41 protein-coding genes, 2 tRNA genes and 1 rRNA gene are annotated in these 50,549 nt (G+C 43.7%); 20 read left to right on the forward strand and 24 right to left on the reverse strand.

The window, feature by feature from the left end; all coding sequences use genetic code 11:
• Positions 1-77 (reverse strand): helix-turn-helix domain-containing protein (locus QL919_RS14160; protein WP_356650367.1); only part of this gene is annotated, 77 nt, incomplete at its 3' end.
• A gap of 230 nt (positions 78-307) precedes the next feature.
• Here QL919_RS14160 and QL919_RS11075 point away from each other — a divergent pair.
• From QL919_RS11075 to QL919_RS11090, 4 genes are all read left to right on the forward strand, one after another.
• Positions 308-685 carry a hypothetical protein gene (locus QL919_RS11075; protein WP_290189580.1) on the forward strand — a complete coding sequence of 126 codons (378 nt, stop codon included), beginning with the start codon at positions 308-310 and terminating at the stop codon, positions 683-685.
• 112 nt (positions 686-797) lie between these two features.
• Positions 798-873, forward strand: a tRNA-Ala gene (locus tag QL919_RS11080).
• Between the two features lie 155 nt (positions 874-1,028).
• A tRNA-Glu gene (locus QL919_RS11085) sits at positions 1,029-1,104 on the forward strand.
• Between the two features lie 372 nt (positions 1,105-1,476).
• A complete protein-coding gene (locus tag QL919_RS11090; protein ID WP_290189581.1) occupies positions 1,477-2,130 on the forward strand; it encodes a LysE family translocator in 654 nt (217 codons plus the stop codon).
• Between the two features lie 93 nt (positions 2,131-2,223).
• Here QL919_RS11090 and tnpB (QL919_RS11095) read toward each other — a convergent pair whose 3' ends face one another.
• Positions 2,224-3,375, reverse strand: a complete 1,152-nt coding sequence (gene tnpB / locus QL919_RS11095; RefSeq protein ID WP_290189582.1) for an IS200/IS605 family element RNA-guided endonuclease TnpB — start codon at positions 3,373-3,375, stop codon at positions 2,224-2,226.
• Between the two features lie 287 nt (positions 3,376-3,662).
• Here tnpB (QL919_RS11095) and QL919_RS11100 point away from each other — a divergent pair, with 287 nt between their 5' ends.
• On the forward strand, positions 3,663-3,998 hold the full coding sequence (locus QL919_RS11100) for a hypothetical protein (protein WP_290189583.1): 336 nt from the start codon (positions 3,663-3,665) through the stop codon (positions 3,996-3,998).
• Between the two features lie 89 nt (positions 3,999-4,087).
• On the opposite strand, the gene acnA is transcribed toward QL919_RS11100, so the two are convergent.
• Positions 4,088-6,874 carry an aconitate hydratase AcnA gene (acnA, locus tag QL919_RS11105; RefSeq protein ID WP_290189584.1) on the reverse strand — a complete coding sequence of 929 codons (2,787 nt, stop codon included), beginning with the start codon at positions 6,872-6,874 and terminating at the stop codon, positions 4,088-4,090.
• 401 nt (positions 6,875-7,275) lie between these two features.
• Complete coding sequence (locus QL919_RS11110) at positions 7,276-8,313, reverse strand: DUF3025 domain-containing protein (protein WP_290189585.1); 1,038 nt, start codon at positions 8,311-8,313, stop codon at positions 7,276-7,278.
• A gap of 112 nt (positions 8,314-8,425) precedes the next feature.
• On the opposite strand from QL919_RS11110, the gene QL919_RS11115 reads away from it, so the two are divergent.
• Both QL919_RS11115 and QL919_RS11120 read left to right on the forward strand, forming a co-directional pair.
• Positions 8,426-9,142 carry a metal-dependent hydrolase gene (locus QL919_RS11115; protein ID WP_290189586.1) on the forward strand — a complete coding sequence of 239 codons (717 nt, stop codon included), beginning with the start codon at positions 8,426-8,428 and terminating at the stop codon, positions 9,140-9,142.
• Positions 9,143-9,185: 43 nt separating this feature from the next.
• Entirely contained in the window at positions 9,186-9,761 is a 576-nt protein-coding gene (locus tag QL919_RS11120) for a YchJ family protein (protein ID WP_290189587.1), read from the forward strand.
• 23 nt (positions 9,762-9,784) lie between these two features.
• On the opposite strand, the gene QL919_RS11125 is transcribed toward QL919_RS11120, so the two are convergent.
• The 4 genes from QL919_RS11125 to tnpB (QL919_RS11140) form a co-directional block, all read right to left on the reverse strand.
• The gene (locus QL919_RS11125) at positions 9,785-10,717 is read right to left on the reverse strand and encodes a class II glutamine amidotransferase (protein WP_290189588.1); all 933 of its coding nucleotides are present in this window, start codon (positions 10,715-10,717) and stop codon (positions 9,785-9,787) included.
• Positions 10,718-10,790: 73 nt separating this feature from the next.
• Entirely contained in the window at positions 10,791-11,099 is a 309-nt protein-coding gene (locus QL919_RS11130) for a hypothetical protein (RefSeq protein ID WP_290189589.1), read from the reverse strand.
• Positions 11,100-11,147: 48 nt separating this feature from the next.
• The gene (locus QL919_RS11135) at positions 11,148-12,323 is read right to left on the reverse strand and encodes a homoserine kinase (RefSeq protein WP_290189590.1); all 1,176 of its coding nucleotides are present in this window, start codon (positions 12,321-12,323) and stop codon (positions 11,148-11,150) included.
• A gap of 182 nt (positions 12,324-12,505) precedes the next feature.
• Positions 12,506-13,657 carry an IS200/IS605 family element RNA-guided endonuclease TnpB gene (tnpB, locus tag QL919_RS11140; RefSeq protein WP_290189591.1) on the reverse strand — a complete coding sequence of 384 codons (1,152 nt, stop codon included), beginning with the start codon at positions 13,655-13,657 and terminating at the stop codon, positions 12,506-12,508.
• Between the two features lie 218 nt (positions 13,658-13,875).
• On the opposite strand from tnpB (QL919_RS11140), the gene hisF reads away from it, so the two are divergent.
• The 7 genes from hisF to glmS all read left to right on the forward strand — a co-directional run bounded on the left by hisF (position 13,876) and on the right by glmS (position 21,836).
• The gene (hisF, locus tag QL919_RS11145) at positions 13,876-14,658 is read left to right on the forward strand and encodes an imidazole glycerol phosphate synthase subunit HisF (protein ID WP_290189592.1); all 783 of its coding nucleotides are present in this window, start codon (positions 13,876-13,878) and stop codon (positions 14,656-14,658) included.
• Positions 14,659-14,872: 214 nt separating this feature from the next.
• Positions 14,873-15,394, forward strand: a complete 522-nt coding sequence (ribE, locus tag QL919_RS11150) for a 6,7-dimethyl-8-ribityllumazine synthase (RefSeq protein ID WP_290189593.1) — start codon at positions 14,873-14,875, stop codon at positions 15,392-15,394.
• A 248-nt stretch (positions 15,395-15,642) separates the two neighbouring features.
• Positions 15,643-16,596, forward strand: coding sequence for a transcription antitermination factor NusB (gene nusB, locus QL919_RS11155; RefSeq protein WP_290189594.1), 954 nt, complete (start codon positions 15,643-15,645; stop codon positions 16,594-16,596).
• A 2-nt stretch (positions 16,597-16,598) separates the two neighbouring features.
• Positions 16,599-17,624 (forward strand): thiamine-phosphate kinase, encoded by a 1,026-nt coding sequence (gene thiL, locus QL919_RS11160; RefSeq protein ID WP_290189595.1) that lies wholly within the window; start codon positions 16,599-16,601, stop codon positions 17,622-17,624.
• Between the two features lie 3 nt (positions 17,625-17,627).
• A complete protein-coding gene (locus tag QL919_RS11165; RefSeq protein ID WP_290189596.1) occupies positions 17,628-18,209 on the forward strand; it encodes a phosphatidylglycerophosphatase A in 582 nt (193 codons plus the stop codon).
• A 139-nt stretch (positions 18,210-18,348) separates the two neighbouring features.
• Complete coding sequence (gene glmU, locus QL919_RS11170; protein ID WP_290189597.1) at positions 18,349-19,725, forward strand: bifunctional UDP-N-acetylglucosamine diphosphorylase/glucosamine-1-phosphate N-acetyltransferase GlmU; 1,377 nt, start codon at positions 18,349-18,351, stop codon at positions 19,723-19,725.
• Between the two features lie 266 nt (positions 19,726-19,991).
• The gene (gene glmS / locus QL919_RS11175; protein WP_290189598.1) at positions 19,992-21,836 is read left to right on the forward strand and encodes a glutamine--fructose-6-phosphate transaminase (isomerizing); all 1,845 of its coding nucleotides are present in this window, start codon (positions 19,992-19,994) and stop codon (positions 21,834-21,836) included.
• Positions 21,837-22,154: 318 nt separating this feature from the next.
• Here the strand turns inward: glmS and QL919_RS11180 are convergent, their stop codons facing one another.
• The 8 genes from QL919_RS11180 to QL919_RS11215 all read right to left on the reverse strand — a co-directional run bounded on the left by QL919_RS11180 (position 22,155) and on the right by QL919_RS11215 (position 33,118).
• Positions 22,155-23,588: an MDR family MFS transporter gene (locus QL919_RS11180; protein ID WP_290189599.1), complete on the reverse strand. Its 1,434-nt coding sequence runs from the start codon at positions 23,586-23,588 to the stop codon at positions 22,155-22,157.
• Positions 23,589-23,785: 197 nt separating this feature from the next.
• Complete coding sequence (locus QL919_RS11185) at positions 23,786-24,400, reverse strand: TetR/AcrR family transcriptional regulator (protein ID WP_290189600.1); 615 nt, start codon at positions 24,398-24,400, stop codon at positions 23,786-23,788.
• A gap of 277 nt (positions 24,401-24,677) precedes the next feature.
• On the reverse strand, positions 24,678-25,511 hold the full coding sequence (locus tag QL919_RS11190) for a sulfite exporter TauE/SafE family protein (RefSeq protein WP_290189601.1): 834 nt from the start codon (positions 25,509-25,511) through the stop codon (positions 24,678-24,680).
• A 74-nt stretch (positions 25,512-25,585) separates the two neighbouring features.
• Positions 25,586-26,122, reverse strand: coding sequence for a flavin reductase (locus QL919_RS11195; protein WP_290189602.1), 537 nt, complete (start codon positions 26,120-26,122; stop codon positions 25,586-25,588).
• 88 nt (positions 26,123-26,210) lie between these two features.
• Complete coding sequence (locus QL919_RS11200) at positions 26,211-27,239, reverse strand: methionine synthase (RefSeq protein ID WP_290189603.1); 1,029 nt, start codon at positions 27,237-27,239, stop codon at positions 26,211-26,213.
• 61 nt (positions 27,240-27,300) lie between these two features.
• The gene (locus tag QL919_RS11205; RefSeq protein ID WP_290189604.1) at positions 27,301-28,323 is read right to left on the reverse strand and encodes a DUF1852 domain-containing protein; all 1,023 of its coding nucleotides are present in this window, start codon (positions 28,321-28,323) and stop codon (positions 27,301-27,303) included.
• A gap of 395 nt (positions 28,324-28,718) precedes the next feature.
• Positions 28,719-31,817, reverse strand: coding sequence for an efflux RND transporter permease subunit (locus QL919_RS11210; RefSeq protein WP_290189605.1), 3,099 nt, complete (start codon positions 31,815-31,817; stop codon positions 28,719-28,721).
• Complete coding sequence (locus tag QL919_RS11215; protein ID WP_290189606.1) at positions 31,814-33,118, reverse strand: efflux RND transporter periplasmic adaptor subunit; 1,305 nt, start codon at positions 33,116-33,118, stop codon at positions 31,814-31,816. Before QL919_RS11215 ends, QL919_RS11210 begins: the two co-directional genes overlap by 4 nt.
• A gap of 829 nt (positions 33,119-33,947) precedes the next feature.
• Here QL919_RS11215 and QL919_RS11220 point away from each other — a divergent pair.
• A complete protein-coding gene (locus QL919_RS11220; RefSeq protein ID WP_290189607.1) occupies positions 33,948-34,112 on the forward strand; it encodes a hypothetical protein in 165 nt (54 codons plus the stop codon).
• A gap of 137 nt (positions 34,113-34,249) precedes the next feature.
• On the opposite strand, the gene recG is transcribed toward QL919_RS11220, so the two are convergent.
• The gene (gene recG, locus QL919_RS11225) at positions 34,250-36,613 is read right to left on the reverse strand and encodes an ATP-dependent DNA helicase RecG (protein WP_290189608.1); all 2,364 of its coding nucleotides are present in this window, start codon (positions 36,611-36,613) and stop codon (positions 34,250-34,252) included.
• Positions 36,614-36,956: 343 nt separating this feature from the next.
• Here recG and QL919_RS11230 point away from each other — a divergent pair, with 343 nt between their 5' ends.
• Complete coding sequence (locus tag QL919_RS11230) at positions 36,957-37,892, forward strand: patatin-like phospholipase family protein (protein WP_290189609.1); 936 nt, start codon at positions 36,957-36,959, stop codon at positions 37,890-37,892.
• 202 nt (positions 37,893-38,094) lie between these two features.
• On the opposite strand, the gene QL919_RS11235 is transcribed toward QL919_RS11230, so the two are convergent.
• Positions 38,095-38,682 carry a hypothetical protein gene (locus QL919_RS11235; RefSeq protein WP_290189610.1) on the reverse strand — a complete coding sequence of 196 codons (588 nt, stop codon included), beginning with the start codon at positions 38,680-38,682 and terminating at the stop codon, positions 38,095-38,097.
• A gap of 536 nt (positions 38,683-39,218) precedes the next feature.
• On the opposite strand from QL919_RS11235, the gene argA reads away from it, so the two are divergent.
• Positions 39,219-40,544, forward strand: coding sequence for an amino-acid N-acetyltransferase (argA, locus tag QL919_RS11240; RefSeq protein ID WP_290189611.1), 1,326 nt, complete (start codon positions 39,219-39,221; stop codon positions 40,542-40,544).
• Between the two features lie 155 nt (positions 40,545-40,699).
• On the opposite strand, the gene QL919_RS11245 is transcribed toward argA, so the two are convergent.
• Complete coding sequence (locus tag QL919_RS11245) at positions 40,700-41,431, reverse strand: FKBP-type peptidyl-prolyl cis-trans isomerase (protein ID WP_290189612.1); 732 nt, start codon at positions 41,429-41,431, stop codon at positions 40,700-40,702.
• Positions 41,432-41,917: 486 nt separating this feature from the next.
• Here QL919_RS11245 and QL919_RS11250 point away from each other — a divergent pair, with 486 nt between their 5' ends.
• Positions 41,918-43,600 (forward strand): mechanosensitive ion channel, encoded by a 1,683-nt coding sequence (locus tag QL919_RS11250; RefSeq protein WP_290189613.1) that lies wholly within the window; start codon positions 41,918-41,920, stop codon positions 43,598-43,600.
• 81 nt (positions 43,601-43,681) lie between these two features.
• On the opposite strand, the gene QL919_RS11255 is transcribed toward QL919_RS11250, so the two are convergent.
• Positions 43,682-45,196, reverse strand: a complete 1,515-nt coding sequence (locus tag QL919_RS11255) for a hypothetical protein (protein WP_290189614.1) — start codon at positions 45,194-45,196, stop codon at positions 43,682-43,684.
• Positions 45,197-45,500: 304 nt separating this feature from the next.
• On the opposite strand from QL919_RS11255, the gene QL919_RS11260 reads away from it, so the two are divergent.
• Entirely contained in the window at positions 45,501-46,169 is a 669-nt protein-coding gene (locus QL919_RS11260) for an SDR family oxidoreductase (RefSeq protein WP_290189615.1), read from the forward strand.
• Positions 46,170-46,326: 157 nt separating this feature from the next.
• Here QL919_RS11260 and QL919_RS11265 read toward each other — a convergent pair whose 3' ends face one another.
• The 3 genes from QL919_RS11265 to QL919_RS11275 form a co-directional block, all read right to left on the reverse strand.
• Positions 46,327-47,022, reverse strand: a complete 696-nt coding sequence (locus tag QL919_RS11265; RefSeq protein ID WP_290189616.1) for a lysophospholipid acyltransferase family protein — start codon at positions 47,020-47,022, stop codon at positions 46,327-46,329.
• A gap of 159 nt (positions 47,023-47,181) precedes the next feature.
• Entirely contained in the window at positions 47,182-49,068 is a 1,887-nt protein-coding gene (gene parE, locus QL919_RS11270; protein ID WP_290189617.1) for a DNA topoisomerase IV subunit B, read from the reverse strand.
• Positions 49,069-49,233: 165 nt separating this feature from the next.
• Positions 49,234-49,893 (reverse strand): YqiA/YcfP family alpha/beta fold hydrolase, encoded by a 660-nt coding sequence (locus QL919_RS11275; protein WP_290189618.1) that lies wholly within the window; start codon positions 49,891-49,893, stop codon positions 49,234-49,236.
• 199 nt (positions 49,894-50,092) lie between these two features.
• Between QL919_RS11275 and QL919_RS11280 the strand changes: the two genes are divergently transcribed.
• Complete coding sequence (locus QL919_RS11280) at positions 50,093-50,353, forward strand: DUF1289 domain-containing protein (protein WP_290189619.1); 261 nt, start codon at positions 50,093-50,095, stop codon at positions 50,351-50,353.
• Positions 50,354-50,451: 98 nt separating this feature from the next.
• Here the strand turns inward: QL919_RS11280 and rrf are convergent.
• Positions 50,452-50,549, reverse strand: a 5S ribosomal RNA gene (rrf, locus tag QL919_RS11285); the annotation flags it as partial.

The following is a 50,549-nucleotide window of genomic DNA, read 5'->3' on the forward strand; positions in this document are numbered from 1 at the left end:
GATTTAGCAAAGAATATTTGCTGACCCTCATTAGGGTATAATCTTACTTTATGGGCTTTTAGGATTTGCTTGGTCATAAGGAGCTTGTTGTTAATTGGCGTTATAATTATTAATTATAATACCATAGGGAGTAAGGGTAGTTATCAATAACGCATTCATCCCACTACTTTAGAAGTAGGGGATTTCTGCGCTGAAAATGTTAAAGTTTTCGAATGTAAAAGGGTCAGGCCAGTTCTGACCCTTTTTACGTTATTAGTAGATATTACTAACCTCTAATTATTAAACCTCTTCATTATTGGAAAGAACCATGGTCGCCAAAACCGTCACGATAGAAAGCAAAGACTATGTCTTTAACACGCTCAAAGAAGCGCAAAAATACTATGATGCCATCGTAAAAGAGCTTTATGACGCAAAGCTTACCCTGACCACGGGTCAAGACTTTGAAGATTTAAAGTGGATATACAACACCTACTGTCATTACACCAAGCAGAATTTAGATAAATTAAGCAATTCTGACATTATTGGTTTTAAAGGAATCAGCACTGTCCGAGAAAAAGGCGGTCAGTATATCCCAACGGAATGCTGTGCCATCATTTTTTCTGACAACAGCTCTAACCTCACTGAGGAAGAATTCTTTACCGATAAAGCCCTAAAAGAGATTGCCATCAAGCAAAATCCGCGCTAATTTAAGATGGTTAAGTGACTAAATCGCTTTTTTTCGCATATTTATGCATTATTTTTAAAATAGCGGTTGACAAGACTGCTCGTCTTACCTAAAATACGCACACTCTTAGCGAGGGGCTATAGCTCAGTTGGTAGAGCACTTGCATGGCATGCAAGGGGTCAACGGTTCGACTCCGTTTAGCTCCACCATACTATTTATCGCAACGCTCAGTACTACTGAAACTTGATATAAATACTCGCTAGTAGGACGATATCAGCACCTAGGCAAGGCTTGCTCTATTTAATAGATAAGCACTCTGATATTGTGAAGTACCGTTGTAACCACTGGTTATAACACTCTATGCGTCCCCATCGTCTAGAGGCCTAGGACACCGCCCTTTCACGGCGGTAACGGGGGTTCGAATCCCCCTGGGGACGCCACTATTCGGCGTCACTTATTAGCACTTTTGCTTAGCATCTTCTAAGCATTCAGGTTAGACTAATAAGCGAACAATAAAAAATCCCAGTCATCATACGGTGACTGGGATTTTTTATGCCTGTTATTTCTGCAGATGGCTATCAAAGCTATAGTCAAAATATCCTATAAACCCTACGGTATTGCTGATATCAATTTTTTGTAGCCTCTGCCTGCGCAGACACAGCAAGCAAGAAAAACTGATATCAGCAGCGCGTGATGTATCGATATTACTTTTCATTGACTGTATATAAGCCCTTGGGAATATTGATAGAATGCACTCTAATGGCGCTCTATAAAATATCGAGCTTAACTGCTATCACAAGGAGGTCTTGGCTATGTTTGGTATCGAGAATTATCTAGGGTTTGTCATGGCAGCCATTTTGCTAAACCTAACCCCTGGCAGTGATAGCATGTATATCATCACCCGTAGCATTTCACAGGGTAGCCGAGCAGGGTTTTATTCTGTGTTAGGTATCATCTCAGGCATTTTAGTCCATACGTTGTTAGCAGCGCTGGGCTTGTCCATCATTTTGGCAAATTCCCCACTGGCATTTATGATCGTCAAATATATTGGTGCTAGCTACTTATGTTATTTGGGCGTAAAAATGCTTATGAGCAAGCAGCAGCCTTTGATAGCCGAGAGTTTACAAGAAAAAGAAAAATCTTCGTTCGCTAAGACTCTAGATCATTGGCAAATATATAAACAAGGTGTACTCACCAATACCTTTAATCCAAAGGTTGCTCTATTTTTCCTCGCATTCTTCCCGCAGTTTATCGATGCCAGTTATGCTTATAACATGGTGTCTTTCATTGTTTTAGGCCTAACCTTTGCTGTGACCGGCTTTATATGGTGCTTGTGCTTGGCATTATTGGCGTCAAAATTCAGTGAAAATCTGCGTAAAAATCCTGCGATAGAAGTGCTTTTAAATAGAGTAAGTGGTGTGGTGTTTATTGGCTTGGGGATTAAGCTGTTGACTGAGAAGGGTTAATCAATGAACTACCGACCACCTAAAGAGGTGGCGGTTTCTTAGGTAATACCTATACTTGATACGATGTTTTGTATCAGCGGTTAGGCAAATGGACTAAGCTAACCCCGTCGTACCGACGGTTTTGAGTGTTGCCAGCCTTAGTCCTTCGTTGAGGATGTTGATACTGGCGTTTATGTCTCTATCATGCTTTTGCTGGCAACTCGGACAATTCCATGATCTCACCTGTAATGGTAGCTCAGCCTTTGTGAGTAAGTGCCCACAGCCTGAGCAGGTCTTAGACGAAGGATACCATCGGTCTACTTTGACTACCTCTTTACCGTACCATTCAGCCTTGTAGTTCAGCATGGCAGCAAAGGTTGACCATGAGCTGTCTGATATGGCTTTAGATAACTTTCTATTCTTAACCATGCCTTTGACGTTCAAGTCCTCAACAGCAATCACATCGTGGTTTTTGATGAGAGTGAATGATAGCTTATGCAGAAAGTCTTTTCGGCAATTCGTGATACGCTCGTAGACTTTGGCGACTTTGAGTTTTTGCTTTTGATAGTTGCGGCTGTCAGACAGCTTGCGTTGATTCGCTTTGGCAACGGCTCTGCGTTTGGCCAGTATTTTCTGTTCACGTGCAAGCTTGTCTTGCAGTTTAGATAGAAACTTAGGATTAGCAACTTTGCTGCCATCTGATAGGACGATAAAGTCAGTCAGTCCTAAATCAATGCCGATGTTAGAGTGAGTTTTTGGCAGTGTTGTAGCGATGGTTTCAACCAGTAAGCTGACGTAGTATTTGCCTGATGGGGTGCGGCTGATGGTGGCGCTCTTTATTAAGCCGTTTATTTTACTTGGGAGTCTAGCCTTGATGTGACCTATTTTAGGCAGTTTAACGGTGCTGTCTGTGATCGCCACTGTGCCCTTTTGGTTGTTGGTCGTATAACTATCCTTAATTCCTTTTTTCTTGAATTTTGGGAAGCCTGCGCCTTGCTTGAAAAACTTGTTATAGGCAGCTCTTAGGTTTTGCTGTACATTAGCCAGTGCCAAGCTATCGACTTCTTTAAGCCATTCAAATTCTTTTTTATAGTGAGCAGGAGTATTTTTTAATTCGGTCTTGGTTTTTTTATAGTGCTCAATCTTATCATTAAGCATTTTATTCCAAATAAAGCGTGTGCAACCAAATGATTTAGCAAAGAATATTTGCTGACCCTCATTAGGGTATAATCTTACTTTATGGGCTTTTAGGATTTGTTTTGGCACGAAGCTATTGTACCATATCAAAAGTCTGACGCATTCATCCCTCTACTTTAGAAGTAGGGGAATTCTGCGCTGAAAATGTTAAAAAGACACACTATCCACTCAATAGGCTTTTACAGACATAAAACACTCCACTATATATTGATTGACGTCCCTATTTGTAATTATAAAGGCTTGGAATACAAAAACTTAGGATTATATTCATAGTTGACGATATAGATATATTAAGTCAATATTAAAGGATAGCAGTGGTTATCAATCTTGATACCATGAAATTAAGGAGAGCACTCATGAAAGCGTTTTTTATGAAAGTATTTTTCTTAGGTCTATCTGGCTTATTAATCAGTGTCCCTGCACAGGCTGTTAGTGGTTATCAGAACGGTAACGGCACTTGTATGAAAAAAAATGGGGGCGGGCGTCTATGCTATAAAGAAGGTAAAGGTGTTCCTCAACCTCACTGCGATGTATGGATTGAGGGCGGGTCTCACTGCGGCCGTAAAGGCATAAGCGGTAGTCAAGATGGCATAGTAGAAAGAATTTATCACAAAGAAATCTCAACAGTCAATGGTTCAAAACCTGATAACCGTAAGACAATCGATTCTAAATCAGTAGAGTCCATCCGTTAATCTATCAAAAGCAAGAAGCACATAATAGAAAAGCCCAACCCCATTTCAATAGGGGTTGGGCTTTTTGTCATATTAAACCTAATTAACCATTACGCCGCGTTTTTACTGTCTGCAGCTAGTTGACGCAATACATAGTGCAATACGCCGCCATGACGCACATATTCGCGTTCTTTTGGCGTCTGCAGCATGACATTGACATCAAAGCTCTCCGTTGAGCCATCAGCACGTGTGGCCGTAACCTTGGCGGTTTTACTTTCCCCATTATTGAGACCGGTGATGCTAAGCACCTCAGAACCGTCTAGGTGATAAGTCTCTGCATTTTCACCGTCTTTAAAGGTCAATGGCAACACGCCCATGCCGACTAGATTTGAGCGGTGAATACGCTCAAACGAGCTGGTCAATACCGCTTTTACACCGAGCAAAATCGTACCCTTCGCAGCCCAGTCACGACTAGAGCCAGAACCATATTCTGCCCCGCCAAGTACCACGAGCGGACGCTTATCTTCTTTATACTTCATCGCTGCGTCATAGATGGCCATTTCTTCGCCGTCTTTTAGCGTAGCGCTATCGCCGCTGAAATAATAAGTGTAGCCGCCCTCTTTACCACCCATCATGGTATTTTTGATACGGATGTTGGCAAAAGTACCGCGAGTCATGACCGCATCGTTACCACGGCGTGAGCCATAGCTGTTGAAATCGGCTTCCATCACACCGCGCTCTTGCAGGTACTTACCTGCCGGTGAGCCTGCATCGATGTTACCGGCTGGTGAAATATGGTCAGTGGTGATCGAATCACCGAATAGACCCAAGATACGTGCGCCTTCGATATCGAGGATACCTTCTGGCTCCATGGTCATACCATCAAAGAACGGTGGGTTCTTAATGTACGTAGACTCTTCGCTCCATGGATACAACTGGCTGTCGGCTGAACTAATGGCGTTCCATGCTTTACTACCGTCAAACACTTCACCGTAGTTTTTGCGGAACATATCCGCATCGATATTATTAGCAATCAACTCATTAATCTCATCCGACGTTGGCCAGATGTCTTTTAGATAAACGTCATTGCCGTCTTGATCCTGACCTAGCGGATGGGTTGTCATATCGATATCGACGGTACCTGCCAGCGCATAAGCAACGACAAGCGGTGGTGACGCTAAGTAGCTGGCTTTCACATGTGAGTGAATGCGACCTTCAAAGTTACGGTTACCTGATAGCACGGCAGCAGCGACCAAGTCGTTCTCCTCAATGCCTTGCTCAATACTCTCAAGCAATGGTCCTGAGTTACCAATACATGTCGTACAGCCATAACCAACCAAATAGAAGCCTGTTTTTTCCAACTCATCCATCAGCTTGGTTTTTTCAAGATAATCGGTCACCACTTTTGAACCAGGTGCCAGCGAAGTCTTGACCCATGGCTTGGCTTTTAGACCTTTAGCAGCGGCTTTTTTCGCCACTAGGCCTGCACCAATCATTACCGCAGGGTTTGATGTGTTGGTACATGAGGTGATCGCTGCGATGACGACTGAACCATCACGCAATTTATGGCTTGTATCATTAATATTGACGTCAGAGTAAACGTTAGGCTTAGCATACAGTCTATCCGCTTGCTCTTGCTCGCCGCCTTCTTGGTCGAAGCGTACTTTACCTGCAACTTCTGACTTGCGATCTTTGGTCATTTTTTCTAAAGTTTCGCCAAACTTTTCGTGCATATCAGATAAGTTGATACGCTGTTGTGGCAAGTTCGGACCGGCAAGGGCTGGCTGTACCGATGATAAATCCAACTCTAGCTTACTTGAGTAAGTCGCGGCTGGCGTATCGGCATCGTGCCATAAGCCTTGCGCTTTGGCATACTTTTCAACCAATTCGATTTGCGCTTCATCACGTCCAGATAGACGCAGATAATCAATCGCCATTTGGTCAATCGGGAAGATACCACAGGTCGCACCATACTCTGGTGACATGTTAGCAATCGTTGCACGGTCAGCGAGTGGCATGCTGTGCAAACCTTCGCCATAGAATTCGACGAACTTACCAACCACGCCATGTGCACGTAACATCTCAACGACACGTAGTACCAAATCCGTTGCGGTCACGCCTTCGGTTAATTTGCCCGTCAGCTCAAAGCCAACGACTTGTGGAATCAGCATCGATGATGGTTGACCAAGCATTGCCGCTTCCGCTTCAATACCGCCCACACCCCAACCAAGCACACCAATACCATTAATCATGGTGGTATGACTGTCCGTACCAAATACCGTATCAGGATAAGCGGTCAGCTCACCATCGACATCCGCGGCCATGACCACGCGTGCTAGATACTCAAGGTTAACCTGATGTACGATACCGGTTGCTGGTGGTACAACCACGAAGTTTTCAAAGGCATTACGTCCCCAATGCAAGAACTCATAACGCTCATTGTTACGTTTAAATTCAATCTTTTCGTTGAGATCTAGCGCATCTTCGCGGCCGTAAGCATCAACCTGTACAGAGTGGTCAACGACCAATTCACTAGGGATAAATGGGTTAATCTGCTCAGCACGACCACCAAGCTCAACCACTGCATCACGCATCGCTGCCAAATCAACCACCGAGGGTACACCGGTGAAATCTTGCAGGACAACACGTGCTGGCATAAAAGCAATTTCTTTTGACGCTTCTGCGCCTGCGTCCCAATTGGCAACGGCTTCAATATGGTTTTTACCAACAGACTGCCCATCGTCTTCGTTACGCAAAAGATTCTCTAAGACGATTTTCATGCAGAATGGCAATTTGCTGATGTTTTCGTAAGTTTTGGTCAGCTTTGGCAGGCTATAATAGGCATGCTCCTTGCCATCGACCGAAATGGTATCTTTTACATTAAAAATATCACTCATGGTAGCTTCCTTATCGTTGTTATAAATCCTGAACATAAATGGCTATGAGATAAATACTACTAAATCAATAAGCGTTTATGCTGATACTGGTGGCTAAATAGATGGTGTCTCAATTCTTATTAACTCAATCAAGCTTAATGGCCGTACTTATACCCAGCTGATAGTTGCTAAATAATAGCGAAGTACTAGTGACAGCTAAATGACATAGCCAGATGGGTTGTTAAATTAATAAAAGTTTCATTAACGAAAGATATAAGCATATCCTTTGCGTTTAACAGTACTGTCCTTTTACCATAACAAATAAGCCGCGCTTTGTTAACGTCTAGACGTAGGCAAATCGTGGCACAATCGTAAACGTAACAGTGGCTTAACGGTTTATTGGCAAGGTATGACATCATATGTCATTTTTTACGGCGCCGACCGTTGCGAAATACATGGTTATCATCATAAAAGCTAGGACTGGCATTCTCCGCCCAAAAATGCGGCACGCCCAAAATAGGTAAAGGGGCAAGCTGACGCGGCGTGACATCCTCTTGTGATAACAATTTATCTATGTAGTCAGCAACGTTATCATCCAAATATTGCATGCGCTCAGATGCCGATAAAGCAAAAAAATCTGGTGCCACATTTATCACGATGCTGTGCGCGCATAACGGTTTGCGTGGCTGTATCAATTGCTCAAGCAAGGCATGACCAAAGATATAAACTGCCGCCTGAGAGTGCTTGTTCGGTTGTTTTGGGTCATCCCATTTCGCACGTGTACTTACCAGACTGCCCTGCCAGTCAAAATTAATCAGCGCTTCACCAATACTAGGGTCAGCTGTGACTAGCACTGCGCCGTTTTCATCAAATACCGTAATGGTATCGCGGACGCGCCCTCGACTGGCGCCAATGCCTTGCTGCTCGATTTCTAGCATATGATAGTAATTGAGCAAGGCTTTGGTCTTGGGAAAAGTCAGCCAAATACTACCGTTAAATAAGTCATGCAAATTATCGCGTGTCGGGATATTGCCAGTCGTGCCGATAAAACTCTCGTACGCCTCGCCCTCTGGTAATGCATTTTGCGAGACAAACCTTAGGGTTTGGGCTTCATTGTTATGTGCAGGTTTGGTTTGTGGTAATGGCTGTTGTGAGTTATCCGCCTGCTGCTGCAGCGCAGTATTTAGCACTTTTGCGATAATGTCTGGTATGTTTTCGAGTTTATCCGTCTGAGCAGGCTCATTATTTAAGCCACTTAGCCGTGTGATGGCTTTACTTATATAGCCTAACTGGTTTAAGTGACACAGCCATGGCGCTTGCCAGTTAATTTCTGCAAAGCTGCCATCAAGCTTGCTGTCGCATATAGATGGGTTGTTAATGGATGCAGCAAGAGTTGCATTAAAAGGCACATCAGAAGAAGCAGTTGGATAAGGATTGGCGGGTAAATCAGTGGCGGTCATATTGACTATCTCTATTAGACGACTGGCTTGGCTATGGTATCATGGAGCGCTTTTTTACGGCTAGACAAGCCGCTCGAAATGACATTCGCGCGCTACTTATTGATGAGTTCTTATGGCAAATTTTAATACCCACTTAAATGTTGCATTCATGGCTAGTGGTACGATGAGTTTAACAGTCTATAAAGCCGGACTGATTGATGATGCAGGGTTTTTGATGTGCGTGGCGCTTGGCACCATTGGTGGGCTGCTGCCTGATTTAGATTCTGATAATTCGACACCGATTAAACTTGGCTTTAATATCACCTCCTTTATCTTCGCCTTTGGTTTGGTGATGCATTGGCGCAGTGAGCTGAGTTTGCTGGCGCTGATGGCGTTGTGGCTGGCGGGCTACGGTTTTATGCGTTACGTGGTGTTCTATATTTTTACCAATATGACCGTGCATCGCGGCGTTATCCACTCTGTACCCTATATGGCAATCTTGGGGCTTGGAATAACCTATATCAGCTATGATATTTTAGACATCCCGCTAACGGCAAGCTGGTTTTACGGCTTGTTTTTATTTGGCGGTGCCATGGTGCATTTGGCATTGGATGAGCTCTATAGTGTGAATTTATCCAATATGAAAATGAAGCGCTCGTCGGGTACAGCGATGAAGTTCTATCAGCACAAAGACAAATGGTGGTATCTGCTACTGTACGTCATCCTTGCGCTCTTGGTATATTTTGCGCCGCCCTTTGATGACTTTTGGCAGCAGTTACGTAACCCAGCGCCTTGGGCAAAACTAAAACTCGGCCTATGGCCAGAATTGATCAAAAACTGGCTAAATTGAAATCTTTAAAACTTTTAAAAATGAATAATTATTCGAGTAAATAATGTCAACCTTCCCTCCTATCTGCCCTTGCCAAATTAATCCGTCATCGGATACCGTTAGTGCACCGCTACTTTATAAAGACTGCTGCCAGCCTTATCATGACGGTTTATTGAATGAAGAGACGGATAAAGCTGAGAGCGCAAAGCCAGACACTGCTGAACGATTGATGCGCACGCGCTATAGTGCCTTTGTGTTGGTCAAGCCAGAATATATCGTCAAGACTACGCTACCCGCGCAGCAAAATTTACTAGATATTCAGGCGATTGAGAGTTGGGCAAAAGAGACGGACTGGGCAGGATTAGAGATCATTACGCATACGCCAAAGCTAGGTAAGCGTCATGCGCAAGTTGAATTTAAAGCTTACTTTAATACCTCTGATAATGCGGCTGATACTTTAGAAGAAAAGTTGCAAGCACATCATGAGTTGTCTGCCTTTGTAAAAGTGGCAGACAACTCCAATAATGGTTCGCGTTGGTATTTCTTAGATCCTACGACCGAGATGACTATCACGCAAAAACAGCCCTGTGTTTGTGGGTCAGGTGAGAAGTTTAAGCGTTGTTGTGGAATGTATATTTAATTAACATAAAATATTCGCCACTCCTAAACACTCGCTCCAACCGCGCGTGCTACCGCAATTCCTTCCTCAACGGTCAAAAATTTACGCTGACTTGGGCTGTCTTTATAAATGACGTCACCATCTTGGAATATCAGACATTCATTAACTGCCAACTGTTGCCATTTTTCATTTTCAGTCAATGGCACAGTAACTAGAATCGTCACTTTATCCGTGTCGGTAGTCACATCGCTAAAGTTAATGGCTAAATCATCATCAGCAAGCTTTGCTTCACCAAATGGCGCTTGACGCGTGAGATAAAACAATAAGCTACCAGCATAAGCCAATTGCCATCTACCATTTGAGATTAGGCAATTAAACAAACCGTTTGCGGATAAATAACGACATTGGGTGGTCAAAAAATTAAACAGTGTTTGGTCATCAGGACGGGTTTTAAAGCTGCTTTTCAGACGATTAACGAGATAACAAAACGCCATTTCAGAATCGGTATTACCGACTGGTTGGCAATGTGAGGCATTACCATTGTCTTGCAGGCGCTGACAGCGTTTAATAAACTCGCTATTCATCTGTCCGTTATGAGCAAATACCCACTGCTCGCCCCACACTTCACGGACGAAAGGATGGGTATTCGCCAAGCAATTCTGCCCTTGAGTGGCTTTACGAATATGGGCAATCACATTCATAGCTTTGATGGGATAATTATTGACCAAATCGGCAACTGGTGACAGATGGCTTGGACGATTGTCATGAAACAGACGCAGACCAGTTGAATCATTTGCCGTTTCATCACTCATTTTGTCATTGAGGTTGTCATTATTGGTACATTCGCTGCGCTCAAAAAACGCAATGCCAAAGCCATCTTCATGACTGTCCGTCATACCGCCGCGCCGACGAAAGCCTGCAAAGCTAAAACCAATATCAGTTGGGGTATTACAGTTCATTCCTAAGAGTTGACACATTTATACTTTACCGCCCTTATTACTTTGATTGATTTAGCTATCTCGATTGTCACTATTGTTGCTATTACTGATTTTAGCTGTCCTGCGAGTTATGATTAACTTCATTACCTGATGTAATGCCCAGCTCAGCATCGCTCATACTCGCCAGTAAATCTGCACCAACATTATCGCCGCCTTCAACCCCTTCTAAAATACGCTTAGCTTGTGCCAATTCGGTATTTTCTACCCAAAGCACGACGCCAGAGTTCATGCCTGGAATGGCACTTAACGGTTGTAAAGACACCGTAATGTTATTGTTACGTAGCAGATTGGCATGTAGTTCGCCTTGCATATTGGTGTCATAGCGTGCCAGTTTGTGCCAGTTGTCAACTTGATCGGTCATGGGGTCGCCTTTATGTTTTTAAGACAGGAGTAGTTGAACAAAAACAATCTATGCTAATTGGTCGAGCCTATATTCTTTAATTGCGTACTCACTACTATTACTCAATTTTTCACGCGCTATCTCGGCTTGCGTCATACTGCTAAAGATACCAGTTATTTGAGTATCTTTCTGAGACGCTAATTGATTATCTAACAATACAAACACCGTATTTTGCGCTTTTTCGACATGCGCCCAATGATACGCAGCCAGACGTTTCATCAGGTCAGGGTTTTTGACCATGATATTATCGCCAGTCCGCCCTTCCGTACGGTTGTAATGGATAACGTTTAAACGTAATAGCCAAAAGATAACCGCCGCTTTGGCTAGCATAACAGGTAAGGCACGTTTTTCATCGTTATTAAGCGGGCGTTTGGATTCATAGCCTTGCAAAAATGCCGCCATTTTGCTGCGGTCAAAATTGACAGTTTCGCCCTGCTCGGCATCACCCCAAGTCGTACAAAAGTCATTAATAGTGATAGCAATATCCATCACATAATGCTCGACGCTGACTTCGGTAAAGTCTAGCAATCCCGTTAAGCGCTCTTCGCCTTTTTGGCTATTATTTAACGATAAGTTCCATAAGGTATTATCAGCGAACATGTCTAAATGACATAAACCTTTTGGCAACGTCGCAAGCGGTAATTGGCTATATGACTGCCAAATATCGCTCATCAGCTTGGCTTCGTCACCCGGCATAAACTGCATTTCACGGTCGCGTACTTCCGCCCATGGATATAAAGGCACGCCGTATTCTTCTGCAGGCTGTAATGCCTGTAGGGTCTCATGCAGCATTGCCAAAGCAGCACCAATCTCATGACACATAGATTGTGTCGTTTGTTGTGGATGTGCGCCTGCCAGACAAGGCACCAAGGTAATCGCTTTATTATCATAGCGTATGACATAGCATTTTTCTGCGCTATCAACCAATGCCAACGGCGCAGCGACCGGCAACTTACCATCTAATTGATTTAAAATGACCGCCATTTTTTCGATGTCTTCTGGTGGACGCTCTTCAAATAAGGTAAATACATAAGAGTGCGCGCCATCTACATCATCAGTCGTCTGAATAAACCAGTTAGAGTTTTTGATACCTTGGGTAATCGGAATGGCACGCGCGAAGGATACGCCGAAACGCTGGCAAAAAGCGGCAAACTGATCATTGGTTAACTGGGTATAGACGGACATGACATCTCACTTATGGCAATGGAATAATAATTTTAAAAGGGCGAATGTGGACGGTAATCACAGTAATTGTACCGCGCATGAGCAAACTTTGGATGAACCACCCACCACCTAAAGAGGTGGCGGTTTCTTAGGTAATACCCATACTTGATACGATGTTTTGTATCAGCGGTTAGGCAAATGGACTAAGCTAACCCCGTCGCACCGACGGTTTTGAGTGTTGCCAGCCTTAGTCCTTCGTTTAGGATGTTGATACTAGCGTTGATGTCTCTATCGTTGGATTGCAAGCAACTGGGACAATTCCATGATCTCACCTGTAATGGTAGCTCAGCCTTAGTCAGTAAGTGACCACACCCTGAGCAGGTCTTAGAAGATGGATACCATCGGTCTATTTTGACAAGCGTTTTGCCGTACCATTCAGCCTTGTAGTTCAGCATGGTGGTGAAGGTTGACCATGAGCTGTCTGATATGGCTTTAGATAACTTTCTATTCTTAACCATGCCTTTGACGTTTAAGTCCTCAATCGCAATCACATCGTGGTTTTTGATGAGATTGAATGAGAGTTTGTGTAGAAAGTCTTTTCGGCAATTCGTGATACGCTCGTAGACTTTGGCGACTTTAACTTTTTGCTTTTGATAGTTGCGGCTGTCAGACAATTTGCGCTGATCCGCTTTGGCAACGGCTCTGCGTTTGGCTAGTATTTTCTGTTCTCTCGCAAGCTTATGTTGCAGCTTAGATAAAAAGGTAGGATTAGCAACTTTCGTGCTGTCCGATAAGACGATAAAGTCAGTCAGTCCTAAATCAATGCCGATGTTAGAGTGGGTTTTTGGCAGTGTTGTAGCGATGGTTTCAACCAGTAGGCTGACATAGTACTTGCCTGATGGGGTGCGGCTGATGGTCGCTGATTTTATTAAGCCATTTACCTTGCTTGGGAACTTAGCGGGGATATGACCAATTTTAGGCAGTTTGACAGTGCTGTCTGTGATCGCCACTGTGCCCTTTTGGTTGTTGGTCGTATAACTATCCTTAATTCCTTTTTTTTTGAACGTAGGGAAGCCTAAACCTTGCTTGAAAAACTTACTGTAAGCCGTCCGAAGGTTTTGTTGTACGTTGGCTAGTGCCAGGCTATCGACTTCTTTAAGCCATTCAAACTCTTTTTTATATTGAGCAGGAGTATTTTTAAGCTCGGTCTTATGCTCGTTGTAATGCTCAATCTTGTCACTAAGCATCCTATTCCAGATAAAGCGTGTGCAGCCGAATGATTTGGCAAAGAATACTTGCTGTTCTTCATTGGGGTACAGCCTGACTTTATGGGCTTTTAGGATTTGCTTGGTCATAAGGAGCTTGTTGTTAATTGGCGTTATAATTATTAATTATAACACCATAGGGAGTAAGGGTAGTTATCAATAACGCATTCATCCCACTACTTTAGAAGTAGGGGATTTCTGCGCTGAAATGTTAAAAGCATAATAATATTGCGAAAACCTGCCTGATATGGCGGTGATTTTGCTAGACTAGCGCTTACGGATAAATTGATTATAAGGTGAAAGACCCTATGTTAGCAAAGCGTATCATCCCTTGTTTGGACGTTGATAATGGACGCGTGGTCAAAGGCGTACAGTTTGTCGATATTAAAGACGCAGGCGACCCGGTTGAAGTAGCACAGCGTTACAACGAACAAGGCGCTGATGAGATTACTTTTTTAGACATTACTGCCACCAGTGATGAACGCGATACCACCTATCATACCGTTGAGCGTATGGCAGAAACGGTATTTGTGCCATTAACCGTTGGTGGCGGTGTGCGTAAAATCGCTGATATTCGTAACCTACTCAATGCTGGCGCGGATAAAGTGGCAATTAATTCAGCAGCAGTATTTACCCCTGAGTTCGTCGGTGAAGCCGCGCAGAAATTTGGCAATCAATGTATCGTTGTCGCTATCGATGCCAAGCGCGTTGAAGATGTAATGGTCGATGGCATCATCATGCCGCGTTGGGAGATTTTCACTCACGGTGGACGTAAGCCAACCGGTATCGATGCAGTTGATTGGGCGAGCAAAATGGCTGATCTCGGTGCTGGCGAATTATTAGTGACTTCGATGGACGGTGACGGTACCAAAAAAGGCTATGACTTGGCACTTATGCAACAAATAACCAGCCGCGTTAATGTGCCCGTTATTGCCTCTGGCGGCGTTGGTAACTTAGAACATTTAGCAGAAGGCGTATTACAAGGCGGCGTAGATGCAGTACTTGCTGCCAGTATTTTTCACTTCGGTGAGTATACGGTTCAAGAAGCCAAAGAATATATGGCATCGCAAGGCATACAGATGCGCCTATAACATTTGTAAAATGCAAATGCATCGGCAAAAAATGTTATCATAGCGCTAACCACTTATTTTCATTCATTTAACTACCAGTTTCTCAAATAATTAACTTGGCAATTATATAGCTGACTTAACTATAATGACTGAGCTAATGGTTAGCTAGGTGAATGTACTCATTAATATCAAGCAATTATTCTAATTAAAAACTTACTACTCAAAGGATATTTTTATGTCGAATTTACAACAGCAGCGCAATAACATTACCCATATCGATGGCAACCTACACCAAAACGAAGACGCCCGTATTGGTATCGTCGTTGGTCGTTTTAATGGTTTTGTCGTTGAGTCATTGGTAGATGGCGCGATTGACGCCCTACTTCGTCATGGCGTTTTGGGTAGCAATATCACCGTTGTCCGTGTGCCGGGCGCATTTGAGTTGCCACTGGTTGCCCAACGCGCTGCTGAATCTGACCGCTTTGACGCTATTATTGCATTAGGCGCGATTATCCGTGGTAGTACACCACATTTTGATTTTGTTGCGAGCGAATCAGCTAAAGGCTTAAGCAGTGTCGCTACTGACTATAATATTCCTGTGGCCAATGGTGTAATCACAACCGATAGCATCGAGCAAGCGATTGAGCGTTCTGGCACCAAAGCTGGTAACAAAGGCTCTGAAGCGGCCATGGTCGTACTTGAAATGCTAGCAGTTTTATCACAGTTAGACATCGATGACGATATTGATGACGCTTAACTCAAACAACATTTTATAGCGTTTTTATTTGGCATTTAACCGGCGCTATGGCTTTTATAAATAACCCTAGCGCCAATGCTACGAAGAACACTATAAAGAATGTAACAAAGCTCCACCACAAAGTTTTATTACAAAGCTCATCTGCAAAAACTAGCTGCAAAACTCGACTGTCACAGACTGCCAGCCGACGACTATTTAACATTTTATTTTAAAATTTATCATCTCAAAAACCTAGGTATTGACCCCCTATGACTGACCAACTCAAGCGCGCCATTAGCGCTGCAAAAACCGCACAAGCCAATGATGGACAAGCTGAAGCCACTCGTATCGCGAGTAGTAGTGCGGGTGATCAAACCTTTGATATGAGTGAGTCTTCTTATAAGACCAGTCACACCGCTATCCGTAAGGCAAGACGCTTTGCTATGCAAGGTCTATACGAATGGCTCGTTACAGATCGCCGTTTCGATATCGATGGCAAGCTTGGCTGGAAGGCCAATGCACCGCATGACATCGCTGCCCGTACGCGCGCCACCAATGCCATGCATACCGTACATATCGGCTATTACCATGAAATGATGCGTGATATCCCAGAACAAATCGAAGCGCTAGATACGCTTATTAGTCAGCATCTCGATCGTGAAATCGATAAGCTCGATACGGTTGAACACGCCATTCTTTTAATTGGTGCTTATGAACTGCAGAATCGCTTAGAGATTCCGTATAAAGTCGTGCTTGATGAGGCCATGAAGCTTAATAATCACTTTGGTGCGACTGATGCCCATAAACTGATTAATGCTGTCCTTGATAAAATGGCCATTGAGCTACGCGACACTGAAGTGCAAGCAGACATTAAAGCCAATTTACGTACTTCACAAAAAGTGTCAGCCAAACCTGTAGTAACAACCGATACAGATAACACTGCCGATACACATGCCATTGAAGATAAGCCAACTGCTTCAAACAAACCACGTATCAGTGCTAATAATGCTAGCGTCAAACGCAATAGCGCCAGCAAAGCCAGTGCTAATATTAGTGATTTTAAGGCAAGCAAACAAAACGATGCTGAAAAAGAGCGTATGGATGAAGATGCTGTCAAAAATGTTGCGACCGATAACGTTGAAAGCAATTCAGACAGCACCGCAGCCGATATTGGTTTAACTGACTCAAATCTCGTTGCCTCAGATGAAGAAAACCGAGACTAGCGATGAATGAATTCGAGCTGATTGAGCGCATATTTTCCCAAATGCAAGCCGCGCAGTTATTGTCTAGCAGTGTCGATAAAGGCATTGGTGACGATGCGGCGGTAATGAGCTTGCCTGCAGGCGCGCGCTTGGTCAGCTGCATTGATACGCTCGTTCAAGGTCGTCACTTTAACGCTGATTGGGACGAAATAAACAAATTGGCCTTCCAAATTGGTTATAAGGCGGTGGCAGTCAATGTCTCAGATATCGCTGCTATGGGCGCGACACCGCATAGCATTCTGCTAGCGCTAGCCTTACCTGAACGTTTGGCAAATGAGCCATGGCTAACTGAATTTGCCAAAGGCTTGTTTCATGCTTGCCAGCTATTCGGCGTCACTCTTATCGGTGGCGACACCACGCGCAGTGATAATTTGGTACTGAGTGTCAGTGCGCAAGGACTACTAGCCGCAGACACGCCAGCAGTCTACCGCTCAGGCGCGCAAATTGGCGATAAAATTTATGTCTCAGGGTCACTTGGCGACGCAGCTTATGCCCTAAAACATCCTGATAATGCAGAAGGTATGGAGCTGTCACACCGTCTACATATGCCGACCCCGCGTATTGCCTTAGGTGCAGCATTGGCCAAAGCTGGCGCAACGGCGATGATAGATATCTCTGACGGCCTTTATCAAGACCTTGGGCATATCTGTGAGCAAAGCAGCGTTAGTATGCGAATTAATATAGAGCAACTGCCCACTAGCAAACCATTATCAAATGTTGATTTAGCTGAGCGCTTGTTATGTCAGCTGGCCGGTGGTGATGACTATGAATTGGCGTTTACCTTGCCTGCGCATATCGCGCCCCCGATTGATAATAGTAGCAATACGCCTATAACCTGTATTGGTGAAGTAATAGCTGTAAACGAGACAGATGCTGCCAAGCATTTGCGACCAGAGATTTATTATCAAAATCAGTTAGTCACACCAACTCATCCCGCCCCTTTTGCTACTTGGCCCAATCTGACGGGTTACCAACATTTTGCAGGTTAACCCATGACCGACCATGATTTATCTAAGCCCGATATCCGTAAAGCCAATGACTGCCCACCCTTACCAGCCAATGCGAGCATACTTGACCGTATTATTTATTGGCTTGGTATCGGCTTAGGTAGTGGGTTGCCACGCCGTGCACCGGGTACTTGGGGCACGGTCGGTGGTTTAATCGTCGCCATCCCACTGATGAGCTTAGGCTTTGTGCCATTTCTGATTGTCACCATTTTGTCTTGTTTGGTTGGTAACGAGATATGCGGTCGTACCTCCAAGCTGATGGGCGGTCATGATAACCCGCATATTGTCTGGGATGAATTGGCAGGTATGTGGATTACTCTACTGCCGCTGTCTTATATGGGTATCGCCAACGGCAGTTTTTGGCAAAATATCAGCCAAACCTCTTCTATCGTAGCGACTGTTATCGCCTTTATATTATTCCGCTTTTTTGACATTATTAAGCCGCCACCGATTGGCTGGGCGGACAAGAAAGTCGCAGGTGGTTTGGGTATCATGCTTGATGACATCATCGCTGGTGTGATGGCAGCTATAGTATGGATAATTGTTATGCAGATTCTCCCTTTCTAACTCATATTATTTATGCTTAATTCATATATATTTGATTCTATAAACTTAAATTACAAAGCCTGCACGTCATAACGTTTTTTTAAACCAACATTTGCGCTATAATCCTATATTATATTTTGTTACATATACAAGAGTTACTATGACCTCACCTCTTTCTGTCATTATCCTAGCTGCCGGTAAAGGCACGCGTATGCAATCGGCGAAGCCTAAAGTGCTGCAAACACTGGCCGGCAAATCACTATTGAGCCATGTGTTAGATACTTGTCATCAGCTGACCGTTGATGAGACCATTATTGTTCATGGTTTCGGTGGCGAACAAGTCAAGTCAGAGATTACCGACCAGTATGCACAGTCGTCAATTACTTGGGTTGCGCAGACTGAACAGTTAGGGACAGGACATGCGGTCAAAGTAACGCTGTCTGATTTACCTAAAGACGGTCAGAGCCTCATTCTCTATGGTGACGTGCCATTGGTCAGCTGTCAGACCTTAGCAGCATTGAAAGCTGCCAACACTGACGGTATGTCTATGCTGACGCTAACCGTTGATAATCCGTTTGGGTTAGGCCGTATTAAACGCGATCAAGCAGGCAATATTGCCGCTATCGTTGAGCAAAAAGATGCCAACGCTGACGAGCAAAATATTAAAGAGATTAATAGTGGTATTTACTGTGTTGACAATACCTTGCTGCATAAATACTTACCTGAGCTGTCTAACGACAATGCGCAACAAGAATACTATTTGACTGATATTGTCAAAATGGCCGTGGCTGACGGTATTACTATTGCCGCCATCGAGCCTGAGCATACCTTTGAGATTGAGGGCGTTAATAATCGTCAACAATTGGCCAGCTTAGAGCGCACATGGCAAGGTAAGTTAGTGGCTGACTTGCAAAAGGCTGGCGTACAGTTTGCTGACCCTACCCGTGTCGATATTCGTGGTACGCTGAGCGCAGGTCAGGATGTATTTGTCGATGTTGGGGTGGTGTTTGAAGGCGATTGTACTTTAGGAGACAATGTCTACATCGAAGCCGGCTGTATCATTAAAAACGCGAAAATTGGTAATGCGTGTCATATCAAACCTTACTGTGTCATTGATCGTGCTGAGATTGGTGCCGGTGTCGATGTGGGTCCTTTTGCGCATTTGCGTCCTGAGACCGTATTGTCCGATAACAGTAAAGTTGGTAATTTTGTTGAAATTAAAAAATCAACGATTGGTCACGGCAGCAAGGTCAATCACTTAAGCTATGTGGGCGATGCTACCGTTGGAACTGATGTCAATATCGGTGCTGGTGTCATTACTTGTAATTATGATGGTGCCAATAAATCGCAAACCATCGTTGAAGACAACGCCTTTATTGGCTCCAATGCCAGTTTGGTTGCACCAGTAACGATTGGTGATACAGCAACGGTTGCGGCAGGTTCTGTCATTACTAAAAACGTTGATGCCAATTCATTGGCATTTGGTAGAGCACGACAGACACAAAAAGATGACTTCCAGCGACCGACTAAAAAGTAACCAACTAGGAAACAGCAGGCTTAGAAGCAGTTTGTATGCCAATAGTTTACCGGTTGACAGTCATTTTTTAACCACCTTGAGCAGCGCGACAATTTTTGTGGTGCTGCTTCATCATATTTATAGCTTGATTAATGCCATAAATATAACCACTTATCAGTCAATCGATTCATTGGTTGATTAAATACCAGCATATATCAAAGCTTCATTTTAAAAAACCGTTTTGAAACGGCATTTTGAAGCAACGAAAATTAAATTAAGGAATAGCCATGTGTGGAATTGTAGGGGCAGTTGCTGAGCGTAATATCGCTAATATCTTACTTGAAGGTCTTAAACGTCTAGAGTATCGCGGCTATGATTCAGCTGGTCTGACAGTCATTCGAGATGGTCAGTTGCATCGTGAGCGCCAAGTGGGAAAGGTGCAAGCGCTGGTTGATGCTGTCGGCAATGACCCTGCGAACTTCGATGGCCATATTGGTATCGCCCATACCCGCTGGGCAACACATGGTGAGCCTGCACAGCATAACGCCCATCCACATGTCTCAGGTAAAATCGCCGTGGTACATAACGGTATCGTTGAGAACTATGCTAAGCTCAAAGAAGAGCTGATTGAAAAAGGCTACGAGTTTACCTCTCAGACGGATACTGAGGTCGTTGCGCATCTAATCAACGACATCTATAAAAAAACGCCTGATTTGTTAGAAGCGGTTCGTACTGTCATTCCATTATTACATGGTGCTTTCGCTCTTGGTATTGTCCATATCGACTGCCCAGATGAGCTCATTACTGTCCGTCTAGGGTCACCGCTAGTGATTGGTGTGGGTATCGGTGAGAACTTTATCGCCTCCGATCAGTTGGCGCTATTACCGGTTACCAATCGCTTTATGTATCTAGAAGAGGGCGATATTGCCAAACTGACTCGCGACAGTATTACAGTCTATGCAGACGGTGTGGAAGTAAAACGTCAAATACATGAAATCGATGCCACACAGCATAATGCCGACAAAGGCGAGTTTAAGCATTATATGCTCAAAGAAATCTACGAGCAGCCAGATGCAGTCCGAAGAACTGTTGAAATGGCAGTTGATAATGGTACAACCTCTAAATTGCGTGATGACTTTTTGCAGCGTCATGAGGCACTATTAACGGGTATAAAGCACGTCCAAGTTATCGCTTGCGGTACCAGCTATCATGCAGGTATGGTTGCCAAATATTGGTTTGAGAGCCTGACCCGTATTCCATGCTCAGTTGAAGTGGCGAGCGAGTTCCGCTATCGCAACCCTGTGGTCGTCGATAATACGTTGGTCATTTGTATTTCTCAATCAGGTGAGACTGCAGATACCTTGTCTGCATTGCGCGACATTCAAAAGCATACGCCCACAGGTCTGGTAAGCTTGGCCCTATGTAACGTACCAACGTCATCACTGGTACGTGAGACAGATATTTTCTTGCCAACGCTTGCCGGTCCTGAGATTGGAGTAGCTTCTACCAAAGCATTTACCACTCAGCTGGCTGCTTTAATGTTATTGGTATTAAAAATCGGTGTCGTTCAGGAGCGCATGACTGGCGAACGTCTGAGCACATTGCTTGGTGAATTGCAAAAACTACCAGGTCAGCTGCATACCAGCTTAAACCTTGATGCCCCTATCAAAACCATGAGTGAAAGCTTTGAAGACAAAAAGAGCTGTCTGTTCCTAGGTCGCGGGTTACAGTTCCCAATCGCCCTAGAAGGTGCGCTTAAGCTAAAAGAAATCTCTTATATCCATGCAGAAGGTTATGCTGCTGGTGAGCTTAAACATGGTCCATTGGCATTGGTCGATAAAGACATGCCAATCGTCGTACTTGCACCAAAAGACAGCATGTTTGATAAACTCAAAGCCAACATGCAAGAGGTACACGCGCGCCACGGTGAGCTGTTTGTATTTGCCAGCGAAGCCAGTCAAATGGTGGCAGAAGATAGACTGCATGTGGTCTATGTGCCTGACGTCTGTGAAACGCTTGCTCCTATCGTCTATAGCGTACCTGTGCAGCTATTGTCGTACCATGTAGCCGTCATGCGCGGTACCGATGTCGATCAGCCACGTAACCTCGCAAAATCAGTGACGGTTGAGTAGTTTAAGCGTTATAAAACTCAAGTTTTGTACGCGAGTAATAAACACTCATACTGAGTAATAAAGTATCATACTGAATCCTCCGCCCTCTTATATAAATTAGATGGCGGAGGATTTTTTTGAGCTTCGATTAGTACATGAAGTGTAATATCAAGAGGAGCTATAGTAAAAATATCCTAAAAACGCTACGGTATTGCTGATATCAATTTTTCTTGCTTGCTGTGCCTGCGCAGACAAAGGCTACAAAAAATTGATATCAGCAGCGCGTGATGTATCGATATTACTTTTCACTGACTATATAAAAGAGTATAGCTGCACTATTTACTCATACTCTTTTTGTTGTTTTATAAAAAACGACATAATCAACCCGCTAATCGCCAGCACAATGCCCAAAATAAATGCCGTTTGTACACCAGCGGTCAATGAGATACTTGCCAAAGATGAATCTGAAGGGTTAGTGACGGTCTTTAAAAAGTTATTTTGCGAAGTAGACATTATGGTGATTGCAAGTGCGGTTCCGATTGAGCCAGAGACTTGCAGCAACGTATTTATCAATGCAGTTCCGTCTGGATATAGGTTTTTGGGTAGTGCATTCAAACCATGAGTTTGCAAAGGCATCATAACAAATGTCACGCCAATCATGAGACCCGAATGTAGAAGGATAGCCATTAGAATAGAGGTCTCAGTGGTGACATTAGATAGAAGCCATAGCATAATAAGCATGATGATAAAGCCTGGGGTAAAGAGCCATTTGGCACCGTATATATCATAAACACGGCCTGCAACTGGCGACAAAATGCCATTTATTGCGCCCCCTGGCATCAGTATAAGACCTGCCGTAAGTGCCGATAGCCCAAGTCCAATTTGTAGGTATAAAGGCAGTAGAATCATGCTTGATAAAATAATCATGAAGGTGGCGGAGACACTCAGCAAAGCTAAGGTAAACACAGGATACTGTAAAGTCCGCAAATCTAGCATAGGCTGATCGAGCTTGAACTGCCTTGCCGAAAATACAAGAAGAGACATTAGACCAATGATAAGGGTGCTAATGACCAATGGACTGCCCCATCCTTTGTGTCCTGCGATACTAAAGCCGTATACAATACCACCAAAACCAAGTGTCGATAAAAAGATTGAAAGCACATCTATTTTAGGTTTTGTCAGCTCAGATACGTTTTGCATAAAAAGCAGTCCGTACACTAACGAAAAAGCCAAAAACGGTATGAGCAGCCAAAGAATCCAGTTCCAACTCAATACTTCAATGATTAATCCCGCAGTGGCCGGCCCAATAGCTGGTGCTGACATCATGACCAGCCCAACCAATCCCATAATCGTCCCTCTTTTATGAATAGGGAAAATAATTAATATAGTATTGAACATAAGCGGGATTAATAAGCCGGTACCGATTGCCTGAATGACACGCCCTAAGAGTAATACCTCAAAAATAGGTGCCATACCAGAGACTATCGCCCCAGCAATTGAAAATAGCAGTGAGGCCACAAATAACTGCCGAGTACTAAACCACTGTATTAACAGTGCAGACACGGGAATCAGTATCCCCATCGTTAGTAAGTAGCCTGTTGTTATCCATTGTACCGTCGAAGAAACGACATTAAATTCAATCATCAAGTTGCCAAGCGCCATATTTAAAGCCGTTTCGCTAAACAATCCGACGAATCCTGCGATTAAAAAGGCGATCAAAATGGGGATTGGTTTTATACCTGCTTGGCTTTGTTCAATTGCAATTGTAGACATTAAAACTCTCTTCATTTATTAACTAAATCAATCTTTTTTGATACGCTATAGTCGATACTAAATAAAATGAATACGTTATTTAATAACGCAAAACTGGTATAAATTTTTCTGGCTTGCTGTGCCTACGTCGACAGAGGCTGCAAAAAATTTATTCCAGTTCCGCTGTATTTTTTTCATATTGGACTGACTATATGTGATTATTTCTCAACAAGTTCTTTTGCGAACAATGAGGGGATTTGCTCCGCTATCGTTTCAAGTGGTTTGCCACTTTTCATGGTTAACGCTAACAAAATGCCGCCTTCAGTCAACGCATGAAAAACAGTCGCTAGGCTTTTGGCTTGTTGCTCGGCATAGTCTGCTTCTAGGAACTTTTCCGTATAGATGGATTGCCAATCTTTAAAAGTCGCTTCACATGCCAATCGAATTGGCTCGCTCGTAGAATGCTTTTCTCCAGCAATGGTGCCAATCGGAGAGCCAATCGGATCACCACCTTCCCCAAATACTCTAGATAACTCATACACATAAGCTTGAAAAGCATCTATTGGATTAGAGGTACTTAGATTAGAAGTCCCCACATGAGAATTCTCATTAAAAACGCGCTGAATATCGGCCATAACCAGTTTTTTAGTATTATCAATCGCTGCAATCGCTAATTGTTCTTTACCTTCCGGAAAGTAGTAATACAGCGAACCCTTGGGGATGCCGCTTTCCTCAATAATGTCGTTGAGGCCCACACCACAATATCCACGTACTTTAAAGAGACGTGATGCCGTCTCAATAAGCACATCTTTCGACTTTACTTTCTCTTTCATTATCAAACCTTTTAAAATTATAACAACTGGTCTATTAGTTGCGCATGATAGTGAGTTCTCCCCTACCTGTCAATGTTATAAAGATATGCCAGAGATGAATGTCACCCTATGAAAAATGATTTGAAGGTAAGCGTAACCGATTTGCTTAGCTTCCTTAATCTGATTTAGCCTTTAGCTAATACAAAAAAAACACCCAACCAAGTTGAGTGTTTTTTGTTTTCAGACAACAGAAAATGATTATTTATCACCCCGAGCAATCTTCAATATAACGCTACTCTTAAATCAAGCCTTTATAAAGGAAATAAAATCCCACCACGGTTAATAACAGCGCAAAGCATTTCTTTAACAATGCTGGTGATAGTATATGAGCGACTTTTGCGCCTATCTTAGCGGTGAAAAAACTCATTATGCTGATACCTAAGAAGGCATAAATGTGCACAAAGCCAATGGTATTGGGTACATTTATTTGCGCCTGCGTCCCAAATACCATATACCCTAGCGCACCAGCAATGGCAATCGGCAGACCACAAGCAGCGGATGTACCAACCGCTTTTTGCATGACCACATGATATCGGGTGAGATAAGGTACCGTTAAGCTACCGCCACCAATACCGAAAATGGCAGAAGCAACACCGATGACGCCGCCTGCCGCTAACTGCTTAGGTTTTGACGGTAGTTCTATATTATTATGGTTGGCATTACTGACATCATTAGCATGACTAGCGACCTTTTTTTTACCACCAAAGAACATCTTATAAGCGACCCAAAGCAAAAATACACCGACAATAAGCTGAAGATATAGCCCAGATATTTGCCCTGCTATTCCTGCGCCCAAAAAGCAGCCAACCGCTAACCCTGGCGCCAGGTTTTTAAAGACAGGCCACATGACGGCGCCCTTTTTATTGTGCGCCATGAGCGAGCTAATTGAGGTGACGATAATAGTCGCCAATGAGGTTCCTAATGCCAGATGCATGATGTTGTCAGGACTGTAGCCCATTTGCGTAAAGACGATAAATAACAACGGTACGATGATGGTTCCACCGCCCACGCCAAAAAGCCCTGCAGCAAATCCTGCTAGCGCCCCTATTATTAAAAAAATGATTAATTCCACAGGATAGTTACTTCTCAGTTGAATGATTGGTTAGATAGTTTTTTGGCTAATTCATAATAGATTTAAGCACGAACCTAAGTAATTTCTGCTTGTTCCAGTTGACCGACTCGAGAATAGCCACGATTAAAATAAATCAAGCTTTCAGCAGTTCCGCTTTGCTGATTATTTTGCTGGTCGCTGTCTTGATAACCATGTTTGATGGCAACGACTCGGCACATAAATACACTATGCGTACCCACTTCTTGAATGTCTTCAATTTCGCAATCAAAACTGACCAACGCATCTTCTAAAACAGGCGAACCTGTGACTAGCTCAGTCCAAGAACCCTGTTTAAATCGCTCTTCTGTACTCATTTTAGAGGCAAAGGCATTAGAGACTGGCTCATGCTGTGCGCCTAGCACATTGACACTCAACGTTTTATTTTCAATGAAATGTACGTGTGAGCGAGCCGTCCGATTCATACAGACCAGCAAGGTTGGCGGTGTGTCTGTGACGCTACATACCGCAGAGGCGGTAAACCCATGCAGACCAGACTGGCCTTTTGTAGTAACCACATTGACCGCAGTCGCTAATAGAGACATGCCATCTCTAAAATCGGTTGCTTCAATCATGACTTAACTCCTAAATTTTAAATCTTTAAGTACATTGATAACTGAGGTCACTTATGGGTTTAAACAAGCTAGGTTTTGTTAAGAGATGCTAAACGCTCAGCTCTTTGCGTACGATTGCCGCGCCTGCACTTAATGCTTGCAGCTTGCCGCGTGCCACTTGGCGTGACAAAGGTGCCATGCCACAGTTGGTCGAAGGATAGAGCTTATCCGCATCGACAAATTGCAAGGCCTTGCGTAGCGTATCTGCCACCTCTTCTGGTGTTTCAATAGTATTAGTCGCCACATCAATGGCACCAATCATCACTTTTTTACCACGAATCAATTCAATTAAATCCATCGGCACATGTGAGTTTTGACACTCTAATGAGACAATATCGATATTAGACTGCTGCAATTTAGGGAACGCTTGCTCATATTGACGCCACTCGGAACCCAGTGTTTTTTTCCAGTCATTATTGGCTTTGATACCATAGCCGTAGCAAATATGCACCGCCGTCTCGCATTTCAGACCTTCAATAGCACGCTCTAACGTGGCAATACCCCAGTCGTTTACGTCATCAAAGAACACATTAAAGGCAGGCTCATCGAATTGGATAATATCTACCCCAGCCGCTTCTAATTCTCTAGCTTCTTGATTGAGAATTTTGGCAAATTCCCAAGCCAGCTTTTCACGACTTTTATAATGACCGTCATACAGCGTATCAATCATCGTCATCGGACCGGGCAATGCCCATTTGATAGGCTGATCGGTTTGCTGACGTAAGAACTTAGCATCTTCCACAAATACTGGTCTTTGACGGCTCACCGCACCCACGACTGACGGCACACTCGCCTCATAGCGATCACGAATTTTGACGGTTTTACGATTCTCAAAATCCACGCCATCTAAATGTTCAATGAAGGTAGTCACAAAATGCTGGCGGGTCTGCTCACCATCGCTGACAATATCAATCCCTGCATGTCTTTGTTCTTGCAATGTCAAACGTAGCGCATCTTGCTTGGCTTCACTCAATTGCTCCCCTTCTAATGCCCAAGGTGACCAAATTTTTTCAGGTTCTGCCAACCAAGAAGGTTTCGGTAAGCTGCCCGCGGTTGAAGTTGGTAATAATAATTCCATATTGGTTACTCTTTTATATTTTAGTCTTTTAGTTTTTTATATGTCGGTTGATAAAGGTCTATTAAGCGGCGCGTTTTTTAACCGCTTCTTTTTGAACCATATCGCTTGTCACAACATAGTTTGCCGCCCACTCATCAAGAATAGCCTGATACGGTTTAATGAACTCATCTTCCGTAAATTTACCTTGCGTCACTGCCATCTGGCTGCGCTCTTCGCGGTCATAGACAATTTGAGTCAGTGAATAATCTTGGTACTTCAAACTGGGCTGATAGATGTGACCCGCGGTTGAGTTGGCATTATAAATTTCAGGGCGGTAAATCTTTTGGAAGGTCTCCATCGTACTGATAGCACTGATTAACTCAAGGTCGGTGTAATCACTCAGCAAGTCACCGGCAAAATAAAACGCTAAAGGCGCAACACTACCTGCAGGCATGAAATAGCGCACTGTTAAGCCCATTTTATGGAAATAGTCATCGGTTAAGGAGTACTCATCTTGCTTGTATTCAACCCCTAATACCGGATGCTGATTGCCAGTACGCTGATAGACTTTACTGCTTGACACACTCAGGCAAATCACAGGTTGTTTGTTAAAATTGGTTTGATAGGCTTCTGAGTTCAATAAGTGTTGAAACAGTTTGCCGTGCAAATCACCAAAATCGGCTGCTGGTGGCGATGTTGGGTTTTTCTCAAAATGTTCTGGTAGTACGATACTAAAGTCATAATCACGCACGTAAGATGAGAAGCTGTTGCCAATCATGCCGTCAATACGCTTGTTTTCTTTATGGTCGATAATCGTTGTTTTCAGCGTCTCAATGACCGGAAATGTGTGGCCATTGCCTTCGATATCTAAGTCTGCAGAGATGATATCGACTTCAACAGAATAACGGTCGGCTGTTGAGTTATCCCAATGCGCGAGATCATTAAAACGGTTATTTATCATAGTCAGCGTTTTGCGTAAGTTCTCTTGACGACTCTCGCCACGCGCCAAATTGGCAAAGTTAGTCGTCAGACGTGTGCTGTCTGCAGGCTGATAGTTCTCATCAAAACGAATGCTCGAGATGGAATATGTAAATTGTTTACTCATGATAATCCACTACCTTAATCTACTCTCATTAATTGAGATAAAACCAAATTTCTGTATGAGATGAATCATACCTAAACCAAACCATGAATAAAAACGATACTATTTAAACATAAGATGAATTAAATTCATCTTAGCAAGGTTTTGATATTAGAAAGGATTGGATAGCGAAATTTTGATGACTTAATTATTGAGTAAAAACTAAACTTGTAAAAACTGGACTAGGCTGAGGAGAACATAAAAAAAGCTGGGTAAACCAACGAACCTAAGAGTTCTTCTACACAAAAAGAGCCAAGACTTATTTTTTAAGTCTTGGCTCTTTTTGTTGATATTATAAAATGATGTTCAAACGATACTCAATCAATCAGTATCGCCTGAACCATCAAATGAGGTTTTCGCTAAGATTTTTTGTCAACGGTTGAATGCTGTTTACCACTTGGCATCAGCCACTTAGCAAACCACCCTGACAAATCATCCATTAATGTATATACCACTGGAATCACCACCAAACTCAATAAAGTCGAAGTCACAAGACCGCCCAAGACTGCCGCAGCCATAGGACGACGGAACGTGGGGTCGGCATCACCCCAACCAAATACCAATGGCAGCATACCTGCACCCATCGCAATCGTTGTCATAATAATAGGTCGCGCACGCTTACGGCAAGAATCAATAATGGCCTCAAAACGCGCCAAGCCTCGACGCTGCGCAATCAGTGCATAATCGACCAATAGAATAGAGTTCTTGGTGGCGATACCCATTAGCATAATAAAACCAATCATCGACGGCATAGACAGACTACTATTGGTAATAACCAAGCCCACAAAGGCGCCGCCAATAGATAGCGGTAATGCCATCAGAATGGTAAAGGGCTGCAATATGCGACCAAACAACAGAATAAGCACCCCTAAAATACAGACCACACCGACCGACATAGCGATGACAAAACCACTGAACAACTCAGCCATATTTTCCGCTTGGCCTTGATCAATAATCGTAATCGACGGTGGCAATGTCTGCATCGCAGGGATGGATTTGACCGCTTGTACCAAATCACCAAGCTCACCGTTGGCAGGCTGAACCGTGATACTAATGGCGCGCTCACGATCGAGTCTGCTAATCTGCGCAGGTCCAGTCCCAAAGTTTAGGTCGGCTACCTCCCCGACACGCACCCCTTGCCCTGCTGGTAATGCACTGGGAACATACAAGCCTTCTAACTGACTGACATTTTGTTTGGCAACATCAGGCAGCCGCACCACGATAGGAATCTGACGAGTATCTAGATTCAGCTTAGAAAGTCGCTGCTCATAATCACCGACCGTAGCCACCCGCAACGTCGTAGCGATATCTTGGGTGGTCACGCCTTTGTCCGCCATTGCCAGTCTGTCAGGGGTCACTGTTAGCTCTTGGCGCGGTAAACTGCGATCACTGGTGACCGAGCCGGCGCTGGGCAGCTCTCGAATCTCAGACATGATCTGCTGTACAGTCTGCTCCAATACTTCCGGATTGGTACTGGTTAAAGAAAAATTGTAGCCCGTCTCACCGCCACTCGATAGACCGACAGTAAAGCGCGCACCAGGCACTTCTGCCAACATATTACTAATTTTGCGCTCAATCTCTTGCTTAGAGATACGCTCTGCACGTGGCGCTAACACAATATCCAAACCGGCAATATTTTCGGCTTTACCGCCAGAGCTGGCTTCCATTGCTGCTTGCGCCTCCCCTACTGAAGTGAAAATATTGGTCACTTCAGGCATGGCCAAAATACGCTCACTGGCCATTGCAGAAACGCGCTCGGTATCCTCGAGCGACACATCAGGGGTCAACTCAATCTCGACCCGCGTCTGATCGATATCATTATCAGGAATAAAAGAGGTGGGTAGTAATTTCACCAAAGCCAATGACGCCACAAACAATACTAAAGTCGCTCCCATCGTTATCCAACGATGGCGCAGCGTCCATGCAACCACTTTAAGATACCAACCCATCAACGCGCTTTGCTTTTCGACATGCTTCTTTTCTGGCCGTAATACATAGGCCGCCATCATTGGAGTGATAAGACGTGCGACCATTAATGAGGCAAATATAGATAAAGCCGCTGTCCAGCCAAACTGGCGGAAAAACTGCCCGACAATACCGCCCATAAAGGCAGTAGGCAAGAACACAGCAATCAAGGTAAAGGTAGTGGCGACAACCGCCAGACCAATCTCATCAGCAGCTTCCATTGCCGCCTCATAAGGCGTCTTACCCATCCGCAGATGACGAATGATGTTTTCGACTTCAACAATGGCATCGTCGACCAATACACCAATAACCAATGACAGTGCCAATAAGGAGATAATATTGAGACTAAAACCAAACAAGTACATACCTAAAAAGGTAGGAATAACTGACAATGGTAATGCTACCGCAGCGACAATGGTCGCACGAATATTGCGCAAAAATAAGAACACCACGACGACGGCCAACAACCCGCCCTCTATCAGCATACGTAATGATGCCTGGTAATCTTCAGCGATTGGCGTTGCTCGATCATAGACCTTTTCAATGCTGATATTGCCTGTATCTGCAGTCAGCTTGGCAAGCTCAGCATCGACCAGTTCCATGACCTCTACTTCACTAGCGCCGCGCGAGCGTGTGATATTGAACGCGACCACCGTCTGCCCATCGAGCTTAGCGATAGAACTCGGGTCAGCAGCACCATCAGTGATTTGTGCCATACGTCCAAGCGCCTGCGTGCCACCGGTAGGAACAGCTATCTGTAAGTCATTAAGCTCATTGGCTCTCTCTACTGCACCAAGCACACGAATGGTTTGCGTGGTTTTACCTACTTCTGCTTCACCGCCTGAGCTGTCTTGCTGAATACCAGCGATTTGCTGCGACAATTGCGTAATAGAGAACTTCAAGCCGCTGAGTGCAATTGGGTCGGCAGCAACGGTAATCTCACGCTGTAGACCACCGATACGGCTAACCGTACTGACACCAGGAATGTCAGACAAACGCTTAGTCACCGTGTCATCAACGAACCAAGATAAATCTTCGACATTCATATTTTCGGCAGCGACAGAGTAAGTCACTACAGGAAAGCCTGCGGTTGAGACTTTGGTTATAATCGGATCGTTGGCCGCTGCCGGTAAATCGCCTCGTACTTCACCGACTGCTGAGCGTACATCATCCACCGCTTCTTGGATGTCTTTTTCTAGTACAAACTCAGTGACCATGGTGGCGGCACCCGTTTGTAGTGTGGTGCGGATATGCTTCACACCTTCGATACTGGTCAGCTTGTTTTCAACTTTTTTAGCAATATCATTTTCGAGCTGAGCAGGTGCCGCGCCAGGTAAAGTGACGGTCACTACGACGGCAGGCAAGTCAATATCAGGGAACTGCTGTACCTTCATTTGCATGAAGCCATAAATACCGCCTAACGTCAGCAGTACAAACAGCAAAATAGCGACTAACGGATTTCTAATCGAGTAAGCGGATACATTTAAACTCATGAGCGCGCCTGCGTGGCTGTGTCAGCAGTGTCATTAGATTGAGTAAGACCTTCAACGATACGCACCAAGTCGCCATCATTTAAAAAACTACCGCCTTGCTTGACGATTTGACTGTCACTCGGCAATGGCTCTGTAACCGCCACACTATCACCGAGACGCTCACCTAATGTCACTCGCTGCTGCTTGATACGGCCGGTCGTTTTGTCATCCTGGGTTTTGATATCCGTTACTAGCATCACATAATCATAGCCATCATTGCTCACAATCGCGCTATTAGGGATGGTTTGGGTGCTAGCACTACCTAACAAGAACTCACCCGTTTGATACATGCCGGCTCGTACTTTTGAATTGGTAGCTAGGCTGGCATAGATAGTGATTTGACGATTATTATCCGCTGTTGGTGCAATGCGGCTTACCTGCCCCATCACAGAATCACCGCCTGGCAAGCTGACTCGCACTGGCGTCCCAACACTGACTTCACCAATGAGCTTTGGATCGATATCGGCACGCCATTCTAAGACACCGCCCTTTATAATCGTAAATAGTGGCTCACCACCAGCGACCATACCGACCTCAATCATTTTTTCACTGATGACACCACTGACTGGCGCCACGACTTTGGCATTCTCAAGGGTCAAGCGCTGATTGCTTAAGCGCGCTTTTGATGCCTGTAAAGACGCTCTAGCACGAACTTCAGAGGTACGGTAGCGATCGGCTTCTTGCTTACTAATGGCATCGATGTCTATCAATGGCAATACGCGTGCGGCATCAGCACTGGCATTGACAAGCGTTGCCTCTGCTTCTGCCACGTCGGCTTCTGCTTGCAGGACCTGCTGTTCCATCGCATCGGTATCGAATACTGCCAGCACCTGACCTGCTTTAACGCGATCACCCTCCTCAACCAATACACGCTCGACAGCCACGCCATTGACTTTTGCACTGACATTGGCCGTGTCTTTGGCACTAATGGTGCCGTCTGCGCTCAACGTATTACCAATCGTATCTTGGTTTGGCATCACCGTCTCAACGGATAGCACAGCCTGTTCGCTACTGGCAGCACCGTCACTTGATTTATTATTGAGAGCGTTGGTAGCAGTTGGCGTTTCATCGGCCACCGCAGTCTCATCAGCACCCCAGTACTTGCCAAGCAATACCCCAACCACCAGTACCACGGCTAATACAGGTAATAGCCATAACGGAAACTTTGATGAGGGCTTATTGGTCAGCGATTCAGATTGTCGGTATGGCGGTAACTCATGTTCGGCTACTGGTTTAGGGTTGTTTTCTTCAAAATCGCTCATGTTAAGTCTCTATAAGTGCGGCAATAATAAAATGTAAAACAGTTTTTAAAACAATTGAGGTATGTCGCAGGCAAAAAAACCAGAGTCATAAAAACAATATGACAATATAATATGGTAATAAAAGCAGGACACTAAACACATCGATGCCCGTAAATCATCGTCATAATAAAACCTTAGAAAAAACTGCCCCTCGCTCATTAAGTAACGGATACCTTTTAATTTTAAGGTTTGCAGTGTGCAGCTAGCTAAGGTACTGTTTATTATTACAATAATCTATAAGGTTAGTGAGAATAGCATAATCCAGCGATTATCTTGCTTTATATACTTTACGGTTTGTGTTAATTAAACGCTTTAAGCAAAAAGCCATGACTTACAGAATGATGCGTTGGGGTCAGTTTATAGACTGGTCTTTGCCCGGATGAGCAGCTCACCTTTATCATAAACTGCCATACTGACGGGTAGATATCAATAATGATTGACAAACAACCAAGTCAATATTAGTTGAGAATTAAGATAAAGCACATACTTTGTAGGTGAAATATTAGAATAATAGTATCAACAAAAAAATTTAGCTAAAGGACTGAAAGTCATTATGTAAGATTGATTACATTAGAGCATAAAAGCTTCCTTTATATACTACAGACAGCATACAGTTCCATCTTGTGTTCTTAAATGAGTTTGTTACTATTGACCCATGACATTATTCGCTTTATGACATCGTAACGATGATGGGACTAATATTAGTACTCCCATTAACGGTGACTGTCTACTGATGTCAAGGCGCTGAATGAATACTCAGTGATTTAAATCACAAATAAAGGAGCTCATCATGGCTAATAAAGAAAAAGTAAAAGCGTTGAAGCAAGAGATCAAAGACACCAAGGCAAACATCAAAGATCAAAATAAGAATCTTAAAGATCTTAAAAAAGCCCTAAAGAAAGCTAAAAAAGAGAAGCCTGAGAAAAAGTCTAAAAATGAGAAGAAAGCCAAATAAGCTTTTTTTAGACGTTTGTTAGATATATAAGCTGCTTAAATAGAAAAGAGGATAGCAATTGCTGTCCTCTTTTCTGTTTGTCGTTAATACTTACATTCAGTAGTGCTTAAATTCACTACTACTCATCAAGCCATTTCTTAAGCATTGGTATAGCGGCTGGCCTCGGGCATCCAGCGGTGTATTAATTGGCTGACATCGGCTTTACGCGTGGGGTCTGCAATTAGATGCTTCGCCAAACGCTGCGCAATGGCAAACAGCTCTTCATCACGAATGAGATCAGCCAAATAATAGCCCACATTACCTGTTTGCCGTTTGCCAAGTAATTCACCTGGACCACGCAGCTCTAAGTCTTTTTGGGCAATGACGAAACCATCGGTGCTATCGCGTAATACATTTAAACGCTCAGTGCCAGTTTCCGACAACGGCTTTTGGTATAACAATACACAATAGCTCTTGGTCGAGCCGCGACCAACGCGCCCACGCAACTGATGCAATTGTGAAAGACCCAAACGCTCGGCATTTTCGATGACCATTAATGATGCATTGGGCACATCAACCCCAACTTCGATAACCGTTGTTGCAATCAATAAGTCAAGATTGCCTGATTTGAACTCCAGCATGATGGCTTGCTTATCAGCGGATTTCATTTTGCCATGTACCAGCCCAATACGAATATCCAAACGCTCATTTAAGTCCTCATAAGTGGCCTCAGCGGCTTGCGCATCGAGTACGCTCGACTCTTCTACTAACGAACAAACCCAATACGCCTGCCTACCTGCCTCACAATTAATCGCAATTCGTTCTATCACTTCATCACGGCGGTTGCGATCAATTGTCACCGTAGTAATTGGCGTACGTCCCGGTGGCAACTCATCAATGATCGAGGTATCCATGTCACCGTAAACACTCATCGCTAGCGTACGCGGAATCGGGGTCGCGGTCATAATCAGCTGATGCGGGGTACTATTGGCCACGCCTTTATTGGTCAAGGCCATGCGCTGCTCAACGCCAAAGCGGTGCTGCTCATCAATGATGACCAGTCCTAACTTGGCAAATTGTACTTGCTCTTGAAACAGCGCATGAGTACCGACGACCACTTGCACGGTGTTTTCGCTCACGGCCTCTAATGCTTCGCGGCGCTGCTTGGTGGTTTGCTTACCAGCGAGCCAGCCAACACCAATACCTAACGGCTCAAACCACTGCTTAAAGTTTAATAAATGCTGCTCCGCTAAGATCTCAGTCGGTGCCATGACCGCCACCTGCCAGCCACTATCGAGCGCATAGCCCGCTGCGCCTGCTGCAACTAGAGTCTTACCTGCGCCCACATCACCCTGTACCAATCGTAGCATTGGGATAGAAGTCGCCATATCAGCCGTAATATCTTTCATCACTCTTTTTTGTGCGCCCGTGAGGTCAAAAGGCAATGCCGAAAATAGCTTATCAGCCAATGGACTTTGGGTGGCACATTTGGGCGCTTTATACTGATGTAATTGCTGACGGCGATATAACAGACTGAGCTGATGCGCGGTCAACTCTTCAATAATGAGGCGCTGACAGGCAGCATGCGTACGCGCGCTTAGTTGGGTGAGTAGCTTATACTGCTGCCCTGCATCGGTATAAGTAGGCGGTGTATGCAGTAACACTAAGGCTTCAAATATCGTCAAGTTATAGACATTATTATTGCCCGTTTTCGCAGCGACTGTATTGATATTATGGTTTGTCTCACTGCTTGTATTGTATGCAGTGCTACTGGCTTTATTGACACTATGACCAATCGTGTTGTCAGGTACACTACGCGCCAGAGTTGAGAATATATCTTCCGAATATTCTGGCTCTGCTACCAATGATGCAGTCGGCTCAAACGGTGCTAATGGCAAGTCCGCTACCACCGCAAAATCCTCTGGCGTAAATAGCGTCATCGGCAGACCTTGACTGCGGACGGTTTGCAATGCCAATTTAATCAAGGTGCGTAGTTTATTCTGGTGCAAGCCTTTGACGCTCGGATAGATTGGCTGCAGACCTGTATCAGTCATAACTGTATTATCAGTGATAACCTGATATTCAGGATGATGCATCTGCTTACCGTAACGGCTGACTTTTACCTCGCCAAACAACTGTAGCCGTGTACCCAGACTCATCGTTTGTGCAAGGCCACGATATACCTTAAAAAAACGCAGCGATATCGTGCCAGTATCATCATCTATAATGACTGTCATACCGCTGCGTTTGGTATCGACATGTACAACGCGCCCAGTAATTAATGCCGCTTGCCCATGACCCACATCGGCTATCGATACCAGTCGGCTACGATCTTCATAATCACGTGGCAAATGCAGCAGCAAATCAAATATGCGTTTGATATCCAATTGTGCCAGTTGCTCTGCGACTTTTGGTCCGACACCCGCCAGCGCCGTCACCGGCATATCGAGTGCCGAAACTGATGGCTCAGAACCACCATGGTCTGATAAATGAACTGAAGAATGACTTACCGATATGGGCATCAATAATCCTAATGATGTTAAAGTAAATATTATTTAATCAACTGTCTTTTCTTAACGTCTATTTTTTAAAGTCTGTTTTTTTAAAGTCTAAGCCGTCTTATAAAAGCTATAATCATCAACTTACTATAAAGTGCTCAGTCATGATTATTATAACTGACAAGCTACTTGCCTATGCTAAGCTATTTAGCAATACGGCGTCTAGCTGATTTCTGAGTAAGCTATTGATAAATGATTTATCGCTTAACCTTTTGTTCCTCTATGACGATTTTTGCTAAGGTTTTTTATGTTCTCATTTGCTAACTCTTACCCATATCGTCATTTATCACAATTACTGCGATTCAGTATGCTTGGCATATTAGGTTTTTCTATCACTGCCTGTCAGAGTATGACCCCAGTTGCTGAAACCGTCACACCACCAAGTAACCAACCAAAAATTGCCTTGGTTTTAGGTGGCGGCGGCGCCAAAGGTTTTGCTCATGTTGGTGTGATTAAGGTGTTAGAAGAAAATGGCATTAAGCCAACTTTGGTCGTTGGCACTAGCGTCGGTAGCTTGGTTGGCAGCCTATACACCAGTGGTTACAATCCACAGCAGCTTGAACAATTAGCGTTGACCACCCCTGATAGCGAGTTGACAGACTTTGTCTTTTCCAACCAAGGCTTTATCGAAGGTATTAAGCTGAAAAACTTCATTAACGCAAAAGTCGGTGGACGCGCAATAGAAGACTTTCCAATGCGCTTTGCGGCGGTCGCTGCAGAAAAACAGACGTTGAAAAAGGCAGTCTTTACCACTGGAAATGCAGGACTTGCAGTACAAGCGTCATCTAGTGTACCTAATATCTTCATCGCGCCACGTATCCCGGAAAAAGTTGGTAAGAAATATATTGATGGCGGTGTGGTCAGCTTAGTTCCTGTTGATAGCGCACGTGATTTGGGCGCTGATATTGTCATTGCTGTCGATGTCACAGCTAATAATAACAATAACAGCCCTTCTACCATCAATAAAATTCCGACCATTAGCTCATTAAGTAGCTTTTGGAGCTTTTTAGAAAACAGTGTCGTCGCTAATAGCGCTCAAGCTAGCATCAGACAGTCATCAGTGCGTCACGAAAGAGAGCGTGCGGATATTGTTATCATACCAAATGTCGCTCATATCAGCTCGATTGACACCAGTCAACGTAGTGAGCTTATCCATGCTGGCTCGCAAGCCACAACTGCACAGATTGCTGCTATTAAGCAGCTGATTAAAGAAAAATCCAAAAGTAAATATGCAACGCTTTAAAAAACCAACAATCACTTATCTTAAGTTTCCCCATAAAAAAGCACCGCAATCATCAATTGCAGTGCTTCTCTATCATCTGAATATCAAGTATGACTGTTATATCATTTCCAAAAATGAGAGTAACGCGGAAAACTTGCGCAAGTACTACACCTAGTAGGCTTAGCAAGTTTGACAATGTTATTCTCATTCTTTGGGATTGGTATCATTTCACTTTTGCACGATACTTAACCACTACCGTATCATTTAGACCCACGCCTTCTAGATCCCAACGTACCGCTTTATAGTGCTTAAGCTCAACATCTTGCAGTTGGTTATTGACGCGCGTACGCAGTGGCATACGAGCAAAGGCATTACCATCGACGCTACCATATGGAAAATCAGGTGTGACAGTACGTAGCAGCTCTACTTGATCGGGAATACTCATCGTGACCGTCATTTTACGGACGCGATCCGCATTGGTATTGGTGAAATAGCCTTGATATTCCAACACATTGCCAGATTGCAAGCGCGTATTGGCATTGACTGGAACCAAAACCTCTTGACCATTTGCATCGACGCTAACTAATGACGCTGTGATTTTACTATTGACTGCTTGGGCGCTTGAGTTGCTACTCTTATTGGTATTGGCCTGTACAGCAACTGAACTATCGACCGCTTGCTCTGGCGTCGGTAACATCGCGGAGGCTTGCGTGACGACCATTGCACCGATCAACGTACCGGCAACAACGTGAAACAAGCGGTGTCCGCTCCAAGCACTAAATGGACTAGCAAATTGGTTGGTTTTTTTCATGGTGTTCATTATCCCTAGTTAATATTTCGGTAAAACGCAGTATATCGGTAAAATGTAACGGTAAAACATCAAGAGTTTTGAATATTCCTGCTTATTTGACAGCATTATTGTTGGATAAAACATTGGTGTAAAGCACAATCATTCACGCAAGATGTCATTGGTTATAGGCAATCTAAACACTATTAATTAATCTAACATTCTATAGCGCTATCGCCAATTGACAAGTGCGGTTCAGCTTTTTGGTTAATCGATGTATTTATGAATCAGTGTGTTTGTTCATCTTTTTTATAGAGCGCTTTTATTGATTATCTTCGTTCGCTATCAGTAAAGCAATAGCGCCTAGCATAGCAAAAACTATTTATAGGTACACTAATCCCGTGTTTAGGTTGTGTATATGGTACATCAGCGATGAAATTGACAAACATGACTGAAATAAAAGATAGCTCATAACGGCGTTTTTTGCTATGGTAAATCTTTAGCGATGGACATTTTTTTGCCACGCCCCTTTTCTTATTCTGACTACTACTGCTCCCATTATGACTACTAGCGCCATGCCCCAGATTAATCCTGAATACGTTCATTGGTTCCGTAACTCTGCCCCCTACATTAACACTCATCGCGGCAAAACGTTCGTGATTATGTTTGGCGGTGAAGCGGTCAATCACGCAAATTTTAGCACCCTTATTCATGACTTTGCCTTATTGCATAGCTTGGGTATCAAGTTAGTGTTGGTGCATGGGGCGCGACCGCAAATCGAAAAGAATCTAAAAGACGCTGATATTACCACCTCTCCCTTGCATCAAGACGTCCGTGTCACACCACGGGTAGCAATGCCTGCCATTCTACAGGCAGTAGGTGCGATTCGCTTACAGATTGAAGCACAGCTATCGATGGGACTGGCCAACTCTCCTATGTATGGCTCACGTATTGACGCTATCTCAGGTAACTTTGTCACCGCCCGTCCATATGGTATTCGTGATGGTGTCGATTACCAAATGACTGGTGAAGTGCGCTCTATCGATGTTGAGGCCATCAAAAACAATCTTTTGCACGACCATATTGTGATTTTGGGCTCAATGGGTTATTCAGCGACTGGTGAAGTCTTTAACCTACTTGCTGAAGACGTTGCACTTAGTGCCGCAGTTGAATTGGGTGCAGATAAGCTCATTTTTCTAGGAGAAGAAGCAGGTATCAATGATGGCGATCGTTTGCTGCGTGAAATGATTCCAAACGAAGTTGATCGCTTCTTACGCGACCGCGATTTGAACTGCGAGATTAATTACTTCTTAAACTGCGCAAGCCAAGCTTGTCGTCAAGGGGTTCATCGCACCCATATTATTTCATACGCCAAAAACGGTGCCTTACTAGAAGAGCTGTTTACTCGTGATGGTTCTGGCACTCTCATTAGCCATGACCCTTATGAAGAGATTCGCCGCGCTAACATCGATGACGTGGTTGGACTGATTGAGCTACTGTCACCGCTAGAAGAACAAGGTATTTTGGTCAGCCGTTCACGCGAGCGTTTAGAGCAAGAAATTGACAACTATAGTGTCATTGAACGGGATGGTATGATACTAGGCTGTGCCGCCCTTTATCCATTGGATGCGGATTCCGCAGAAGTCGCTTGTGTGGCGGTACACTCAGAATACCGCAATGGCAGCCGTGGCAACGACCTATTAGCCTTTTTAGAGCAGCAAGCACGCAGCCATGGACTACACAAGCTGTTCGTTTTGACCACTCGTACTGCACACTGGTTTGTGGAGCACGGCTTCGTTGAAGTGGATGCCAGCGCCCTACCTGAACCCCGTCAAGAGAAATACAACAATGGCCGTAACTCAAAAGTGTTCCAAAAGACTTTGTAATTAATGCTGCAGCGGACTCATTAAAAACTGATCTAATGACCTCTCATGAAAAAGCCCTCATAATTAATTATGAGGGCTTTTGTTGTAGCTGCTATCTAAAGCTATTAAGCCCTTAGCGCAGCATACTTCATTACTATACTATCTTAATTTTTATACTATTTTACTTTTAATAGCTCAACAGTAAAGATAAGCGTGCTATTAGGCTCGATACCTGCGTTACCCGCTTCGCCATAAGCGATGTCTGATGGGATATAAAACTCGTACTTACCGCCCTCTTTCATCAACTGTAGACCTTCTGTCCAACCAGCGATTACTTGGTTTAGTGGAAATTCAATTGCCTCACCACGCTCATACGAGCTATCAAATACGGTGCCATCGATGAGCTTGCCTTCGTAGTTCACTTCAACGACATCAGTGGCTTTTGGTGATTTGCCAGTACCTGCTGTGATGACCTTATACTGTAGACCAGAAGCGGTCTCTTTCACGCCTTCTTTCTTCGCATTTTCTGCTAAGAATGCAGCCCCTGCCGCTTTATTGTCGGTGGCTTTGGTTTCCATTTCTTTAACGAACTTTTCTTCTTGCTCTTTTTGGTAGTCCATCAATACTTGTTGCATTTGCTCTTGCGTCAATGCTGAATCATTACCTTCGTAACCATCACGAAAACCTTTTTCGAACGTATCAAGATTCAGGTCGCCAACGGCTTCTTTATTACCTTCAGCCATCATATAACCTAGGCTATAACCCACTTTTTCATTGGTTGGGCTTTGTTCAGTAATTGCAACGCTTTGGGCAGCCGTTTCTTGATTGCCGTTATTGGTGCTACAACCTGTTATTAACAACATAGCACTAGCAAGTGCACTAACGCTTAAAGTAGTGATTTTTTTCATAAAGTACTCTCAAATTGTATGAATAGTGGCGAGATGTCACATTCTTCTATAATAGCAAATCTTAGTTTTGGTAACCACGCCTCAGACCAAATTATCGGGCGAATGTACAGTCTATGTTAATATTTCTTATGATAATAACAAGTTATCACACAAATATAGTAACAGGTTAAGCTTTCTGTCTTTAAATCTACCTATACATCAGCTAAGCTAAATTAGTTAAGGGGATACGTAACCAATCGTAAGCTTCTATCATCAGTGTTTTGGCATTTATAGCGATGTAATAATCGACATGGCAAGTAATTGATGCCATAAATGTTAAAGCCAGTGCTTCTGATAGAGGTTAATGATTATAAATTATGATATCCCTATATAACTTAAACTAAAAATACTGTTTATAACACTACCTTATATTTGTTTGGCTGAGTAATACTGGTAATAATATTTTTGTATTTGGCTGCTGATATGAGATGATTAAAGGAGGATAAGATGAATCCAATGTTTGCATCTTTTAACGGATATCTTGGTGGGCCTATCGGTTCCATCATTGGTGCAATTTTAATATTTATTATTGGCTGGTTAGTGGCACTTGGCATCGCAGCATTAGTACGCGGTGTATTGTCTAAAGTAAATCTAAATCAACGCATGAACTCTTCAACTGGTAAAACCTACGATCTTGAGGGTATTATCTCTAAGATTGTTTTTTGGTTTATCTTTATCATCGCAATTTCTGGGGCTCTTAGCCAATTGAATTTAAACTCTATTTCGGCACCATTCGCAAATATGGTCAACCAAGTATTGGCGTTTATTCCTAACCTAATCGGTGCTATCGCGCTGGGTGTTATTGGTTGGGTCGTGGCAACTGTTGCCCGCACAGCTATCAACGCAGCCTTATCTAAAACGTCTATGGATGAGCGTTTAAGTGCTCAAGCTGGCGTAAAACCCATGAGCAGCACGATTGCTGACATGGTTTATTGGTTCATCTTATTGGTTGTATTGACCATGGTATTGGGTCAATTAGAGCTTGATGGATTGTTTGCCCCATTAACGAATATGGTCGATAAAATCTTCAGCTTTATCCCTAACATTCTAATCGCTGGTGTAGTGTTCGTTGTAGGTTACATCATTGCCAAAGTAGTACGTGGCATTGTGACCAACCTTGTTTCTACTTTTAACGTACAAGAACTGGCGTCAAAAGCAGGTTTAAGTGAACAAAACAGCCTACCTAATATTGCTGGTTCATTGGCATTTTTGGTCGTAATTATCCCAACGATTATCGCGGCATTAAATGCACTTAAAATCGAAGTAATCGCTCGTCCAGCAACGAACATGCTGAACAAAATTATGGAAGCATTGCCAAATATCTTTATGGCTGTGGCTATCCTAGTAGTGACCTTCTACGTGGTACGCATGGTTGCCAACATCATTAAAGGCTTGATTGAAAACACTCAAATCAATCAACTACCTGCCAAAGTTGGTTTACAAGAAACCATGGGCGATAAGAAAGTCTCTGACCTAGTTGGTTATGCGATTATCTTCTTTGCCATGTTGTTTGCCGCTATCGCAGCAGCTGATTTATTAGGTTTTGAGCCTATCTCAGCCATTATTACTATGTTCATCGCGTTTGGTGCGAATATCATCCTAGGCGCAATTATTCTATTTATTGGCTTTTGGTTGGCCAACATCATCGCTGGTGTCGTTGAGCGTTCTGAGCAAGGCTCACAATTCTTAGCCAACATCGTACGTGTATTGATCATGGGCTTAGTACTAGCCATGGGTCTAAAAGCGATGGGTATTGCTGACTCTATTGTTAACCTAGCATTTGGTCTAACCTTAGGTGCAGTAGCCGTTGCCTTTGCACTATCATTTGGTCTTGGTGGTCAAGAAGCAGCAGCACGTTTCCTACGCAAAATGCAGGATAAAATGGACAGAGAGCATAAAGAAGCCAAAGCAAAGTCTGCGCTTCAACCTAGCTCATCAACTCAAGACAAAGTTGCTGATTCAGTTCGTGACAACACGCCAGCTGCAAGCACGTCGACTAATGACTTGCGTACAGATGTCGTAGACACTACTCGCGTTAACACGGATGACATCACCAATGATGCTATCAACAAAAACAACGATGACATACTACCTGGTAGCGGTCTTTATGACGACACCAATAATAAGTAAGTATCAATGACTCGTTAATCTGAATTAGAAAAAAGACAGCTTAGGCTGTCTTTTTTTATGCCACTATATAAAGCCTTCTATTCAAGGTTTATTTTTTCGAGCAGGTATAGAAAGAGTCAGGTTTACTTGAGGCAGCGCAGCTGGCTGAGTACTATCACGAGATACCTTATTCGCTGTTCCGGTTTGTGTTTCTGAATCCGTTGAGTTTTCTGCCCTTGTTGAGGGCTTATTCATGGTCTGTTGCGCAGCCTGTTGCTGTTTAAGCTGCTGTATCTGTTTAGTCAGCTGTCGCTCACGTTGGGTCATCTGATTAACAGGTTGAATCCATAAATCGATATCGATAAAGGTATCATCATTTTCAGTAATAAACTCAATGCCTAATACGATAACATGGTGCAGCTCGACTATCGGGAGACGAGTCGCCACATCTTGCGCAATCTTTGCCAAGTTTGGCTGAATCACCTTTTTACTGTTCTGACCATCAACATCCTGTCCGTAGAATATCAGCACATAATGGCGCCCCAAACTTTCGTAAGAATGTTGATGCACTACATAGCCGTCTTTTTGTAAGTCATGCCCCTGCTTTGGATGTCGATACAATGTTCGCACCAATTCATGACGTGAGAATAAAGACTCATCTAGTAACTGCTGCTGCCAATAAGCAAGGTCTGTATCTGAAAGCCCATCATTATCAGCTTCCTGCAAGTTTTGATTAATTTTCAGCAGGTTGTCACGGTAGGCCTCTATCATTTGGCTACTTAGCTGCGACCATAGCGACGCTGCTTGCGCCATGTGCTGATAATACATCTGGGCAGTTTTACTTTGATTCTTAGCAGCTAGGCTCATAGCAACCAGCGCTGAACAAGGCTCTGTCTGGATACTAGACTTGATGAGTGCATTGTCTACCGTGATAGCAGCCGTAAACAAAGATGAGCTTTTTAAGAAATCTTCCACCAGCTCTGTTTCTGATGTAAAGCTGGCGACGTGATTGTTAGCCGAAGACTGTAGTTGTTCTAGGTGATAATTTAAAAACCGCCATAGCTCACACGGTGTTTGTAAGGCTTCTAGTACTGTCTGCCAATCATGCCAGCTAAAAACTTGCAGTTGCTGTACGCTGTCAGTCATATCGACAACCAAGTCTTCCATGAAATAACGTGCGCCAAACGCGTGAGTGAGACGTTTTAATGACTCTATGGGCTGTTGTTGCGGAATATTTAGCTCAGCCTTACTTTTTCTGCTGCTATCAATAAACTGAATGTCAAAAGCCAGTACCTCATGGCTAACACTATTCTCACTTGTGTGTTGAGCAAGATAAGATTTGTGCCATGCCAATGCCGCCTTCAGCGTGACCATACGTGCTGCATCAATATCTTCTGAGCTGCTACCAGCGGGCAAATATAACGTTAATTCTAAAAGCCGTAGTTGGCCTAGTGGTAGTTGGTAGTGACGTAGGCGAGCGCCGTATTGAGCATTGTATTTTTGCTCGATTGTCGACATGTTGCTCAAAACAACCTCTACAGCATCTGCGTGTAAATACCAGCTCAGCTCTTTCGCAAGAGCTGCCACCTCAGATATTGCAGTCGTCGAATCAGACACAGTTTCAACCTTTTATTATTAAATATATATGTTGTATGCTACGTTACTCCCTTTACCATGACATTATCATGGCTAGAATAGTAACGAACGAGATATCGGCAGAAAAAATAAGACACGTGAGCACTATCAGTCAAAAGCTCTATTAGTCACGGTCGCTTTCAAAGCGGTGAATTGTTATGATGATATTAAAGCATCATCGCTTATGCAAAGATTTTTAGACTATAAACTGCGTACGCACATCACTATTTCGTACACACATCAAACTTATTTAATGACCGTCATATAATAACAAGGATTGAACAATATGAAGCGCTTTAAAGAGAAAACCGTCATCATAACTGGGGCAGATTCAGATATTGGTCGTGCCATCGCGCTTAAATTTGCCCAAGAAGGCGCTAATTGTATCATTGTCGGTATTAACAACGATATTTTAGAGTATATCTACGAGGAACTCCCAGAAGACCATACGTGGATTAATACTGGTAACCACTTTACTGTCACGAGTGATATTAATGATCCAAGCCAAACAAAAAGATTGGTCGAACATGTCCTTGAGAAGTATAAGCATATTGACGTGATGATTAACATCGACACGGCTTTCGGTATTCATCAGTCAGTCGTACCTGAATTGACCAAAACCAAAGGTAATATAGTCAACGTCTCAACACTGACAGAGATACCAGTGGATTGGACGGTAGAGACTTACAGAGCCGAACAAAAAAAGTTAACGGATATCACCAAAAAACTGGCATTAGAAAACATACCAAATAATGTGCGTATTAACGCTGTCACTGCTGGGTTGGTAACCACTGATATCAGCTCAAACCCATTTGTTACGCACTCGCCATTAGCAAAAACAGCAACACCTTTGGACGTTGCCGCTGCAGTGCTGTTTTTGGCCAGCGATGATGCTGCGATCATCACCGGCATCAATCTACCTGTTGATGGTGGGGTCAGTACGTTTACTGAGTGAGCAAATTATTATTAATTTGACACCAATTTTTTCTATAGAAAAAAGCCTCTGATGCTAAAGATCAGAGGCTTTTTAATGACTGAATTTTGGCGCATAGTCCTAAGGAATTACACATAGGAGCTTGCACAGAGGAACTTGGTTGTAAAGGCTAAAAGGCTTAATCAACTGAGTTATTAATATCCTGTAATGGCTGTGATAAACGTTCAGGATGTCTGGGTGTCACACCCTGATATTGGCTATATATTTTTGGCAAATCAGCATCAATGTCGCCACTAGGATAAACCAAAGACATAAAGCGTATCTCCTTGGTCTTATAGTCCATTGCGACTGGCAAAATCGGCACACCCGCGCCCACGGCCAAATAATAGAAGCCCGACTTCCATTTTTCGGTATATTGACGCGTCCCTTCTGGCGCCAATCCCAAAAATAATGGTTCACCCGTTTTAAACTTATCGATACTCGCTTGTAGCACCGAGCCTTTATTGCCACGGTCAATAGGAATAACCCCTATCCAATTTAATAGCTGAGCAAATAACGGCACTTTAAATAAAGTATGCTTACCCATGATGCTTATTTTTAAGTCCAAGGCAAATAAGCTTGGTATGGCATAAACCCCATCAACATTTGAAGTGTGAGGCAGTGCTAGAACCACAGCCTGTGGAATATTTGGAATCTCACCAACCGTACGCCAGCCCGCCGCCTTTAATAAAGCAGAAGCAATAAATGGCGCAGCTTTGTTACCACGCCTTGGAACCAAATCACCCAAATGCTTTTTGCTGAGTTTCGGTAAGATTTTAGCACCCGTAGGCTTAGAAGCAGTTGATTTAGAACGATTAAATAGCTTTGATGTCATGACGGCACCATGTAATAAAAGATGCCTATATAATAACATTAAGCTTGTGCTACTTAGCTGAATTTTGCAGGATTTTATTGCGTTATAGCTTACTTAATTATTTATATATATAAATAAAGTGTGTATCAGCGACCCCCATACTGACTGCCTCATGCCACTTTAAGGAATATCAGCTAAATTTCCTTTATTCTCAAGCCATGTCTTACGGTCTGCTGCGCGCTTTTTAGCCAATAGCATATCCATCACACTGTTGGTCAGTATCATGTCATCCATGTCTAACTGTACTAAACGGCGAGTATCACGATTCATGGTCGTTTCACGCAGTTGCTCAGCACTCATCTCTCCCAAGCCTTTAAAACGTGTGATTTGCGCTTTCTTGTTGCCTGGCACATTTGACAATATATGCTCAAGTTCAGGCTCATCGAGCGCATAATGCACCTCTTTACCCACATCGACACGGTACAAAGGTGGCATCGCCACAAACAAGTGACCGGCATCAACCAAGGCTGGGAAATGCTTGACGAATAACGCACAAATTAGGGTCGCGATATGCAGACCATCGGAGTCCGCATCCGCTAAGATACAGACTTTGTCATAGCGCAGCTCGGACAAATCATCAGAAGCAGGATCAACCCCGATAGCGATAGCGATATCATGAATCTCTTGGCTCGATAAAACCGTATCTGAAGATACTTCCCACGTATTTAAAATCTTACCACGCAATGGCAATATCGCCTGATAATGACGGTCACGCGCTTGCTTGGCACTACCACCTGCAGAGTCACCCTCTACTAAAAACAACTCTGCGCCATCACGCAAATCCCCACGACAATCCGCCAACTTACCCGGCAATGCAGGGCCTTGAGTAATTTTCTTACGGGCAACTTTTTTCGCAGATTTTAATCGACGACCTGCTTTATTAATCGCCAGCTCGGCAATCTGGGTAGCCATATCGGCATGCTGATTTAGCCATAAGCTAAAGGCATCTTTTGCCAATGTCTGAACCGCCCCAGCTGCTTCACGACTCGATAAGCGCTCTTTGGTTTGACCTGAAAACTGTGGCTCAGAGAATTTTAGCGACAGGATATAGTTCACCCCGTCCCACACATCTTCTGCCGTTAGCTTGACGCTACGTGGTAGCAAATTATGAATATCACAAAACTCACGTAAGGCCTCTAAAATACCTGTGCGTAGGCCATTAACGTGCGTACCGCCTTGTGCAGTCGGAATAAGGTTTACGTAACTTTCTTGAACAGGGGTACCACCATCAGGCAGCCAAGACAGCGCAAAAGTAATACCGGCTCGTTCGCCCGCTTTAGCATCGTGGTTATAATAAAATGGTGCTTCAGGCAAAGTTTCAAGACCATCTAGCTGCTCGTTTAAATACTCAACAACACCATCAGCGAATTGCCAAACGACTTTTTCATTATTAATATCATCAACAAACTCAATCGTTAAACCAGCAGCTAACACTGCCTTGGCTTTTAGATTATGCTTAAGCTGTTTGACGTTAAATTTTGGCGTATCAAAAAAGCTGCCATCAGCCCAAAAGTGTACTTTGGTACCACGCTTACGCTTATTTGAGCTGATTGCTTCGGTTAAAGGCGTAACTGCTGCACCATTCTCGAACGCCATCTCAAACTGCGCACTGTCACGCCATACCGTCACCTCTACTCGCGTGGATAGTGCATTGACCACAGAGATGCCCACACCGTGTAAGCCGCCTGAAACTTCATAGTTGGACGTCGAAAATTTACCACCAGCATGCAGACGGGTTAAAATCAGTTCGATACCTGTTTGACCAAATTCAGGATGAATATCAGTGGGCATACCACGACCATCATCTTCGACTGATAGCGATCCATCACTATGTAGTTGAACCTTGATAATCTTGGCATAACCAGCCAATGCTTCATCGACTGAGTTATCGATGACTTCTTGCGCCAAATGATTAGGGCGGGTGGTATCGGTATACATACCTGGGCGACGACGTACGGGCTCAAGACCTTCTAAAACTTCTAACGATTGCGCATTATATTGACTCACAAATGCATCCTTAACTGTTCATGTGCGATTAATTCTATTACACCATTATAACGAAAAATAGCGACATTAACGGTAATAGTCAGTCGCTCACGTCAGATAATGTCGTCTATTTTAGGTTCTTGAGGTATCAGGTTCTATGTTAGGCGGGCTATATTTTATTTAAAATTAAAGCAGCTGCCTTAACATATCAATTACCATTGGCAATTGCGCACCAAAGTCACTAAACCTATGGTCACCACCAACTTGCATAGTGACCGTCGCTCCCTTTTCTTTGTAAAACTGTTTAGAGAGTTCGGGATTTAGCAGCTCATCGCCATCTTTGATTAATACAGACACTTTATCGGGGTAATTAATAGTCGTTAATTGGTGCGCTGCAAACCACTCTAAATCTGCATGAGTAATATCCCAACCACCTGCTGTTGAGTGAAGAATCTGATCGGACAAGCCCTCTTCCTTCACATCAGTTCCCAAAGCCGAATCCTCAGAAAAGCGCTGTAATGTCACATGCGGCTGAGTACTAGGATTTAGTAGCAGCGCTGGACAACCTGTATAATTACTGATTAGAGTAGAGAAATAACCACCCAATGAGCTACCAACCAATATCGTATTTGACGATTTAAATTTTGCATATTCAGCATGATTACGATTGCTATTCAAATTTTCGATCAATGATGATATCTGATTGAAAACTTGATCAGGCGTTTTATTTAAATCAGGACGCAATACATTAATATCAGGATGATTTTGGCGGCAATAATCTTCTAGTAGTCTGCCTTTGGTAGAGTTAGCATCACTGTCTAACCCATGAATATAAATAACGTCCACGTATAATCTCACTTATTAATTTTGTTATGATTGCTATGAATGAGTAGTAAAAACTCAGCATAGCATTGCGTTAATAAAAACAGTAACAATAAAACCGCACATTATTATTCACTATTTGCGACATAATAGTGTTTTACAGTGAGATTGGACAGGAAATTAGACAAGTTAAAGGAACAACGATAATAATGATGGAGCCGCCATGAACCAGCAGTTTGAACTGTTCGAGATTGCCAATCCATGCATTGGTGTCTGTCACAGCAATAAAAAAGGCTATTGCTTTGGCTGCTTGCGTAGTCGACCTGAGCGGCAGCTCTGGCATGATATGACGACTGAACAGCGTCGTGAGGTACTACGGCTGGTTTCTGGACGTAGACAGCGTATTGAACAGATGAGGCAGCGCAAAGGCGAGCAATTGGGATTTAATTTTGAAGAAGTGGTTGAAACGGGTGAGTTGTTCTAAAAGAATCTAACAATAAAGCTCACCACCAACACTTTACTCAACACAAAAGAAAACCCCCTTAGCGATTACGCCAAGGGGGTTTTACTTTTAGAATAGAGAGCTGACGATGACCTACTCTCACATGGCCGGGGCCACACTACCATTGGCGCGATGATGTTTCACTTCTGAGTTCGGGAAGGGATCAGGTGGTGCCATC

This window comes from Psychrobacter sp. APC 3426, from assembly GCF_030408035.1.
In the GTDB taxonomy this organism is placed as follows: domain Bacteria; phylum Pseudomonadota; class Gammaproteobacteria; order Pseudomonadales; family Moraxellaceae; genus Psychrobacter.

Excerpts from the sequence above, each read along its gene's own strand:
- QL919_RS11210 (WP_290189605.1), bottom strand. The coding sequence starts at position 31,817 with ATGAGTTTAAATGTATCCGCTTACTCGATTAGAAATCCGTTAGTCGCT.
- QL919_RS11245 (WP_290189612.1), bottom strand. The coding sequence starts at position 41,431 with ATGAAAAAAATCACTACTTTAAGCGTTAGTGCACTTGCTAGTGCTATG.
- QL919_RS11165 (WP_290189596.1), top strand. The coding sequence starts at position 17,628 with ATGACCGACCATGATTTATCTAAGCCCGATATCCGTAAAGCCAATGAC.
- thiL (WP_290189595.1), top strand. The coding sequence starts at position 16,599 with ATGAATGAATTCGAGCTGATTGAGCGCATATTTTCCCAAATGCAAGCC.
- QL919_RS11215 (WP_290189606.1), bottom strand. The coding sequence starts at position 33,118 with ATGAGCGATTTTGAAGAAAACAACCCTAAACCAGTAGCCGAACATGAG.
- QL919_RS11090 (WP_290189581.1), top strand. The coding sequence starts at position 1,477 with ATGTTTGGTATCGAGAATTATCTAGGGTTTGTCATGGCAGCCATTTTG.
- QL919_RS11180 (WP_290189599.1), bottom strand. The coding sequence starts at position 23,588 with ATGTCTACAATTGCAATTGAACAAAGCCAAGCAGGTATAAAACCAATC.
- QL919_RS11100 (WP_290189583.1), top strand. The coding sequence starts at position 3,663 with ATGAAAGCGTTTTTTATGAAAGTATTTTTCTTAGGTCTATCTGGCTTA.
- QL919_RS11265 (WP_290189616.1), bottom strand. The coding sequence starts at position 47,022 with ATGACATCAAAGCTATTTAATCGTTCTAAATCAACTGCTTCTAAGCCT.
- acnA (WP_290189584.1), bottom strand. The coding sequence starts at position 6,874 with ATGAGTGATATTTTTAATGTAAAAGATACCATTTCGGTCGATGGCAAG.
- QL919_RS11130 (WP_290189589.1), bottom strand. The coding sequence starts at position 11,099 with ATGACCGATCAAGTTGACAACTGGCACAAACTGGCACGCTATGACACC.
- QL919_RS11115 (WP_290189586.1), top strand. The coding sequence starts at position 8,426 with ATGGCAAATTTTAATACCCACTTAAATGTTGCATTCATGGCTAGTGGT.
- QL919_RS11260 (WP_290189615.1), top strand. The coding sequence starts at position 45,501 with ATGAAGCGCTTTAAAGAGAAAACCGTCATCATAACTGGGGCAGATTCA.
- ribE (WP_290189593.1), top strand. The coding sequence starts at position 14,873 with ATGTCGAATTTACAACAGCAGCGCAATAACATTACCCATATCGATGGC.
- QL919_RS11135 (WP_290189590.1), bottom strand. The coding sequence starts at position 12,323 with ATGTCCGTCTATACCCAGTTAACCAATGATCAGTTTGCCGCTTTTTGC.
- glmU (WP_290189597.1), top strand. The coding sequence starts at position 18,349 with ATGACCTCACCTCTTTCTGTCATTATCCTAGCTGCCGGTAAAGGCACG.
- hisF (WP_290189592.1), top strand. The coding sequence starts at position 13,876 with ATGTTAGCAAAGCGTATCATCCCTTGTTTGGACGTTGATAATGGACGC.
- QL919_RS11125 (WP_290189588.1), bottom strand. The coding sequence starts at position 10,717 with ATGTGTCAACTCTTAGGAATGAACTGTAATACCCCAACTGATATTGGT.
- QL919_RS11280 (WP_290189619.1), top strand. The coding sequence starts at position 50,093 with ATGAACCAGCAGTTTGAACTGTTCGAGATTGCCAATCCATGCATTGGT.
- recG (WP_290189608.1), bottom strand. The coding sequence starts at position 36,613 with ATGCCCATATCGGTAAGTCATTCTTCAGTTCATTTATCAGACCATGGT.
- QL919_RS11220 (WP_290189607.1), top strand. The coding sequence starts at position 33,948 with ATGGCTAATAAAGAAAAAGTAAAAGCGTTGAAGCAAGAGATCAAAGAC.
- QL919_RS11075 (WP_290189580.1), top strand. The coding sequence starts at position 308 with ATGGTCGCCAAAACCGTCACGATAGAAAGCAAAGACTATGTCTTTAAC.
- QL919_RS11230 (WP_290189609.1), top strand. The coding sequence starts at position 36,957 with ATGCTTGGCATATTAGGTTTTTCTATCACTGCCTGTCAGAGTATGACC.
- QL919_RS11120 (WP_290189587.1), top strand. The coding sequence starts at position 9,186 with ATGTCAACCTTCCCTCCTATCTGCCCTTGCCAAATTAATCCGTCATCG.
- tnpB (WP_290189591.1), bottom strand. The coding sequence starts at position 13,657 with ATGACCAAGCAAATCCTAAAAGCCCATAAAGTCAGGCTGTACCCCAAT.
- QL919_RS11110 (WP_290189585.1), bottom strand. The coding sequence starts at position 8,313 with ATGACCGCCACTGATTTACCCGCCAATCCTTATCCAACTGCTTCTTCT.
- nusB (WP_290189594.1), top strand. The coding sequence starts at position 15,643 with ATGACTGACCAACTCAAGCGCGCCATTAGCGCTGCAAAAACCGCACAA.
- QL919_RS11195 (WP_290189602.1), bottom strand. The coding sequence starts at position 26,122 with ATGATTGAAGCAACCGATTTTAGAGATGGCATGTCTCTATTAGCGACT.
- QL919_RS11200 (WP_290189603.1), bottom strand. The coding sequence starts at position 27,239 with ATGGAATTATTATTACCAACTTCAACCGCGGGCAGCTTACCGAAACCT.
- QL919_RS11235 (WP_290189610.1), bottom strand. The coding sequence starts at position 38,682 with ATGAAAAAAACCAACCAATTTGCTAGTCCATTTAGTGCTTGGAGCGGA.
- glmS (WP_290189598.1), top strand. The coding sequence starts at position 19,992 with ATGTGTGGAATTGTAGGGGCAGTTGCTGAGCGTAATATCGCTAATATC.
- QL919_RS11185 (WP_290189600.1), bottom strand. The coding sequence starts at position 24,400 with ATGAAAGAGAAAGTAAAGTCGAAAGATGTGCTTATTGAGACGGCATCA.
- QL919_RS11250 (WP_290189613.1), top strand. The coding sequence starts at position 41,918 with ATGAATCCAATGTTTGCATCTTTTAACGGATATCTTGGTGGGCCTATC.
- QL919_RS11205 (WP_290189604.1), bottom strand. The coding sequence starts at position 28,323 with ATGAGTAAACAATTTACATATTCCATCTCGAGCATTCGTTTTGATGAG.
- argA (WP_290189611.1), top strand. The coding sequence starts at position 39,219 with ATGACTACTAGCGCCATGCCCCAGATTAATCCTGAATACGTTCATTGG.